This window comes from Paenibacillus lactis, assembly GCF_017873605.1.
Lineage (GTDB): Bacteria > Bacillota > Bacilli > Paenibacillales > Paenibacillaceae > Paenibacillus_AQ > Paenibacillus_AQ lactis.
Genome location: NZ_JAGGKI010000018.1, coordinates 1 through 57,671, shown reverse-complemented (window position 1 = coordinate 57,671; position 57,671 = coordinate 1). Strand labels below are relative to the sequence as shown.

The following is a 57,671-nucleotide window of genomic DNA, read 5'->3' as shown; positions in this document are numbered from 1 at the left end:
GCGATCGAGCCGTCAGAAGCGCTAATGACTTCCGTACCGAATTGGAGCGTGCCTTTGCCGGCGTCCGTATCCTTGATAACCTGTACCCGCTGACCTGCTACGACAATTTCCCAATCCTCGCTCTTGGCGTTCGGGATGAACTCCCGCAACTCCTCCATTCGTTTTTCATTGGATAGCAGCACTTGCTGGATCAGGTATTTCGTCAGCGCCATCTCTTTAACGCCGGCTGCCAGCATTGTGAGCAGATTGTTCGGTTTAACGGAACGGATCAGGTCAAGATTGGAGCCCGTCTTCAGGAACTTCGGCGAGAAGCCGGCAAAAGGTCCAAACAGCAGGGTTTTCTTATTGTCGATGTATCTTGTATCCAGATGCGGAACCGACATTGGAGGAGCGCCAACCTTGGCTTTCCCATATACCTTGGCATGATGCTGCGCGACAACCTCCGGATTGTTGCATACCATGAATAGGCCGCTTACCGGGAAACCGCCGATATGCTTGGATTCGGGAATGCCCGTCATCTGCAGTAAAGGCAGACTGCCTCCGCCTCCGCCGATGAAGACAAATTTCGCCGTATGCTCCTCTACTGAACCGGTGTCGATATTACGAACTTTAAGTTTCCAAGAACCGTCGCTGGTTCGTTTAATATCCTTCACCATATGCTTGTAGTGAACCTCAACGTTGTGACTCTTCAAATGGTCGAACAGCATGCGCGTTAAAGCGCCAAAGTTAACGTCCGTTCCGGAATCAATTTTGGTGGCCGCCATCGGTTCGCTGGAAGTCCGTCCTTCCATGATCAGCGGAATCCATTCCTTCAGTTTCTTCGGATCTTCGGAGTATTCCATTCCTTGAAACAATGGATTGTTTGACAGCGCTTCAAAACGTTTCTTTAAAAAGCTAACATTGCTCTCCCCTTGCACCAAACTCATATGAGGAATAGGCATAATAAAGTCCTGCGGATTGCGGATCAGATTGCTGCTAACCAGATAAGACCAGAACTGACGTGAAAGCTGAAACTGCTCATTAATTTTAATCGCTTTGCTGATATCTATAGATCCATCAGGTTTTTCGGATGTATAGTTAAGCTCGCACAACGCAGCATGTCCCGTGCCTGCATTATTCCATTCGTTGGAGCTCTCTTCCCCTGGACTTGCCAGTTTCTCAAATACGCTGATTTCCCACTCCGGCGCCAGCTCTTTCAGTAATGCTCCCAATGTCGCGCTCATGATTCCGGCACCAATTAAGATGACGTCTGTTTTTTTCTGAATGCTGCTCATGATATCCTTCCTTATCCACTATATTTGCAAAAAAAGAGTAGGCGCCGCCGCTTATAAAATCTAAGCAAAACGTCACCTCAACAAAGAACCAGTTCCGATGTAATGATCACCATATCATTCTAGTCTATTATAAATATTTATAGATTAAAATATCTACTACTATCTGATAATTATAAACGATTTCATGCTAGGGACAAGAACTTATCACATAAAATCACAAAAGCCGCCGATTTTTGGCGACTTTTGATCGATATATATGATCGATAGACATCTCAACCTGTGGTTGATCGACGGCATGTGATAAGGTGTAGAGCGTTTAGACCCGCAAAGCATTGCCCCCCTAATTACTTCTCAAACAAAGGAAGAACTTGGTGGAAAAGCTGCCTCTGGGCTTCTACGCTGTCTTCATTCCCAACCGTGCACTTACTCCCCAGTTCGAGAACCGATTCAACAAGCGGAGCAAGACCCGCAACGTCTTCCGCCGTTGTATTCAGCACCTCGTCCCTTTCTCTCTGCAAATCATCATCATCAAACTCGGAAAGATACGAGGCCAGCGCGTTCGCAGAAGCAGCTGCCGGGCTGTTCGCAGGCTCTAGTTCCCGGATCGCACCGATGATATAACGTGTCATCTCCTGGTCACTCGCCTTAAAGCTGCGTAAATAATCGGGGATTTGCGCATAAACCTCATATGTTCGAGCAAGGTTCGGATCCCGGTAGGATACCATATAGCTGTTACCGTCCCGCTGGAATCCGGTCATGCAGCCATAAGCTCCGCCCTTTACCCGGATCTGGTTCCATAAATAATCATAGGATAGAATCATTTTCAGTACGCGCAAAGATCCGGAATATTGATATCCCTTATCGATAAAGTTGCCTGTCTGGGCTGCATATTGGACCTCGGACGATGTCTTGAAGCCTTCATTGCGAAACTCCGGCGTGAAAATCACCGTATCCCGCTGCACCGGGTGATGAAACAGCTTCCCTTTAAACGCAGCCGCCAGGGGCTTTACCCTTGCTATGCCTTCTTGCTCTGCCGTATAGCTTACCAGCAGATTTTCAGGTCTGAAGATACAGCCGGCCAGCTCCTTCAACCGATGAATAAGCCCCTCCTTCTCCTCGTCAAAATGGCTCTCCAAATGCTCCAGCAGCCGGTAGTGCGAAATCCCGCCCACCCTATCGCGGAAACTGTACACGGCGGAATGATAGGACAACGCCCGCTCCCTTGCCGCCAAATGACCCGATGAAATCAGCTTCCGCTGTTCGCTGGATTTGAGCTGTGCGATCAACTCATACAGCCGTTTGGTATCGTCGAATTTCGAGGACAGGATCATTTCCTGGATCAATTCGAACGCGGAGCTCAGCTGACTGTACAGCACCTTCGCTTGAAATTCAAATACGGCTTTATAGCCATTAACCTGCTTTGTACTGCCGTATGCGTCGATGCTCGTGTGGATCCCGCCTGTATGAATATTAATCCGATTGGCCAGTTGATGGTAGCTGAAGCGCTCTGTGTCGACGGATCCGATTACCCCCTCCAATACGCCGGCATAGGCAAGTAATTCCTGTGGAACGTTCGACAGATCAAAGCATAACCGCAAATAACCGATTCCGTTTGTGAACAGTGGGTGATATAAGATCGTGGTATCGTCCAATCGATCAAGCTCCAGGCCGAGCTTTGGCGATTTCGGATCCAAATCCTCCCGCGAAAGCAAGGGGATCGTTGCCGACTGCTCCTTCGTCGAAGGTTCATTCTGGTATGCCTTAAGAGCCTTGGTGCGATCGACGAGCTGCTGCAGCTCATCCGGGTTCAACTGATCCCGGTAAGTTTGAAGACGAGCTCTGAGCTTCTGCTCTTTTTTGATGCTCAGCCCGCTTTCCGGAACGACAGAGACAATGGATGCATGCGTATTTCGGATCAAATACCGCTCAATCAGCCCCTCGAAATACCGTTTATCCATGTTTTCTCTGAGCCGGTTAAAGATATGATGATTTTCCAAATGTACAAATGGAGCGTTATCATCATAAAGCCAGCTCCCGAGCGCTTGCAGCGCATAACTTAAGCCCTTCGGGTAACGGCCGAAATCGGCTTCGCGGTATTGAAATTCGTATAGGCTGATGCCGGCAAGCAGTGAATCCCTGTCGATACCATTGCTTACCAGGTCATTCAATACATTCGTAATCGTATCGACGAATTGATCCCGATCCCTCTGATTGCTCCCCTTCGCAACGATGCTGAAGAACGGCTGATAGACTCGGCTCTGATAGGTTCCATACACTTCCTTCGCAATCCCTTGGTCCAGGATGGATTGTCGAAGCGGGGCGCCTTGCGATCCCAGCAGCGCATAATGCAATATTTGAAAAGCGATCGTCAGCTCAGGATCCAGGCTCGTTCCAATCACCGCATTATACGTCAAATAAGAGCGATTCTCCTCCGATTCTCCGCTTCCGATCGGGTACGTCCTCACGGCTTCTGCCCGTTGATGAAACGGAGCTTGAAGCGCGATGTCCGAAGCTGCGTCAGCACGGTCATAATGAGCAAGATACGCCTCGTCAAGCCACTTTAGCTTTCCCTCCATATCCATGTTTCCATATAAATAAATGTAGCTGTTGGAAGGATGGTAATATTTCGAGTGATACGCCAGCAGCTCCTGGTATTGCAGGTTAGGAATATCGTCCGGATGTCCGCCGGATTCATAGGAGTAGATCGTATCCGGAAACAGCGTGTTCAACACGGACCGGTATACGACCCGTTCAGGCGCGGAAAAGGCGCCCTTCATTTCGTTGTACACGACACCGTTATATTTAAGCTCCGCATCCACCGCTTCCAGATTGTAATTCCAGCCCTCCTGAAGAAATATTTCTTCTTGATGGTGAATATTGGGATGAAGAACCGCATCCATGTAAACATCCATCAGGTTCTGGAAGTCTTGATCATTTCGGCTCGCTACCGGATAAATCGTTTTATCCGCGAAGGTCATCGCATTCAGAAAGGTGTTCAAGGAGCCCTTAGCCAGTTCTACAAAAGAATCCTTGGCAGGAAACTTGCGTGACCCGCAAAGAACGGCATGCTCCAAAATATGCGTTAGCCCCGTATTGTCAACCGGCGGCGTCCGAAATCCGATCGTAAATACTTTATTCTCATCGTCATTCGAGAGCAGAATGATTCTGGCCCCGCTGCGCTTGTGCTCAAGCAAGGCTCCATCCGACTGGATATCCTTCAGTCTTCGATGCTGCAATACTTGATATGACGTTAATGAATCCAGTGTCTTCATAATCGTAACCTCCATGACCGTCTCCATGTTGAGTACGGTAATTTGTATGTTTCATTTTTTATTATTCCGTGATCGGGTGCAGCCTCCCCTTCCATATAAACATTCGACATGTCTGCCGCAGCTCCTCCGCTCATCTCTACCGATGAGGAGCGTCTTGGGCATCGTTATATACAAGAATCCCATATGTGTCATCTAAGGTTAAGTGATTCAACCCGCTCTCGATGGGTTCACTACCACAATTGATAAAAATTACAAACAGTGGAAATACTGAGTCAAAATATTCAATTGCTATGAGCACCGTTAAATCGGGAAAGGTGTGAACATCCATGTCTTTTTCCAAATGGCAGGGGTCCAACCGGTCAAGAAAGGGTAAATCCGCTGACAAACCGGTGACAAAGCAGGTAGAGGGTCGGAACATCTCCGAAAGTCTAGAGGAAACGACGTCAAGCATCAAGGATCTCCTCGGGGGCAGCGACGATTTTATCGTCCATTCCTTCCAGATATTCGGACAGCATGGTGCGGTCCTGTTTTATTTCACCGATATTACGGACCATGTCGTGATCAATAATACAATATTGAAGCCGCTCAAGTACGGTCCCCCCCATATCGATGTGGAGAGCATCCCGCTTCATGCGCTGAGGGATACATTATTAGAGGATACGCTTTATCATAGCGAAGGATTCGCCGAACGAAATATTTCAATACTAATTGACAGTCTGCTGCGCGGGCAATCCGTCGTCGTCATCGATGGGCTGAACGAGGCAATCGTCATCGAAACCCGTAAGATTTCCCAGAGATCGATCGAACAGCCAGCCACGGAACAAGTCATTCGAGGGGCCCGGGAAGGCTTCATTGAATCCTTGGGAACGAATATCTCCCTTCTTCGATACCGTCTGCAGACGCCGGATTTCCGGGTGAAATCCATGCAGATCGGAACGAAGACCAAATCCAAGGTTGCCGTCTGTTACATGGAGGGCATCACCAATCCGGGCATTGTTCAAGAAGTAAATAAACGCCTATCCACCATCGATATTGATGCCGTGCTCGATGCCGGCTACTTGGAGCAATTTATTGAAGACAACCACTGGTCGCCGTTTCCCCAGATTCAATATACGGAGCGGCCGGATAAAGTCGTAGCCAATCTGCTCGAAGGAAGAGTAGCTATTATGGTGGATGGATCACCGATGGCTCTCATCGTACCGACCGTCTTTAGCCAGTTCTACCAGACCGTCGAAGACTATACCGAACGGTATGTCTTGATGAGCGCGATCCGGATGTCCAGGCTCGTTGCCCTTATCTTCTCATTAGTCTTCCCTTCGCTATATGTAGCGATCATTTCATTCAATCCGGAATTGATCCCTACCGAATTTGCCGTTGCGGTAGCGGGCGGACGAGCAGGTGTACCTTTTCCAGCGGTCATTGAAGTGTTGGTCATCGAAATTTCCATGGAGGTTTTGCGTGAAGCGACGATTCGTCTGCCACAGCAGGTTGGCGGTGCCTTATCGATCGTTGGGGTGCTCGTCATTGGACAGGCTGCGGTTGCTGCAGGCTTCTCAAGCCCGATCACCGTCGTCATCATTGCTCTGACAACCATCGGGTCATTCGCTACACCCGCATACAATGCAGCGCTCGCACTCCGGATTCTGCGGTTCCCATTAATCATTTTGGCCGGCGTGTTCGGTCTCTATGGCGTTATGGTCGGGCTTATTCTCATTACGAATCACCTGCTGTCGCTCAAATCGTTTGGCGTTCCTTACTTGAGCCCTTTCGTTCCGGGCAACGTTCAGGGCATGCGCGATTTGCTGACGCGAGGACCACTGTGGAAAATGAAGAACAGGCCTTCCTTCCTCCACACGCAGGACATCACAAGATTGGGCGACAACATGATTGACCAAGTCGATCATGCTTCAAATAACATCATGAGTTCCACCCATCCTAACGGAGAAAAGGGGCGTTAAACGATGAATAATCAGCGCCAAGTAACCGTATTGCAGGCATCGGCAATCACGATCAGCACGATCGTGGGGGTCGGCGTCCTAGCACTCCCTCTTGGGGCGGCACGCGCAGCGGACGCCGGAGCCCCACTTGTCACATTTTTGGGGATGGCGCTCGCCTTTGTCGGTTTATTTTTCATGACCCGCCTGGGCATGCGATTCCCCAATGATTCGTACATCCAATATAGTGAAGTCATCATGGGCAGGTGGCTCGGCACGATTGGAAACCTTGTATCCATCGTCTTCTTTGGCGTATTGTGCTCGCTGGTGGCAAGAGAATTCGGTGAGGTTGTCGTCACAGCCGTGCTCAAGAATACGCCGCTGGAAGTGACCGTACTCGTGATGCTGCTTCTGGCAGCCCTCTCCTCACGCAAGAACATCATGTCTTTTGCCTACATCCACTTATTTTACAGCCCATTTATTCTCGTACCCGCATTGCTGATTGTCGCCCTTTCCTTAAAGAGCGCCAACATCATCAACGTGCTTCCGGTCTGGGGGAACGACCCGAGCGGGATCCCAATGGGGATCATTACGCTCTCCACGATGTTTCAGGGTTACTTTATTATGATGATGGTCATCCCCGCCATGTGCAGACCCGAGAAGGCGATGCGGGCAAGCTTTTGGGCAATGCTGGTGACGGGCTTGCTGTATACATTGATCGTTATCGCAACCGTCGGCGTGTTCGGTGCGGAAGAAACGAAGACACTGCTCTGGCCGACACTCGAGCTGGCCAAGGCGACCTCACTGCCCGTGTGCTGGAGCGCTTGGATGCAGTATTTCTTGCCGTATGGGTTACGGCCGTATTTACCTCCTTGTTCTCTTGTTATTACTTTACCATCTATTCGATTAGCAAGATGTTGAAGCTGGCTGATCAAGGGATGCTGTCTTTTTTCATACTACCGATCTTGTTCGTGCTGGCGATGCTTCCCCAGAGCTTGCTTCAATTAAATGAATGGAATGCCGTCATATCCAAGTTCGGACTGCTGATAACCATTGTGTACCCAGGCGTGCTGCTGACGATCTCGAAGCTGCGCAAAAAAAGAGGTGCTTCCCGATGATCGGTGAAATCTACAGCGGTTATCTGTATGTCGCCATTGCGATTTGGATCTTGACCGGGTTATTTAATCTTGTTGTCGATACCCGCAAATATGATCAATCGAAGATGGACAAGGAGAAGAAAGTATCGCGCGTCCTAGGCTGGATCAACATCGTGTCAGGCATCGTCATTTTTTTGGGGGCTATGACGTTAAAAATCATTTTATGAGCGTGACGATATGGATCAATCCCGGGGAAGGAAGATTTCTATGAGAGAACATGCATCCGTAGATTACAAGCTGAGAATCATCATGACCCTTCTCCTCCTAGCATCGCTGCTAACAGGCTGTTGGGATCGCATGGAGCTTGAGGAGCGTGCCGTCGTCCTTGGCATATCCATAGACACCGCCGGGCCGGATGCGGCGAAGAAGGAAGACGAGGTATCCCACCTCATGGGGAAATATCCCGCTCCAAAACAGAGCATGATTCAGTTGTCCGTGCAGATCGCTCTGCCGGGGCGTATCCCCCTCGGGCCTGGCGAGAGCGGCGGCAGCAGCGACGGTGGTGGAAAACAGACCGTGTGGGTGCTCAGTGTCGTCGGTCATACGATCGATGATGCCATGATGAACTTACAGCAGCAGATATCGGGAAAATTGTTTTTCGGCCACCTCCGTGTCATCGTCATCTCCGAGGAAATTGCAAGGAAAGGTATCCAAAATATAAACGATTATCTTGTACGCCGAATGGCATGGATGATGGTGTCGAAAGGAAAAGCAAAGGCGCTGATGGAAGCTGCTCCGAAATTGGAGCGCGTCCCGACGCTGTACTTGGCATCCACGTTAGACGATGCCGTTAGGCATGGGAAATTCCCGACCAATTACATTGGAACGTTCTGGAGCAATTCCTCGAAGAAGGGTCAAGAAGGATTCCTCCCTTACATTCAAATCATGGAAGGTGAGAATGTTCAAATCAGCGGGATCGCTTACTTTAAGGGGGAGAGGATGGTCGGCACGACAAAGCCGTTTGAAATTGCCGGATATTTGGTCATCAAGGGAATCAGCCCGGCGGGATACCGGGGGATCATCCATTTGGGCGATGACTCGCAAATCGTTACGATCCATGCGACAAACCGGGAAGCAACGACGACGGTTAAGATCAAGGACGGCGTCCCCCACTTTACGATCACGGCAATGACGGAGGTCAACGTCGAAGAGAAGAATGAAGAAGTGATACCGATCAATTCATCCCGGATCCTTGAGGAAATCGCCTCAGAGAATGAACGTTCCGTCAAAGAGCTGGTCCTCGGGCTTCTTCGAAAGACCCAGGAGAAGGAATCGGACATCTTCGGATTCGGCGAGCTCGTACGGGCAACAAAGCCGACGTATTGGAATCGGAACGTTCGGACGGCCGACCGGTGGCAAAAGCTCTATAAGGAATCTACATTCGAAATCCATGTGACATCAAAAGTTCGCAGAGTCGGAATGAAAGCAGAGTAAGGTTTTTCCGACCAAAGCGTATACCGGCTGAGCTCTGAATGCGGATCTGCCTGTGCTTAGTTTCGGCTCTACTCTAAGAGCTCCCTGCATGCGCGGTTACGATTCCAGGAAATAGGTAACCCTTAGTTCATACGATAACTGGTTAAGGTGGTTTTAGAGATGTTCTTTTTCAAGAAGCGCAGCCGTTCAGCCGCCCGATCCAAGACCAGAGAAGAGCCAATGCTGCAACAAGCGGTTACGGACGGTACCGCCTTGTCCGAGCAGTTGGACATGAATTTAAGCATCATCCGGGAGCGTACGGGCGACAGTCCGGATATCATCATACGGAGGCTTGACCAGGTTGTGGGGTGTGAAATTCGCGCGGCCGTGATCTTTATTGATGGTCTGGTGAAAGATCAAATCATCAACCATTCCATCATGGATTCCTTGACGCAGGTCAGTTCTATGGAAATCCCCCCTTCCCCTACCCCGACTCAGATTGTCAGCCTGATCCAGAACCGGTTTCTATCCAACGGAACAGTCAGCGAGCTAAACAGCATGGATCAGCTGCTAAATGCGGTATTAGCGGGGAATACGGCGATTCTCGTGAACGGCTCCGTAAAAGGCGTCCTGGCGAGTTCTTTCGGCGGCGAACAGCGCAGTGGAAGAACCCCAGTCCCAAACCGTTATTCGCGGACCTAAAGAAGGGTTTACGGAAAATATCCGAACGAATACCGCCTTGATCCGCCGGAAGATCAAAAGCCCTGACCTGTGGATCATCAACCGAAAGATCGGACGCCAGACACAAACCGATGTTTCGGTGATGTATCTGCATGGCATTGCCGATGAAAAGATCGTGAATGAGATCCTCCAACGGTTGGACCGAATTGATACGGACAGCATTTTGGAGAGCGGATATATCGAAGAATTTATCCAGGACCGGACATTCACGCCTTTTCCGACCATAACAAATACGGAGCGTCCCGATGCGGTGGCCGGCGCGTTATTGGAAGGAAAAGTGGCGATTCTGGTCGATGGGACCCCATTTGTGCTCATTGCCCCCATCACGATCTTCAAGCTGTTTCAATCCAGCGAGGACTACTACCAGAAGCACAACATCGCCACATTTCTGCGCTTGCTGCACATGGTTTCGTTCGTGATTTCCATGCTATTGCCTTCTCTCTATATTGCGATCACGACATTTCATCAGCAGATGCTCCCAACCTTGCTTCTGATCAGTCTGGCCGCACAACGGGAAGGCGTTCCCTTTCCGGCATTGGTCGAAGCGTTCGCGATGGAAATTACGTTTGAAGTTCTGCGGGAGGCCGGCGTTCGTATGCCGAGAGCGATCGGATCGGCGATTTCGATTGTCGGAGCGCTCGTTCTCGGTCAAGCTGCGGTTCAGGCCGGCCTGGTGTCGGCTGCGATGGTCATTATCGTTTCTTTTACGGCCATCGCCAGCTTCGTTGCCCCATCGATCAGCATTTCGAACTCGGCGCGGCTGCTGCGGTTCGGCTTTATGATCCTGGCCGCCACTCTAGGCTTGTTCGGAATCATTGCCGGCATGATCGCTGTGCTCATTCATTTGAGCGGGCTTCGCTCCTTCGGGATTCCTTATCTGGTTCCAGTCGCTCCCTTCATTCCTTCCGATCAGAAGGATACCTTGATCCGGGTTCCATGGTGGGCCATGAAGCGCAGACCGAGATTGATCAATACGCAGAATGTTACAAGACAAAGCAAAAATCTAAAACCATCGCCATCGGAAGACAATGAATAAACAAGCATCATGGCAGCTAAAGAGGTGATGATGTATGGACCGCAATCGGATAATTCCAATAGTTATGCTAATCTTCCTGCTGCTCCTGAGCGGATGCTGGGACAGCAACGAATTGAACTCCCTGAGCTTTGTTGCCGCAACGGCAATCGACCGGGACGAGGATCGAAAGCAATGGGTCATTTCCTTTCAAGTCGTCATTCCGCAGGCCATTGCCACGCAAACCGGCGGCGGAGCCGGCGGCAGTCAATCCCCGGTCACCATCTTCTCGACACGAGGCCGAACGATCCGTGAAGCGATGCAGAATGCAAGCTTGGAGACGTCACGAACCCTCTTTTTCGGTCATAACTCGGTCTTGATCATGAATGAAGGCGTAGCTCGGACCGAAGGTGTAAAACAGATGCTGGATTTCTTTCTGCGTCCGATCGAGAGCCGGGAAACGATGTCGGTCCTTCTGACCAAGGGAAAAGCCTCCGATCTGTTGGAGGTATTCATCCCGCTTGAGAAAATAAACGGCAACGCCATTCAACGGGTGATCGAACAAAGCCATGACAAATTGTCGCAGGTCCAAAATATCAAGCTCATCGACTTCGCAACGATGGTCGCCGATCCAAACTCCGATGCAAAAGTTCCCGAGGTGAGGATATCCGGTAATAAGCAATCGCAATCCTCGCTGGATGCGCTTAAATCCACTCGAAGCAAGGCCGTTATCAAGCTTGGGGATCTTGGTGTTTTTCGCCATGATAAATTAATCGGCTGGATGAATCGCCGGGAAAGCCGCGGCGTTGCCTGGTTGTCGAATGAGGTCAGTCAGATGATCATTGTGTTTCCGTGCGATGAAAGAAATCCCGACCAACTTTCGAGCTTCGCTGTGATCAAATCATCGACCGAGCTGGATCCCAAAGTTCATGCGGACGGGATCGTAATGGATGTTCGAGTTAAAGCGGAGGGGGTGCTGGATGAAATGAGCTGCCCTATGAAACTGAAGGACCCGGATGTCATCAAGGTTCTGGAGCGGGCGATCGAGGATGAAATCAAGGAAGAAATCCAAGCCGCATGGAGCAAGATGAGAGAATTGAATGCCGATGTAGCTGGTATCCGTAATGTGATTCATCGGAAACAGCCCGTGGCCTGGAGAAAGCTGAGTCAATCGAAGCAGCCGCTCGAGCAAATCGAGATTCGTATGCATGTCAAGGCGAGTATCGAGAATACCAATATGCTCTACCAGCCGTTCTCGAATATGCTGGAACCGAAACAATAATGCCGAAAGAGATGTGGGGCCAACGCCCGAAACTTCGGAGACAAAGGACAACATAAGGATGTTAAGGATATGGAGAAAATTGATAAGTACCAACTGATCGCAATGACCATATTATTCATTATCGGAAGCTCGCCTTTGTATCAGCTGGGGATCGAGGTGAACCAAGACGCCTGGCTGGTGATGCTCACGGGGATGCTGGCCGGGTTATTGCTGCTTTTCGTCTATATTTATATTCAGAAGCGGAATGCCGACAAGAGCCTCTACCAGATCCTGAAGCGTCATTTCGGCCGTTGGATCGGCACGCTCTTGGCCGTCGCCTACATCTTCTATTTCGTCTATGAATCCATGAGAAACACTCGGGAATTCGGAGACATTATCAATGTTGCCTTCCTTCCGAGTACTCCCCTGTTCCTCTTAATGCTGATCATGATCGTGCTGTCCGGGTACGCCGTATCCAAAGGAATCGAGGTGTTCTTTCGTGTGGTCGAGTTTTTACTCCCGATTACCTTGATCGGCTACCTTCTGCTCGTGATTATGTTTGTTTCGACCAATTTGATTCATCTCGAACGGCTGCTTCCGATTCTTGAAAACGGGGTAATGCCCGTCATCAAAGCGGCAATCCCCAAAGTCATCAGCTTTCCGTTTGGCCAGGTCGTCGTATTTCTCGTGTTCTGGAACCATCTGAACAACCGAAAGGTGTTGACCAAGGTTACGGTGTTGTCCTACCTGTTCGTCGGCATGTTCCTGCTAGTCTTCAGCATATTGAATCTTGCCATTCTGGACCCGACCATAACAAGCATCTCAACGCTTCCGATGCTCCGCAGTGTCCGTCTGATCCAGATTGCGAATTTCCTGGAACGACTGGACCCGATCATAATGATGCTGATCTATATCGGGATATTCGTCAAAATGACAGCTTTCTACATGGCGGCAGTGCTTGGGCTTTCGCAGCTGATCAAAATGAATCATAAGATGCTCACCTTGGCCGTCGGAGGTTTTATCTATGCGATTTCCTTTATTTCGCCCAACCTGATTCACCATCTATGGGTCGGTTTTGAGCAAAATTTGAAATATCATTTTCCGATCTTTCAAATCTATGTCCCCCTTCTGCTTGCCATGATCATTATGCTAAGAAGTTTGTTTTCTCCGAAACGCAAGAGAGGCACCAGACCATCGCCGGTTGCAAAAAAGAATGGTCAAACGTAAAAAAACCGGCCATTTCGGCCGGATATCCTAAATGTACATACAAATTGGAATATTTTATGATATGACGTTCATATACTCATCATGGTTAGGCCCGTCTATGCATATTAAAAGTTACTTCAAATTGGCCGACCATTTCTCAGCGCGCGACTGAAGATCATCCAGGAATTTCTGTATATCCGGGGCGTTGCCAGAGGCCGCTTGGCTGATAAACCCGTTGATTGCCGGAGCGATGTCGCTCATGTAGAAAGGGTTGGCTTCGTCCATCAGCTCAGAATGACCGACGGCTGCGATTTCAAGCGCCTTTTTCACGTACTTGTCCTCCGGCGTAACAAAATCGGCGTTTTTCAAGGTTGGCGTACTGGAGAAGTTTTCGTACCTATATTTCTGCGTCATATGACCGCTCAAGAATTTGAGCACTTCCCATGATGCCTCCACATCCTTGGCATTCTTCGCCATGACGAACGGATCGACCGCCACCCATCCTTCTCCGTCAGGCCCCATGTTCATTACGGGCTCGAACCGGTCCAGAAGCTCTTTGTTCTGCTTCGAACGGTATTCGCTCATGGTGGATCCCCCGGTGGAATCGAGCGCAATCGCGATGTTGTTTTTCTCCAGACCGAAATTTTCAGCTCCCTGTGCATTCACAAAGCCTTTAGGCGGCAGCTGCGCTGCTTCCTTCAGCCATTCCAGCACCTTAACCATCTCCGGTGAATTCAGATGCCACTTGATGCTCTTGACATCCTTCAGCGTTCCTTCCGCTCCCTTGGCGCCGTATGCGAGGGTCAACGCGACAAAGGTAGAGCCGTTTAAGGAGTTGCCGCTCCAGAAGAGGCCGTAATTATCTTCGCCTGTTTTCGGATTTTTCCCGGTCATTTTCTTGGCCTTCTCGAGAATTTCATCGGGACCAGGCTTAGCCGAGAGCGGTTCAACGCCCCAGTCTTCAAAGAGCTTCTTATCGTAAATCGTCATTCTGCGGCCGAGAACGGCAGGAATGCCAAATTGCTTCGTTCCGTCCGGCGACTTGGTGCTGTAAGAATTGTTCATGATCCCCTCAAGATAAATGCCCGGATCGAAGGATGAATCTTTGGCAATCAGGTCATCCAGATCGCGCAAAAGCCCGTCCTGATACCATTGGGAAGCGAAGGCGCCCCCGGTATATAAGACATCGGCGTCACCGGATAAGAGCATTGCCGACTGCTTGGCTTTGACATTTTCCCATGGGATTTGGTACACCTCGAGCTTAATGTTCGGGTACATGATCTTAAACGTCTTATCCAGGTATTCATTGAGACCAATCACTGGATTGCCGGTCAGCGCGTCAATGCCATTCTCCAGCTGCCAGCCGGCGAGGGCCACGCGCACTGTCCCTTCCATATCCGACACCTTTTCGATCTTGACGCCGCCGGTCACATCGGTGTTCGAACCGCCCGAGCAAGCGGCCAGCGTAAACGTCAGCACGAAGGATAATATAAGCAGCACAGCCTTCTTCATTATTTCATGACACCTCCGAATGAATTGCTTATCTTACGATCTACTGCTTAATGCCGGACAGCGCGATACTCTCGATAATATAGCGCTGCAGGAACAGATAAACGGCGATAACCGGGATCAGACTGGCCGTCGTGGCTGCCATGATGATGGATGGCTGTTGGTTAATGCCGTTATTATAGGTGAACATGGCCAGACCGATCTGAATGGTGTATTTGCTTGCCGATTTCAAAATGAGCAAAGGCCAGAGCATATCATTCCACACGCCGAGAAACAGCAGAATCACCATCGTGGCAATGATCGGCGTGCACAGCGGCAAATACACGCGGCTGAACACGGTAAACTCCTTGGCACCGTCCAGTACGGCAGCCTCCCTTAAGCTGCTGGGCAGCTGATCGAAGAATGCCTTCGCCAGGAATGTACCGAACGCATAGTTCATCGCCGGCAAATAAAAGGCGAGGTAATTATCAACAAGTCCAAGCTCGCTGAACAGCAGGTACTGCGGAATCATCGTCATTTCAAACGGGATCATCATGGTGCTGAGGGCGAGAAGAAGCACGATGTTCGCCCCCTTGAAACGAAGCTTAGACAACGCATAGCCGGACAATAGCGCCGATAGGGAGCTAATGAGAATAACGCCTGCACTGACCAGCGTGGAATTCCCGATATAGAGGAACATCTTGATATTCGTGAATGCAACCTCAAAGGTTCGAATGGACGGCTCCTCCGGCCAGATTTTGGGCGGAAACGTAATATTCAGCCGCGCTGCCCAGTCGAAGCTGGTAATCAGCATCCATAAGAACGGTATGATCATTATGAAGGAACCGGCGAACAGCACGATTGTCAGAATCAACTGATTGATCGACAACCGTCTGCGGGGCACAGGCTCCTTAGAGACAGCTGTACCGGACATGGTCTCCCTCCTGTCTTCATGATATCGTGTTTGCAGATCGCCATCATGCTAGGCGGCATTTAATCCAGACTGTCCTTACGCCGGTTCAGCAGCATGAGGCAGACCGTCAGAATGAGAATGATCAGGAATAACAGGTAGGATACCGCAGTGGCAAGCCCCATCTGGGAAGCCAGAAACGCATTCCGATAGATATACAGCACCACCGTCATCAGGCTTCCGCCCGGATTGCCGGCTGTCCCTCCGATTAACCACACATCGGTAAACCGCTTCATCCCGCCGATCGTTCCCATGATGAGCATGAATACAAAGATCGGACGCAAATACGGAATCGTAATGTACAGCCATTTTCGATAAGTACCCGCCCCATCCACCTCAGCCGCTTCGTACAGGTCGCGCGGAACGCTCTGCAGCCCAGCCAGAAAAATAATCGTGTTGTAGCCAAGCGCCCCCCAGAGACTCATGAGCACAATGCTGTACGGCGCCACTTGCGGATTCGTGAACCATCCGATGGGCTCGATGCCGAACAATCCGATGACAAAGTTGATCAGCCCTTCCTTGGACGGAAAGAACAGAAAAGAAAACAAGAGCGTCGTGGCCACACCGGAAACAACGTTCGGCAAGAAATAGACCGCTTTGAAAAAATTCCTTCCCAGGTTCCACTTCAGGTTGTTGATCAAGCTCGCCAAGATGAAAGAAAAAGCGATGCCGAGGACGACCGACCACAGCCCCATTAAGAACGTGTTTGAAAGCGCTTGCCAAAATATGGTATCCCCTAACGCGTACTTGTAGTTGTTCAACCCAACCCATGTACCGGTCAGATTGAGTCCTGACGTCTGATGAAAGCTCATGAACAGCGCGGCAAACATCGGGTAAATGGCGAACACCAGTACGCCAATGATCAGCGGGGCACTGAACAAATACCCCATCCAGTCATTGCGGGTGAACCGGAATTTTCGCTTGGGCAGGCCACCATGAACCGCAGACCCTTTCCCCTCCGGGGTGGATGACACAACCAATCCTCCTCCTTTCATATAATCGCCGGATCTATTGCCCGGCAGTCGGACAAGGATTCCCTGTCCATTCTGTACAAGATTATGTGTTGGATTCCGGATTGATTCCGGATAATGTATCTTTCTTTTTTCCCGGTTTATCGACGCTTACCAGAAGACGTCCTTATCGAACCATCGATAAATCTGCAGATTGCTGCAGGTCGACTGGTGGCGGGTTTTTACGTTAATCGAATCACAGCAGGCTATTCATATACAGAATATGAATTCTGGAATAGGGATTTGGAGATTTTAAAGATTAAGTATCTATACTATAAGGATCTTAATAAACAAATTTACATATAATATATTATGTAAACTCATATCCCCAAACAAATGACCTTATCGATTAACGATAAGGCCTTCTTTATATTTGAAACTATGGTTGACTATCCTTTCAATGAGAGTCATCCCTCTTTGAAACAAGGTTTGCGAGGAAATCTCCTGATCGCTCCTCCGTCTATGAACCTACGATTGCGAGGAAGCCTCCGCTCTCCGCCGGACCAGCTTGACCTGTCCAAGCACGCCGGAAGGCAGAGCTTTTTTGCCGTACACATTTTCAAGCGTATTCGCAACTTCAATGCGGAAGACATGATCCCCCTGCTTCATATAAGAGGTGATATTCCAGCTGTAGGGCGGCCACAGCCGGACGCCGGCATCGTGCTCGTTCACGTACAGCCGCGCTGTCTCCCGAATATCCTCGGCCTCCAGCCATATTTCTTCATCCGGAGCAAGGTCCTTTCCGGCAATCGACAGCTGCTGCGAGTAACACCCGATTCCTGCGTAGTATGGATAACCCGCTTTGCACCAGTCGCCTGACAGCAGCTCTGGCTGAACGGTTAACGCGTGACCATGGGCCGCAAAGGGGCCGATTAGAAATGCCGGAAACGAAACAGCTGGCATGGGCTCAAGCAATGAAACCGTCAGCACCTCGAGCACATTCTCCCCCTCCGTTAGATGCGAGGTGATGTCGACTGCCGAATAATATGGATCTTGCCACCGGGATGGCCGCAAGCCTTCCTGCCGAGCTCCGTTGACAAAAATTTCGATATTTCGGCGGCGCTGCAGGAACCCGATATGGGACGGAATGCGCTGGTCCACATCGTCAAGGATCAGCTCAATGAACGGCTGGCTCGCTGTGCGTGCAGGATCAAGTGTATGCTGGCTTTGTTGTTCATGCGAGCGCCGTGCGTCCCGCAGCCAATCGATCAGCTCTGCAGATAATGTAAAGGTCGTACGGTACGTATTCACTTGGCCCGGCATCGCTGCATTCATCCGCGACTCGCGGTCATTCAGCGTGACCATCCACCGATCAAGCAGGAGCACGTTAGGATCATGGGTCTGGAAATGCCAAGAATCTCCCAGCAACCGCTCGCCGGGTATCCTAGAATCTATAGAATGTTGGGCATCGATTCGGCCATCAATCCGAACATCAGTTCGATCTCCCCATTCTGTGCCTCGATCGGTCGGAAACGAAATCACGCGCAGCTCCCCAGGCGCCAAGTGCAGCTCGGCATGGTTCGTCAGGCAAACAACGCTCCCGCTCTCCAGATCCCACAAGCGTAGTTCATCGCTGCGGCGGTCACTGCAGCTCATCCGGACCGTTACGGCGCGATCTGACCAATTCAGCAACCATGCGAAAGGCATACCCTCTCGATATCGTTCCACCATGATGACATCCTCTCGGCTCCCTGCAGTCACATCCAAAGACAGGTTAAGCTGTCTGTACAACATCGTCCGAAGAAGAGAACAAACGTTCTCGAAACACTCTTCTTCGGCATTCCGGTCATTTCCTGAAGCAGCTGCTTCGTCATGATCCGCGCCGGCCAGGTCGAAATATACCGTGACCCCTTTTCCGACCGTGTTAACGACACCATGATGAGATGCCCCGAACAAAGCGTCCATATGACGCGTGACTTCAGGATCGTGCCGCTGGTATTCACTATGCTGCGGAATGGCGCCAATCGCTATTAAGGCTCCACCTTCCGATACGAAGGACATTAATCGTTCCGCTATATCTCTCGACATCACTTGTAGTCCCGGAAGAATCAGTATCCGATACCCGTCCTCCTGTCCCGCAAAGCAAAATCCGCTTCCTTGCACGATCTTTGCTACGCGCAATTGACACTCATCGACATAATCATAATCCAGCGAATGCCGAAGCAGACGATCCGACAGCAAGGAGAAGTATCGGTCGCAAGCCGGATGCTGGTTCGATTGTCCTGATACGAACATATGGTCGTATACCGTGTGGATCGGTGACAACATGAGAACTTCGGGCCGCCGTTTTGTATAAGCCCCGAGCAGGCTGAGGCGCCCGATGTAATCAGCGAAGCTGCGATAATGCGGCCAATGCGGCGCATGATAAAATTCCGTCGGCGGAAAATCCGTTTTTCGATAGCCGGCAAAGGAATAATAGAACGCGTGCGGAATGAATAGATTGACGCCCAGAAACGCCATAAAATTCGCATCCAGCCGCCGCTCTCGCATGGAGTAGGCATGACCGCTTGCCCCGAAGGACTCGCATACGACCCGCTCCTTGCCTTCCAGCTGTGCCACGGATGCCGCCGTCTTCACGGACACGATCCGATGCGGATGATCCTTGGTGCCGATACCCGGCGTCAAATAATCAACGCCCGTGTAATGAAACTGCTGCATGACGCGGGTCTGATTGCCTTGGGAGCGGGCTTGGCCCCACACGGGCTCCTCCAAGGTATGGCCGATGTACAGCAGGCCCTGCCGCTCGCACCAGGTGCGGATCGCTGCATGATAGCCGCCGACATACCACCTCGTAATCGTCTCATAATACTGCTGACGAAACGTCCGGCTCCCATCGGCCATGCCGTACAGCAATGCGCCCAAGTGCGGAATCGGATCATACCCGTTCTCTTCCCGGAACCGCTCGACCATGCCATGGGACCAGGCAAACACCATCCCCGGCAGCGTTGCTCTCACGTTATGGACATCCGTCCGGATTGCTTCCACGCCGAAGAAGCCGTCATGAATCATGAGTCCCGGCTCGTCGGTAAACACGCCTTGAATGGTCTTCCCGTACTGCTCCTTCAATCGCAACAGCGGCTCGTATGACATCCGGATAAATGCTTGAACCGCCTCCGGATTCAGCGTATCCAGATAATAGCCTTGCGCGAAGGTCATTCCTTCGGCAATCTCACAGGACCAGCACGCAAGGATCACGTAGGAATCGTCGGTCTTAGGAACCCATTCCTGGTTTAGCAAGCCGGTGATGTTCTCGGGATTGCTGCACAGCAGCCACTCCCCTTCCCGTTCAATCGCGCGGTAAGCCAGAATGTCGATAAGTTCTTGATGCTCGTAAGAGGTAAAGTCTAGCTTCAACGAAGCCTGCGCCCCGCCTCCTAGAAGTCTTCGCTCTTCAACGCGAAGGTACCGCATGCGATATTCCGGATACTGCCGCGTCAGCTTGCCGCCGACCGTTCCGCTCGGCCAGTTATCCTCATCGTAAAGCCATACCATCATGTTTCGTTTGCGGCACTCCTCCGTACAGAACTCCAGCGCATCCATGAACTCATCCGATAGAAAGCCCGATTGCATCCCATGCCGTGCATGCAGCACGACCCCGCCGACGCCCGCCTCATGCATGGCCTCAAGCTGCCGCTCCAGCTCCGGCTTCTCCAGCCTATGGTTGAGAAACCAAAAAGGCTGGGGACGGAATATGGCGGCGGGATCCCGGAACTGCGCTTCTAATGAATCGCCCCGTATTGGTGCTCGGCCAATATCCTGCATGGTATCGCGTGTTCTAAACTCCTGCACCTTGATCACCTGATTTCATTAATGTCCGGTTAGCTGCCGTTCGTTTTGAAAGCAGCAAAGGCAGGAAAAAGCCGCCCACGACTGACCGGTTCTGGAAATTCATCTGCTTTCCGGATTTCGTATCATACCAATCCGTGATGGGAACGCGGCTTTCCGTTTCGTTCAGAAAGTCCCAGAACGGAGCGATCAACCGTTCAAACTGCGAACGGGTTCCCATCGAAGCGCTCCAAATGAGCCAATCCGCCTTGGTATACGTCTCGCGGCTATCCAGCGGCACGCCGTATTGATTCTGCTGCTTCAGATAATGCTCAACCTCCTTGACGGCAACCTCATCCGGGAACAAGCCAAGCTCCAGGAGCCGGTCCCACACAAGGTTGTATTTCAGACTCCAAGATTCGACCGGGCTGTCGAAGGTAAGCTTGTAGTGATCCCCGGCGTCCGCCATGGACAGCCACTCGCTGGCCATTGCCTTGGCCGCTGCCAGGTATTCTTCGGCAGACTCATCCATACCTAGCAGGCTGCACATTGAGGCATAGGCGCCGATTCCGACAATCGCTTTGATCGAGAGGTTGGCATTGTGGGCGAGATGCCCGGCAAAGTCATCGGTACAGAGCTGATTGTCCGGATCAAGCCCATGCGCAAGCAAATAACGGGCCCACTTGGACAGCAGCTCCCAGTTCTCCTTGGCAAAATCCCCGCTGCCCTCGTATTTGCAGACGGCCGCTGCCATCAGCAGCATATTGCCGCACTCCTCGATCGGCATCTGGTACTCCAGCTTGTTCTCGCCGTATACCTGACCGTTGGCTTTCGGATACGTGCCCACATCGTGCGGGGCAAAATCAAATGCCCATTGGCCGCTTCCGGCATAATCGAAGATCGGACGCATCATCCCCTTGACCAGTTCCGGATTATACTTCAGGAAGAGAGGCATCGACGGGTAGCTGACATCGACGGTGGCGATGCAGCCGTTGCTGAAATTTTCTTTGGAGAAAAATAAGATCCGCCCCGATCCGTCCGTGACCAGTTTATGAGCCGCGATCGCTTGCCGGTATGCCAATGCCGCGATATCCCTGAACTGTTCGCCGCCCGCTGCGGCGCATTCTCCCAGCAACTCATCGCTAAAGGCTTGGCAGCGCTGCAGGATATCCTCATATTCGTCCGCAGCCGAGAGCAGCATCTCCTGAAAGGACGCCCCGTTTCGCTTCCAGTAAGCATCCAGCGGCTGATGAAAATATTCAATGGAATGCACATCGTCATAGGCGAGCATTAGGAACTGTGACACAGGCTCGGCGTCGATGCGCCCCATATCGACTTCGGCTGCGAGAACCGGCATATTTTCCCCGGCAGGCCTCGGTTTAGCTGCATCATCGGCAACCGGGAGCTCGCCGGTTCGAAGATACGCTTCCCTTCCAGCTGCGGAATGAATGGCGCTTCGAATGCGCTTTGATTTAGGATACGCTAGGTACATGTAACCCCAGTCGATTCGCGTATCATCCCCGGCGCGCTGCAGTACCGGCTGGGCTACAGTTCCGATCGACAAAGCGGACAAACGTTCCGATTGCTCGTGACGTTTCCAGGTGACGACCTGATCCGTGGTATGGACACACCACTCGCTGGTTACATCTAAATAAATTTTTACTTGATGGGATTGACCGTCAATGGACTTCGCCTGAAACGTGACATAGGTGACGGTACGGGACAAAACATCCAAATCATCCGGCAGCAGCGGCGATGTGAAGCTAACCTCCAGACGGATGCCTTCACCTTCGAAGGTGTAGCGGGTCGTCAGCGGCTCAACGGCAAGCCCGATTTGCTCCAGCACCTCCGGTTCCGCCGGACCCGACGGTTCATCCTGCAGTCCGACCCGTCCCATGAACTTCCTTGGTTTGCCGTCGATTAGGATCAGGCCGACCATACCGCAGCGTTTATTCGTCCAATGCCGGATATGGTCGTCATACAGATGATCGGCTGCCGACCACGCGCTAAAATACGGGTCAATCGTGACCAGCGGCACGGACGGCGGTCTTAAACTTGTCTTCATGTTCATTTCAGCTCCCTTTGTTCCGATATTTGGCGGATACAACATGAACCCATCTTGCAGGAGATGCAAATTGCAGCATAAATATTATCCTAACAGTTCTGCATGGCATCCGAATTTCCTTTGAATGAAACGGGCTTTTATGCGAAAGACTTCGCAATCCTTGATCACAAAGACAGCGAAGCCTGTTTATTCTCCCGCAAACCTTTTGTATTCGAGTCCAACCGCTAAAGATTTAGCAAATGAGTGCTTGTACCAAAACTGCGGCTAGTTCGGCATTTGAACCGTAACGATGTCTTTCCCCTTCAGATTGTCGTTCGTAAACTTCATCGCCTGGTCATACCCGGTATTACGGAGCTGTTCGCGAAGCTCGTTAATGATGCTCAGCGCCGCTTCATCGGATTTGGCAAACACGGCTTCCTTCCAAGCATCGCCCATCCGGTCCATCGACGGCTTGAGCATTTCCCACTCCGGCGCTTTCGTGATCACATCGCCCGGATTGTAGGCCGTGATCACGTGAATGCCGTTTGGCCGAAGGATTTTTCGCGCGTTTTCCATCGCGGCTACCCGCTCCTGATCGGCCCAGATGTCGCCGCCGGCGGCCGAATTGATCCGGTCCAGTCCGGTAAGCGATTCCAATCCGATGCTGATGCCCTCGTTTTTGCGGAGCTTCATATTCGTATCCGTGCTGAACTTGTCGAACCATTCCTGAATGGCAACCGGCTTGCCGTCCTTCATCTCCCAATGAACGCCCTCTACGCCGTATCTGGCAAGCATGAAGCCTTCATCCGAAGCCATGAAATCCAGGAACTTCAGGGCTGCATCCACGCATTCGCCCTTACAGTTCTTCGTAATGGCCGTCACGTTATTGCCCTGGATCGCCAGGTCCACCGGCCGGTCCGGCTCAACGTCGGCGCGCTCCAACGGACCGAGCGGGACGAACTCGCTGCCCGGATGGGCGGATGCGTACTCCTTGGAGGCGTCAAGAATGGCCGGATAATGCGCCGCCAGAATCGCGATGCGGCCTTGGTTGATTTTCTCCTTGGCGATCGGGTCCGTCTGCGTAAACGTCTCCGGATCCAGCAGCCCTTCCTCGATCAGCTTCCGGTAGAAGAGCGTGTATTCCTCATAGCCTTTCGTAAAAAAGTTATGCTCTACCGTTCCGTCGCCCTTATCGACATAGGAGGCACCCGAATAGAACATCGTGTTGCCGATGCCGACCGCCCAGCCGTTGCTGAACCCGCCGAGCGGAAAGACGGGCTGCCCGTTCTCCTGAAGATTGGCATCCTTGATCTTCTTCAGGAAATTATAGAAATCCTCCTTCGTCTTCACGGATTGAGGATCGACTCCAAGCTTCTCGGCGATGTCCTTGCGAACATAGAAGCCGTATAGCCAATCCATGCCATCCTCGTTCGTGGCCGGCTGGTTTTGCAGCAGCAGATACTTTTTGCCGTCATAGGCATCGATCGCCTTCTCATATAAAGCCGGCGGCACGTTCTCCGGCGCAATCGACTTCATCAGATTCGGATAGTTGCTTAGCTTGTCCGAGATATCCACCAGCTGGCCCTCTTTGGCCGCTTTGATAATGCCGTCAAGCTCGCCGCCCCATGCAGGCCCGGTATAAATGTCGGGCAGGTTCTGCGTCGCAAAAATCTGATTTACCTTCTCCGTCTCGCTGCCTTTCGTATATTCCCACTCCAGCGTGACGCCGGTCTTCTCTTTAATCACCTGCTCAACCGGCGTCATCCCGTTATCCGAACCGCTCGAGCCGTTCCAGTTGTGCAGTATTTTCAGCTTGTATGATGTCTCTCCTTCCTTGCCTTCACCGCCGTCGCCTGTTCCTGGTGTGTTCGTGCAGCCGATCAGTAATCCTCCAACCATGGCGGACATAAGCAAAATGGATGCGCCTTTCGACCAAATCCTTTTCAATCCAATCGCCTCCTGGAATATGGATATCAACTTCGTGAGCATTCTACGCTGCATGCTTGTAATCACGAGCAGGAAACAAATCTTAACCTTTCACCGAACCGATCATGACCCCCTTTACGAAATACCGCTGCAGGAACGGATAGATGCACAGAATCGGGAACACCGTAATGACGAGAAGCGCCATCCGCAGCGACTCGGGTGTTGCTCCCGCTCCGCTTGCCATGCCCACCGTCTGCCCGCCTTGCTGAGATGCCCGCTGCATGGAGTTTGAGAGCGCTTCGGCTTCGGTCAGCATTTCCTGGAGCAGCGTCTGTACCGGTATCAGTTCTTTATTGGAGACATAGTAGGCCCCGGAGAACCAGTCATTCCAATGAGCGACCCCGATAAAGAGCGAAATCGTAGCGAGCACAGGGCCGGACAGCGGCAGGATGATCCGCAGGAAGATCTGAAAATCCCCGTAACCGTCAATTTTCGCCGACTCCTCAAGCTCTTCCGGTATGCCTTGCAGGAACGTCCGGATAATGACGATATGCATGAAGTTATACAGCATCGGCAGGACATACACCCAGAACGTATTGATCAGCTGCAGCTTCTGCAGCGTGATGAAGAACGGAATGAATCCCGCGCTGAAGATGGTCGGCAGAAAAATGTAAAACGTAAAGAATGACCGTCCCGGCAGCGTTTTTTTCGACAGCGCATACGCCATGAGCGTGCACAATACGACATGCAAGAACGTGCCGATCAGCGTGCGCATAATGGTGATCCGGTAAGCCTGCCAGATTCGGGCGTTGTCAAACACCTGGGCGTAATTCTCGAGCGTGAATTTTCGCGGCAGGAAATAAATCGAGCCCATCATCGAATCTTTGCCGTCATTCAACGAATAAGCCAGAATGTAAATGAACGGATAGATCATGGCAAAGCCAACCAGAGCGAGCACCGCATAATTGAATATAGAAAAAAAGGACCACTTGCGTTTCATATCGTCACCTCCTTAGAACAGGGATACGTCGCTGACTTTTCGGGCAATCCGGTTGACCGTCAGAATCAGGATCAGACCGATAATGCTCTGGAACAAACCGACGGCAGCCGCATAGCTGAGCCGCCCTTCCCGGATCCCCGAGTTGATGGCATGTACATCCAGCACGCTGCCTATGCTCGCGGTTGCAGGGCCATTTAATAGAAGGAGCTGCTCGTATCCGGCGCTCATCAGGTTTCCGACCGCCAGGATAAACAGAATGATCGCAACGTTTCGGATCCCAGGCAAGGTAATATGCCACATTTGGCGAAAGCGTCCGGCACCGTCCATTTTTGCGGCTTCATACAGCTGCTGGTCGATGCCCGCAATCGCGGCCATGAATATAATGGAATTCCAGCCGATGTTCTTCCAAATATCAGAGCCGACAATCATCTGATAGAACCATGTCGGGTTGTTCAGGAATTGGATCGGATCGGCACCCAGCATCGACAGCACATCATTCACCGGTCCGCCGTATGGCGTCAAGAGACGCTGCATTAAGGTCACGACGACGATCCATGATACGAAGTAAGGCAGGTACGATAAGGTCTGGATCGTCTTCTTGAACCTGATCTTCCGCACCTCATTGAGCAGCAAGGCCAGGATGATCGGCATCGGAAATCCGATGAGCAGCTTCATCAGGCTGATGATGACCGTGTTGCGAATGATGTCCCCGGATTGATAATAGTTGAAGAATTGCTCGAAATACTTGAATCCGGCCCAGGGGCTCCCAGTGAAGCCCCCGATGAAGGTGTAATCCCGGAAGGCCACTTGGATTCCGTACAGCGGGACATAGGAAAACAGGAAAAACCAAACGATGCCCGGAAGCATGAACAAATAAAAGAGCTTGTGCTGCCATATTTTTTTCCATAATCGGCTGTTTTCCAGTCGATTTTTCATCTTGTATACACCTCCTTTCCCGTCCTTGACCCTTGAAGCCCCATTACCTATCCGAAAGGGATCGACTCCAGGGGCTTCATGGGCTTCATACGCTCATGCGCTTCATGCGCTCCATGCGCTTCATGAACTTCATGCTCTTCATGGGCAGCATACGTTCACGAGCTCATGCGTTAATGACATAATGGGCGGCTTGATGCTATTACTGCCTTCAGTCGCAGCGTGATGATTTCGAACGGCGCAAAGGTGAGGGGAATTTGTGCGCCGTCCTCTAGATCCACCCGGGTGAGCCTTCGTTCCAACAGATCGGCTGTCCAAGCCTCTTCAGCCGCAAATCCGAGCTGCAGCCTTGTCTGGATGCGGGTGCCTGACGTTTCGAAGAGCCGGACGATGATATCGTCCCCGTCCTCGGCTTTCTTGACGGACTCCACCATGACATGCGGGTGGCCCAAGCTTAGGAACGATTTGGGTTCCCGCTGCTTACGAGAAGTTGCCGCCGGATCGGCGGAAGCTTCCGCGATACGGAGCGGGATGTTCAGCTCATACCCTCTTTTGTACACCTCGGCTTGAACATGGTTGCCCAGATGCGGATATAACGAGTAGGTGAACCGATGCTCAGCCTCGTCCGCATCCGGATCGGGATAGGAGCTGCTGCGCAGCAGGTTCAGATCCAGCACATTCCCGCAAGCCCGATGGCCGTACTTGCAGTCGTTCAGCAATGCAACGCCGTAATCCGGCTCGGACATATCGATCCACTGGTGAGCGCAGATCTCGTTTTTGGCGAAGTCCCACATCGTATTGCGATGGGTGGGGCGGCTGATGCTGCCAAATTGGATTTCACACGTGACATGCTCGGATCTCACGTTCACCGGGAAGGAGGTCCGCAGCATTTTCCCCCGCTCCCTCCAATCGACGATCGTCTCAAAATCGATCCGGCGGCTGCCTTCCGAAAGCTTAACCGTCTGCGTCAGCTCGGATTCGCCGAAACGATAGCGAAAGATCAAACCGCTTATCGGCCCCCTATCATAAGGTTGCACATCCATCAGCGATAGCGGCTGTCCGGCAGTAGCGGCATAGTCATGGCGGAAATCCCACGCATCGCCTTCATCTTCATACACATGCAGCCGATTGCCAGCCTCCCCCGGCGGGATAACCTCGCGGCCCGCCTCTTTATCGATAATCGACCGGATGGTTCCGTCCGGATCAAACGTTACGGTCAGCTTGTCGTTCTCCAGCGTTCGTTCATTAACGGAAACCCGGACGGCTTCTTCATATCCGGCAGCGGATTCCATAACGGATGCGCTTGATTCCTCAGGACTCGCATCGGTACTTTCGCCAGCCTCAGGCTGAACGGCAACGGTGATATAGCCCATGGCCGGAACCTGCACCTTTTGCCAACGGCCGCGGATCTCGATCCATTGCTCCCTCTTCCACGGAAGTGAATTAAAGACGACGGCCCTGCACGCTTCGTCATTTGCGGCTATCCGACCGGCCAACCCGGTATACGCTTCCCGAATCATGGCTTCCGTTTGTTCGAGAAGCGCTTCATACCGCTGCAAGGATTCATCATACACGCGCTTGATCGAAGAGCCGGGAAGGATGTCATGGAACTGGTACAGAAGCACTTCCTTCCAAATCGCCTCCAGCGTGTCAGCAGGGTATGCTCTGCCCGTCTCGGCGAATACAAGGACCGAAGCGAATTCCAGCTCCCGCAGCGCCTTTTCCATCATCCGGTTATACCGCTTGCTGCGCGCCTGGCTCGTCAGCGTCCCTTGATGCTTCTCAAGATACAACTCCCCCCGCCAGGTCTGAAGCCTTTCCTTCTCCTCATCAAGCCGTTCGAAGAATCGCCAGGACGGCTCCTGCACGACCGGCGAAAGACCCAGCAGATTCTTCTCCCGCACCAGCCGTTCGAGATGCTCCTCACCGGGGCCTCCCCCGCCGTCGCCAATGCCGAACAGCAACAGGGCATGGCCGGATACGTTCTTATCCAGATATTCCCGTTCTATCTTGGCGATGGACCGCGGGGCAGCCGGGCTGTTGTACGTATCCTCCGGCGGCATATGCGTCAATACCTTCGATCCGTCGATGCCCTCCCATAAGAAGGAATGATGCGGATGGCGGTTATACTCGCTCCAGGACAGCTTCTGGGTCATCATGTAATCGACGCCTGCTTTGCGAAGCAGCTGCGGCAGGCTAGCCGTATAGCCGAAGACGTCCGGCATCCACAGCGACTTCATCTCCAGGCCGAATTCCTGCATAAAATATCGTTTGCCGTACAGGAGTTGACGAACGAGGGATTCACCACCCGGGACATTGGTGTCGGATTCGACCCACATGGCTCCCTGCGGCTCCCATCGGCCTTCACGAACCTTCGTCTTAATCTGTTCGTACAGCTTCGGATAATGCTGCTTCATCCATTCGTACAGCTGGGGCTGGCTGGCGCCGAACACGTAATCGGGATATCGGTCCAGCATGCGGAGCGCCGTGGAAAAGGTTCGGGCTCCCTTGCGGATCGTTTCACGGAGCGGCCACAGCCAAGCCAGGTCGATATGCGCATGCCCGACAGCGCTGATCGTCAGCACCGAATCTCCCCCGCGCAGCATCAGCTGTTCTTCGAGAAGACGCCGTGCATGTTGAATGCGTTCCGGAGACGCAGAGGCAAGCTGTAATGATGCGTCATAAAGCGCTTGGAGGATGCGCTCCCTGCGGGCGCTGCCGCTCGGTAGATGCTCCGCGGTCTCCAGCAGCACTTCGGTGTCGTAATACAAGCTCCTTACCTCTTCATGGCAGATGGCAAGGACCGCTTCTTTGACAGTCCCTCCGCGATATTTCCCGAACAGGTCGTTATTGCCGGCATCGGCCCACACCTCAATCTGATCGCCTTGAACGAACGGCTCTTCAAGCTCGACAACTCGTTTCCCCGGAAGACCGAGTGTGAAATCGAATTCCGAGTTGACGGTTGTTAATCCTTGATATGGTGAACCTTCCCGGTCTACCAGGCAAAGCTCCCCGTTTACGTCAATCAGGAGGACGAGCTTCTTCTTCGGTTCGATCGTCCGGGACGGAATACGGCCTGTGAATCGGAACCAGGCACAATCCCATAGCTCACCCCAACGTTCTCCACGTGCCAGCTTAAACGGCCTCCCCGTCATTCGCTCCTCATAACGCACAGGCTCCGTTGTCACCCAAGCCGTTACATCCAATTCCGCAACCGGCTCATAAATAGCGTCCCGGAGCTTGTTTAGCACTTGCTTTAACCGCTCCAGCCTAATCGGTTCGTATGGCATGCTCCCATTTCTCCTTTCTGCAGCGTCATTGGCTTGTGCCCAGCTCTTGCTCCTCCCAATAGACATGAATCTCGCAACGGTTCTTCGCGCCATGCTCGTAACGCAGGAGCACGGTGCGTGTGGCTGAATCCCATTCCCAGGCAATTGAAGCCGTCCTGCCTTGCGTTGCGGAGACCGGTTGTACCGGACAATATAATCGGGCGGTCGCCTTCAGATTGGCCGGGCCCCGAGCCATAAAGCGAAATCCGCCGGGCACGCCGGTCAAATCTTCTACTCGGGAGGAAGCCGAGATGACAGCGACTTCGCCTTCGGGCGGTCGTCCGGCTTCCACATCGTAAAGCAGTGCTTGTTGCCCCGGATCCAAGCGCACCTCTGTCAGCACGCCGAGCTGAGGATCGAACACATCGACCACCGGTCCCCGGATCACGAGCGGATCGGAGCTAATGGATTCCTCCAGAACGGCGGCAACCCAATATGGCCCCCGTCTAATCTTGTAGTAATTCTTCGGCTTCCAACAGGAATCATCGCCCGATAGAAGCGTGACCGTCTTCTGGACGGACTGGCGCAGCCAATCCGCGCCGGATTTGCTCCTTGCCAGGTCGGACGGGTCCGCCTGCAGCCAGCAGACCGCTCCCTTACCCAGCTGCCGGATACCATCTCCCGATTCGATATCTCCCCAATCAACCGCCCCCAGCTGTTCGAACAGATGTGCGCGAGGAGATCCGTAGGCACGCCCATGATCGCCGCCCTCATTCCACCAATGCCGAATGCCGTGATACGGATCGGAATCGTCCCCTACGTAGATGAGAGCTCCGCCTTCCCGAACCCACTGGGCGATCGCATGGTGGATGTCCGGATATTCCGGCTTCATGAACTCATAGCTCAGCACGAGCACCCGATACGGCGCTAAATACCCAGGGTACCGCCTTACGTTGTCCAGCTGCACCGGTCGAACGGGTATACCGTGCTTCAGCAGCGGGAGTGCAAGACCGTAGAACGGGGAGAAATCCAGCAGCTCGGTATCCCCTTCCTGCTGAAAGCCTTCCGGATCCGTACCGTCATACTTTCCGGCATCCGGCGCGCCTTCCTCCGGCTTCATCCGCTGGAACATGGCCGAATCCGCAATCAAAACGCCGACCTGCAAGGGCTCTCCATCGCTCTCATTTACATCATCGTGCCCCATATTGCCAAGCGTGTGCATGACATTGAGAAGCGTGGTCGCGTAAGCCGTCGGTATCGATTCTTTGCCGGACCCGTCTTCGGCAGGATAGGTCCCTTTAAAGATTCTGCGCGGCCATGGAGCAACCTCAAAATGCGAAACGCCTGGATGTAGAAGCGAAGCGGTTACAGTCTTCAAATAATTCTGTTTATAATCCGCCCAGGTATGGTTCGGATTATCTTCAATCGGATCGTGCAGGAACCACATTCTTCGGTCCGTTCCCCTCACGAGCTCCTGCATAATGCCATACTCAAGGTAAGCGGTTTCAAACGTTCGTTCCTTACGCACCCCTTCGTATACGTTCGGTGTCCGGGAAGTTCCGGTCCAGATTTGGGCGATGTAGCCGTCAACGCCCGGAAGCTCGATTAACCGCGACTGCGGACTGACGATTCGCCACTGTGTATAGTTGATCAGGCTGTGTGTCGGAACATAGAAGCGAAGGACGCGACCATAACGCTTCAATGCATAGTCCTTCATCTCCCCGCATAACCGGTCCAGCACCCGCGTATACAAATACGCTTTCAATTTGGATGCGCGGAATTGTGCGTCGGCGGATGCATGCGGCGAGATCCACGGCTCCTTGTAATACAGCTGCCACTCCCGCTTAAACGCTTCCGAGTATCCCCCGTTCACCCAAAATTCCGGCTCCTCCAAATGAATCGCCTCCACGCCGGCGTCAACGGCGATCCGAATGCGCTCCCCAAGATACCGGCCGAATGAAATGGTCGGCACCATATAAGGAATGACGGGCTTCGTCCCGTGGAGGATCAACTCTCCGCGGCGATCCGTCTGGGCTTCATCCCAATGCGGCTCCCCATCCACCTGGCCGTCCAGATAACTGTTGTATTTCCCCCAAGCCACACCTGTCATCAGGTGTACGATATACCCTTGCTCCTTCCACTGTCGGATGCGCTCCGGCATCGTATCGTCAATACCATAGACCATGACAAAATCCGTCTGCAGATCGTAATCGGGATGATACGGCGCTGATTCCTGAAATCCGGTTCGTTCTTGCGATCGGTCTCTTTGCACGAACAATTCCCTCCTCGCCCATCTTATAGTCCGCTAATACGTCTTAGCTTCAAACATCGCTTACATCATTTTCTAGAATATAATATATAATATTAATATATTCAATATGTTTTTGTTTGAATAATGATTTATGACTCCTCGATAACAGCCGCGTTCCGTCAGTTCACGATCTGTGTTCAAGAGGCATAATGTTTCATGCCTGTTTGTGCTGAACACGTCCCCGCAAGATAACGCAAAAAAACCTTCGCCCTGCCTGGGGAGAAGGTTTTTACGCATTACCAGACTTAAAATGAATCTTCTGGCTGGCCTTTTTCGTGGTCGTTCACTCTATTTCTCGCTGCATTTGGTCAAGTGTTCGGAACAGGGCCCGAGGTTTGCCGGACAACAAGCTCGGGGTCGATGATCATTTTGCTGTAATGCTTTACTTCTTCGCGGTTTCGGACCACATCGAGCAGTTTCATAGCCGCCCGGTAACCCATATCACGCTCGAATTGTTTCACATGGGTGAATATGCTGAACTCGTCCACGATGGACGTAGGGTCGTCAAAGCTTACGATCGATACATCTTCCGGCACCCGAAGGCCTGCCTGCCGGGCCATCTGATAAATTTGCACACCCAGTCTTCCGTTCAGCGAAATATAGGCGGTAACCATCCGGTTCCGGATATACCGGTAAAGCGGGTGGGCTTCGGCGTCTTTCAGCTCGTTGAGAGGCTTGAAGTCGGTGATCATATGCGCCGGATTGATCAGCGCTCCCTTGTCTTTTAACGCTTCGATATACCCTTCTATACGCTCTTGAACCGTAACCGTCTGAAGCGGAGAATCCGAGCAGATCGCAATGTTGCGGTGCCCGAGCTCCCATAAATGCTCGACAGCAAGCCGCGTCCCCTTTCGGCCATCCGCGGCAATATAGTGGGTCTCCACCCCTGGCAGGTATCGGTCGATCAGTACGAACGGGAAGCCCGCCAGCTTCATCCCGAGGATTTCCTCGTTGTAATTTTCCTCATCGATGGGAAAAATCAGCAAACCCTCGGCCCCGAGCGACTTCAGCTCTTTGATCGCTTCCTGTTCTTTTTCAAGCTTGCCGTGGGTCAATATAATCATGCTGCGGTATCCTTCATTCATCAGCGCGCGCTCGATCCCTTCAACGAGCCGAATCGCAAAATAATCATGGATGCTAGGCATAATCACGCCGATTAAGCCCACAGCCTCCGATATCTCGTTTGCTCTCGCCGCCGGTTCCCCGGAAAAAGGCGCAAGGGCCGTTTCTGCCCCCTTGGCCACAAAGCTGCCTTTGCCCGGAACCCTTGATATGATTTTTTCGTTAGCTAACCCCGTCAAAGCATTGGCTACCGTAATTTTGCTGACCCGAAACTGATCCATCAGCTCCTTCTCGGTCGGAATGCGGTCTCCGGGCTTCATATTTTCGGTTGCGATGACCTGTTTAATATAATCCTGGATTTGCTGGTATAGCGGAATACGATCATTTACACTCATTCTAATCTCATCACCAATTCATTCATGATATTTGTAATATATAATATATCCTTACACAACCCTGCGCAATAAACAAGCGTATATCGAGTGCATATCCCATAGGTTCAGCATGATACGAACCGAAAAAAGTGGCTAATCTGCAAGAATTTCAGGAAGTTTTGTCGAACCCCTTGTAAAAATATTGTTGTATATATTTAATATGTGTTGGGTGGTGATGTGTCAAATAGATGGAAAGCTAATCGCAAAGGAGGGATATGATGACGATACGACACACTCACTCCGATCCCCTTACATGAATGACAAGGAGTGTAACCTATGGCCCGTAAATTCTCGATTATTTGTTTAGCGATCATCTGCTCATTCACTTTATCTACCGGGTTCGCTTTCGCATCGGAATCCAAAGTGCCGGCAGCCAAACCGGAAATCACGAAACATCGCGAGCTTCCAAGCTTCAAGAAGCCAAAGCATCTGGACGCGGCCGATATTTACGACGCCCCCGGCGATGTGAAGCTACTGCTTGGAACTCTACAAGGGATCGTTAACCGTGAGCTTCCCCGCATTTATTTGATCGAGTCCGATGAGGAGGGGAAGACGACCTGGCTGGAGGATCTGGCAGTGCCTTATACGCTCCATGAGGATTACTGGAAAGTATTCGATCTTTATCGCAGCGAGGCAGCCGGCATGATCATTTATGATCCGGACGTCCCGGATACCATCAATGTGGCAACGACGCTGGCTGGTCTCAAGGATGCGGTCGTTGCAAGTCCGGAACTGGCCGAGAAATTGTCCGCCGCACCTTACCATTTGAATGTTCTGGAGGATCTGCGGGGGAAATTCAACAGCCGGATGGAAGCCTATAACTGGCAGTATGAGCAGCTGTGGGATCAAACGACGCATCAGATGTTAGTCGGACTCGCACCGGATACTGCGATTCGCATTCCGCCTGGCCTTCCTGAATCCTTCGTTACGATTGCGGAGGAGAAAGAGCAGATCCGTGACGCAAGCAACCGGGATGTATACAGCCTGGACCTTACGCCTTTGCTCGGTAAATCAGCGGTTTATCTTCGCTTCGACGACGCTTTTCCGCAGGACGGCTGGGGACCGGCCATTCACGAAGTAACGGTCAAGGCAGACGGACAGACGATCGCGAGCTTCATTGCAGGCAGTCCCGAAGAAGAGGCCTACCTCTATGATCGGCAAAATTCGAAGTTTTTGGAAGGTCAAGGCGGACACCGCTTTGCTGATAACGGGAACTATTTCGTGTATGAATTTACGCCGCCTGCCGGTACGAAGCAGCTAACCGCAGAGGTGGACATGTGGAACCAATATAAGGTCTCTGCGGGCAACATCAAGCCGCTGTCGGCAGAGCAGCGGGAGCCCTATGCCTACTTGAGGGACTATGCCGTCGCGAATCGAGCGATGGTGTTCTGGCTTGACTCCAATGTACCTGAACAGCTTGCCCTGTTCGAGAAGATCATGTCGGACGTTGAGCCGGGCACGCCTTACCTGGGCTGGTTCAGCAATGACGTGGAAGGTGAGTTCAGCTCCGTGGAAATCGCATCCCGCTACGGCGTCTATGTGCTTGCGGCAGATTGGTTTAGCAACCTGACCGTCTTCTCAGGCACGAAGCCAAAATACGCGCCTGCCAAGAAGTCGCCTCGTCCGGCCCTCGAGAACAAAATCTATGTGACCTATACCTTTACGGAAGGCGATAACTTCCAGTACAACCAGCATCGGATGCGGGTGATGTGGGATGATCCGGCACGGGGTAAGGTGCCGCTCAACTGGACCTCCAGTCCCCTTCTCCACGAAGGCGCGCCTGCTATTCTGAACTACTATCTGAACACCGCAACGGAGAACGACCTGTTGATTGCCGGACCTTCCGGAGCAGGATACTTCTACCCGAATGCATGGCCGGACGCCAGCTTCGGCGAGTTCCTGAAGCAGACTCAGCATTACCTTAAGAAGACCGGGATGACGATCCCTTATGTGCTGAACCGGGTGGATAGCCAAAATGTGCCGCTCACGCCGTTCAAAGCTTCTGCCTATGAGGAAGAATACGAGGTTCCGGGTCTCTTTATCAGCTATGAAGATAAGTATGGTGTTGAAATCGTGAATGATAGTCTTCCGGTTTCGACGATTCGCGGCATCAGTACGGCGCAAGACGGCCTGCAGGTCCTTCAGGAGGCTAAAGCGAATTGGGACGGAAAATCGCCGCTGTTCGTCTCCCTCGGTCTGCTCGCCTGGAGCATGACACCGTCCGATGCCGTCAAGTTAACGGAAGCTTTAGGGGAAGAATTCGAAGTCGTCCGTGCAGACCACTATTTCTCCCTGATTCGCGAAAGCTACGGCTTGAAGAAGAGTAAATAAGCCTCAAAAAATCTGCAAACCAGAAGAAGCAGCGGCCTCAAAGCAAGAAAGATAACCGCTGCTTCTTTTTTTCATATCAAGAACTTACCTCGCTCAGACAATGCGGACCTACATCTTGGATTCAAATTATTAATGCAATTAACTACAACTTCAATTCATATCATGATTTTTTTTTAATTAATCACATTAATTATCATTAGTTAATGACATTAACTAATATGAGACCATATCAATTAATAGCATTAATTAAATTAGCTCTCCAATTTAACCTCTTGCTAGTTTTAAGAGAGAAACATGGTTCTCCTTCCCATCATTCGTCCTTGCTCCATAAACCGTCTCCTTTAAGCAAGGTTGCTTCTCTCCCCTTTCCTTGAAAGGCTAGAGGACATGATTGTCCATCGTTTGGATCCGGACAAGGCCACACGGTATACGCTCGATTGTAATGCCATTATAGGGTTGCCACGATGATCAAGATTATGATTATTTCTTGGGTAATCGCAAAAACTTCATGCATTCGACACAGCCTCTCCCCTACCGCCTGTGCTCCATCTGCGGCCGAAAACCAGTGTTAGCCCAGTGCATGCCTTCGTAGCATTTCCCCAATGTGGTATCGGGGACCCCGAAAAGTATTCGGCATCCGCTTCAAAGCTTCGCTTCACTTTTTGGGGTGTTCTCTCACTTGTATGACGGTGAGTCAGGCTAATATTACATAAAATCCGGCCTGATTGGTGAATACTCACTGTAATGGATTAGCATGCATTCCTTACAGATGGAGACTTTTTGATGCCTATGAATAAAAAAATTTCCTTAATCAACGTATATTTCATCATGCTCCTCTCACTAGGGATCACCAATCATGTCATCCTGATCCCTCTGATCCTGCAACTCTCCAATCGAGATGCATGGTTTGGTACCTTGTTAACCGCGATTCTGCATGTCGGATGGGTTTATATCGTCTACTACATTATGAAACGGACCGGCCAGCAGTCGATATTCGACTGGTTTAGGGAGCGGTTCGGCAAAATCGGGGGAGGCGTGTTCGCTGCCATTACAGCGCTCTATTTCATGTGGATGTCCATGGTGATATTAAGGGAAACCACGACTTGGGTTCAGGTAACGTATTTGCCTCAAACGCCCAAAATTGTCGTATCCTTGATTATCGTCCTCCTCTGCGCTGTCGTCGCCAATAATGGCATTCGCTCCATAGCCATCATATCCGGCATTCTGCTCCCGGTGGTCTGGCTTCTTGGCCATTTCGTTGCAATCTCCAATTTACAATACAAGGACTACTCTTTGCTGACCCCCTTATTTGTCGATGGGGTTGAACCGATGCTGCGCGGCATGATCGTGGCTGCCGGCGGCTTTATGGAACTGTTCGTATTAATCTACTTAACCCATCATATGAAGCGCAGGATGAATTATCTTAGTGTCGTCATTCTGGCTTTACTGTTAGGGGGTCTGACCTTAGGCCCCTTAATGGGGGCTATTGCCGCCTTCGGCCCCATCCCGGCTATGCAATCCAGATATCCTGCATATGAGCAATGGATGCTCGTCACCATTACGAAATACATTACACATGTTGACTTCCTTGCTCTATACCAGTGGATATCCGGTACGTTAATCCGCATCTCGCTCTTCTTTTTTATCATTGCCGAGGGAATAGGCTTCAAAAAAGGAATGCACCGCCGCTGGTTCCTGTTCGCATCCGGGATTGTGCTTTCCGTTTTGACACTCCTTCCGATAATCGATAAACAAATTGAACAATTCGTGTTTGGAAGATACTCGGCAGCCTTCCTTGCCTTTCTCACGATTTTTACGTTGGCTGTTGCGCTCGCCGTGTCATTCAAGCCGAAAACGAAGGTGGAAAATTCCAATGAATCAAAAAAAGCCTCGTAACAAAATGTACCGTCGCAAACTTAAACCCTCTTCCCATACAACGGCTGTGAATCAACCAAAACAACCGCTGACTGACGATATGCCAAATGAACAGGAGCTTCGATCCATGTTTGGAAACTCGGCGGATGTCGTGATCCGCTCCTTTCCGCACAAGCGGGAAGAAATGTTTCCGGTGCTCCTATTATTCAGTGAAGGGATGATTGATGCCTCATTAATGACACAATTCGTCATTCCGGACCTGGAACGGAAATTGGTAGACGCCGAATCTTGGGAAACAATGATAGAAAAACTGGAAAATTCTATGGAGTGGACGAAAATTAAGGCGAAGGAAGAAATGGGGAAGCTGCTGTTTACCGGCCGATTGATCCTGTTTTTCACGAATCAGAGATGCATGTATTCGATTGATATTGCCCAGATTCCGAAGAGGCAGCCAGAGGAATCCAACACGGAAGTGGCTATTAAAGGCGCCAAGGACGGCTTTACGGAGGATCTCAATACCAATATCGCCTTGGTACGCAAAAGATTGCCGACCACCACCTTGCAAAATGAGAAGTTTGTGATCGGTAACCGGACGCAAACCCTTGTATCGCTGCTTTACATCGAGGACATTACCCAGCCGTCTCTTGTCCAAGAAGCCAGAAAACGACTGCAAAATCTCCATGTGGATGCCCTCGTCAGCACAGGGGAGCTGGAAGAAGCTCTTGGTGATTCCTCCTTGGCACTTTTCCCTCTTCTTGATTACATTGGCAGACCGGATTTTGTCGTTCAAAGTTTACTTCGTGGCCGTTTCGTTATTTTAGCGGACGGATCTCCGATGGCGATTATCGGGCCATGTAATCTGTTCGAGCTCCTTAAGTCGCCGGAGGACTCGTATTTCCCCTATCATTTTGTCATCTTTGAACGTCTTCTTCGCCTGGCGGGTCTTTTGATTGCGATTTTGCTTCCGGGATTTTGGGTCGCTCTGAGCAGTTACAATTTAGACCAGCTTCCCTTCCCGCTGCTGGCAACGGTTACGGTATCCCGTTTCGGGCTGCCATTATCCGGGCCAATGGAAATCTTATTGATGCTTGGCATGTTCGAGCTGTTCCGGGAGGCCGGCATCCGTCTGCCGAAGGCCGTTGGGCAGACCATCGCGGTGCTCGGCGGACTCATCATCGGGGACGCGGCGATCAGGGCAGGATTAACGTCCCCGACGATGCTGGTAGTATCCGCTACGACGGCGGTGGCCACCTTCACTTTGGTCAACCAGACTTTAAGCGGTACGGTCAGCCTCATCCGTTTATATATCTTGATATGGTCGTCCGTTCTCGGCATGCTCGGATTTTTCATCGGCCTGATGAGCGTTATCGTGTATCTATCCAAGCTGGAGTCCTTTGGGCTGCCTTACCTGGCTCCGATCTCGCCACTGAAGCTGAAGGATGTCACAAATGCGCTGATCAAATTACCATGGAGCTTTAACAAACGACGGCCGGAAATGCTGCGAACGACCGATTCGACACTGCAAGCAAAGGAACGGGAATGAAATGCATGCTTACCGCTATGTGTTCAAGCTCATCGCTGTCTGCTTTCTAATCCTCCCCTTAACAGGTTGCTGGGACATAAAAGAAGTTCAGGACATGAATTACGTGACAGCGATCGGGATCGATTATGAAGATGGTCAGTATGTCGTATATACTCAAATGCTAGACTTTACAAAAGTCGCTAAAACCGAAACCGGCAAATCAGACAAACCGGCGCAAGTCTGGGTCTCTAAAACCAAGGGCAAGACGATCAATTGGGCTGTTGATCAAGTGTATAATTCTTCGCAAAGACGAACCGTCTGGAGCCATATTTCAAGTATCGTTATCATCGATAAGGTGATGCAATCCGCCGTCCTGCCGAAACTCGATTCGATCGGGCGTTACCAGGAGGTCCGAATGACTCCTTGGGTGTTCGGCACTAGCCACTCCATTGAGGAACTCTTCAACGCCCAGGCTTTCTTCAACATGTCCCCGTTATTTACGATCCTGCATGAACCCATCGATCAGTTTAACCAAAGGTCGGTTATTGCGCCGATCCGCTATTTCGATTTTTTGGCGGACTTAACCGAGCCAGGCTACACCGGGATGCTTCCAAGCTTATCAATCGATACCGAAACATGGTCCACTGGTGACAAAAGAGATCCGAAAATGTCAATCAACGGTGGTTATTGCCTGTACGATGAGAAAATAAACGGCTTTCTTGCCGTCAAAGATCTCGACGGGCTGCGATGGATGCAGAAAGAGACCAAGCGTTCCCCGCTTCTCGTTACCGACGGTGGTATCCAATCGGTAGTCGCACTCTCTACCCCAAAAATCCGGACCAAGCTTAGCTTTGTTCAAGGTGAACCAAAATTCCATATTCACGTTAAATTACACGGGAATGTGGTTGAAGTCAGCGAAGATGTATCCAAGACCGAACTGGAAAAAAGCGCGGCAAACGTAGTAAAGGAAGAGATCCTTGCTACCTTCTACAAAGGAATGGATACGCAATCCGACGTTTACAGTCTAGAGCACCTTGTGTTCAAGCAGAACCCGGCTGCCTGGAAGAGATTGAAGCAGGCCTCCGGCATGAGCACAATCATCAATAAACAGTCCCTCGAATCCGTCATGGTCGATGTACACTTGGAGCACACCGGCATGAAACTGCTCCCCCGCAAAGACTGAGCAAATCCGGTGGATGTGTGGCGCGGAAAATTAACATGATTAACGATCTATTTCTGAGACAAAAATATCAAGATGGCCGCAAGCTTGATCTTGTTTTATCGGTTCTGTTGCCTAGACACGTTTCGCCGGAAAAGCAGACAAACAATAAGCAGAGACAGCAAGAGGCAGCTGATCGCCGGTACGACAAGCCGAAGCAAAGCGGCAACTCCTCCACTCTCCTTTATAAAAGCGATCGATGAAACGGCGAACAGAAGGATAAAGAGACCAGCCCCTACGCACCAAAAAGGCAAAATAGGCCGCAGCGGTTTTCTTTCCTTTGGACTTTTGTACAGGTTATTATGGACCCATCCCAGCGTAAGCAAAAGCCCCGCCAGGGTACTTCCATGCTGTGCCAGCTTATATGCCGGTATTTCCATTGCACCCAGACGGATCACTTTGGTGAGCAAAGAGATGCGATTCACGACCCAGGCGCCTTGATGCGTGAATTGATCCCATAATAGATGGGACCCTACGCCGGCGATTCCTAGCAGAAACACGAACTTCCATCCTCTGAAAGAATCGGGCATGCGCGACGCGTTGCTCCATCGATACGGAAACCACTTAGGTAAGTATGCATTAACAACGGGTCTGACGACCTGTTCAAAAATAATAAAGAGAATCGCGATGACCGGCAAATTAAAGAAAAGAATTCCCCAGCCGTCATGGCTCCATTCCCCTGCCGCGCGAAAGCGGACGAAGTATTCGAAATCGGGGGCCATGCAGCCGATGATCAGTGCAGATACCGGAAGATCCTTTCGTTTCCACCAAGGCAATGTAATGACGGGATGTGCAAATGTGAATGGCATAGCGGGCTCCTCTTAACATGAACTCACGAATACTAGATTTTTACTATTCTAGCACGTTTTTCGATACATTGGGGGCGTGATGTTTATCCAAGCCACATAAAAAGACAGGCAACAGCCTGTCCGAATGTAACGATATGGAGTGGATCCACATGCACCTATGCTTATTCCTGTAAAGCAGCAAGTCATGAAGTTCCACCGGCTCCAGCACGAAACAGAGCATCTGAGCTTTCTTCCGTCAACCATGCTTTCCCCTAGGACAGAAGCTCACGAGCAAGCAAGCGGTACACCTCCAGCCGTTTCTCCTGAGAATGAGGGATGCTGCAGATCATCGCTTCATGGAATCCGTAGTGTTCCTGCTCTTCCCGCAAACGCGCTGCGATATCCTTCACCGCGCCAACCAAATGAATCTTCCGACCTTCTTGAATGGCCATGCGATCAATTTCGGTCAGCGGCATCTGGTGCGCCTCCTCGGGCGTCATTAACGGGACAATCCGCCCCTTGCTCATCATCAGCCGGAAAATATCCTGCGGAAGCGCTTCGTATTCGGCCTCCTCTTTGGTCTCCGCTGTCGTGACCATATAGGACACACTGATTAATGGCTTCTCCATGAAGACAGAAGGCCGATAATGATTCCGGTACTGGTCAAGAATCTCCCGACTCATGGCTCCGTTAAAAAACTGAGCGAAGGAGTACCCGACACCCATCTCTGCAGCTTTTAGTGCGCTGTTGCCGCTGGAGCCCAGAAGCCAAACCTCGGGCAGGGCAACCTCTGTAGGCGCGGCTGCATTTTTGGCATACAGTTCATTCTCCGGCACCTCATCATTCATCAATTGCATGGTGATCTCCAGCTTGTCGTACATATTATGCAGCATCAGCTGGCGGCCTTCCGATAAAGCGTACATGGCACTGGTGTCGCCACCGGGTGCGCGCCCCACCCCGAAATCGATTCGCCCGGGGGAAAATGCGCTTAATGTCTTGAACACTTCTGCCAGCTTTAGTGGCGAATAATGCATCATCATCACGCCGCCGGTGCCGATGCGGATCCGATCCGTTTTGGCAGCCAAGCGAGCAGCCGTCACCTCTGGTGCAGAACTGGCGAAGGCGTGCCCGCCATGGTGCTCCGCCATCCACATCCGGCTATAACCGAGCTCATCCGCAAGAATAGCAAGCTCCTCGGCTTTCTTCAGCGCTCCTGCCGCTGTATTCCCGCTTGTGACAGGTGCCTGGTCCAGTACGCCTAATTTCATAGGATTCCTTCCCTTCTTCACGATCATATAACCATCTTGTCCTGAATCCATTGTTCCAAGGCGGACACTTTATCCTTAAAGCGTTCGCTGCACATCTCCTCCGCCAAAGAAGCAATCGTCTCCCGCTTCAGGACAGCCTTCCACGAGGATTCGGCTTCTTCCATCAGATCGGAAAGCAAACAACAGCTTTCTTCTTTCTCCAAGTCGAGCATATCCACCAGGATGCCATGGGAGGAATATAACGATTGCTGACCTTCCACCGCCAAGTATACATCGTACACCCGAATATCTTCGGCTTTCTTCTTTAATTTGAAGCCGCCTTTAATGCCGGGAACGGACGATACAATGTCGGCAGTCACCAGCTTTCTTAGCAGCTTCTGAAAATACGTTGCCGATACACCGAGCTGCTGGCTGATCGCTTCACCAGGGAGCACAGCCTTGTCAGGCAGCATATTAAGCAGTAGAAGCGCATACACCGATTGTTCCACGCCGGTCTTCATATGCATGAACATCACCTCGCTTGGCTGAATTCAGTATGTCTATCTTCCATTCGTAATTCACGACTAACTCGGATAATATATATCCACGTTATATATGGTATCTCATTTTCAATCATTTGTAAATGAATAAGGGATCTTATCCCCTTCCCAAGAAGGGGGTATGAGATTACTGCACATGATCGGCGATTGAAAAAGCTATAGAGGAATCGCTCGATGTTAGAATTGAGCAGGCTCATTCATGAGTACATGCAAATGGGCCAGCCGGGGATATCTCCCAACTGGCCCGTTGAACTGGTCATAATGATTTAGCTGAAGCGCTGGAAGTTCATGAGATTAAGTATCTGATGCCGTCAAGCATGCGGTTCGATTTCATCCCATAATCTTTTTAAATTTTCCAGACCTAAACGAGTTCCCTCCCTGCAGTCCTCCATCCCTTCAAATTCAAGTGTAATGAATCCGTCATATCCGGATTCCTTGATCAGCCGAAGAATGCGGCGGACATCCAGATCCCCTTGACCGAAGATCGCGCCTCGCAAATAGTTGCCGTGAGACGTCCGAAACCACCGGCCCCCTCCTGGATCCTGGTCATATGGACGGTAATAAAAATCTTTAACATGAATAAGCGAAGCGTATGGCAAATTGCGTTTCACGCCGATGAGCGGCTGTTCATCAACGCACAGAAAGTTGCCGATATCCAAGGTCGTTTTGAAGTTCGGCCGGTCCACTGCCTTGAGCACGCGCTGAACGCGGTCGCTTGCTTGGACGCTTACGCCGTGATTTTCGATCGTCGTCGTAATCCCGTATCGGGCAGCGTAATCCGCGATCTGGCGGCATCCATTCACGATTTGCTCTAAATTATCCTCGACATAATCGATCCCCGTCTTCTCCGGCGGCAGCGTGAAAGCCGTCACATCATGCCGCATGTGCTTTATGCCCAGCCGATGCACCGTATCTACATGGCGTTTGATCCGCTCCACTTCCGCATCGAACGCCTCTTTCGACTCGTGGACAAAGTTTGCCGGCATGGAATAGTTCGACAATTGGATCCCGGCCGCTTCAGCCCGCTTACGTACCGCATCCGTTAGCTCCTCATTGTCCTCCAGCGTAAAACCGTATGGAACAATCTCCATATGCTCCCCGCCGTTGTCGGTGATCCAATCGATAACATCCAGTATCGTCATCTCACCCGAACGGATGGCCGGGAGCAAACTGTACGTGCTGACTCCAACCCTCATGCTAACCCTCCTATTTGGTTCTTCCGTCAAATGCCTGTTGGTAAATCTCCAACAGCCGGGACACATTCATCTCCTCCAGCTGCTGCACGTAGACATCCCAGTCTTTATCGAGGCTTGCATCCCCGATAATGAAGCGCGCCATCATCTCGTCCACATAATCGTTAATCGTCTTGGACAGGTCCGCTGCCTCGGATGCCTGTTCATTACTCAAGAATAATGGAGGTACCGTGCTCACGTCTGTCGGTTTATGCGGCTCGTAATTATTTTTGGTTTCATTGTAAAGAATGACCTCCAGATCATCCTCGCCCTTGGCTACCGCGCTCAATCGAAACTCGTTCGTGCGGAGGCTCGGGCCGGTCTGGATCCACGCTACGTTTTGCACGGTCCCGTACGACTTCAGCTCTGACCAATCGGCGGGCTCCCCGTTGATGCCGATTTCGCCTTCCTTTGCTTCACGCCATTCCTGATCCGGCCGTCCATAGACGCTGCGCAGCGTATGCTCCCGCTCGTACAACCCGTCGGCCCAGCGTAAAGCCAACTCGGGATGCTTTGCCTTTTTTGTAATGACAAACGCTCCCGGATTCAAGCCGGTTGAATCAAAAGCAGCATAGCGAACACCCCCAGGACCTTTTAATGGAGGAACGGTCTTGTATTCCTTCCATCGTCCGCTTTCGCCAAGCAGCTGGGTGAATACGCCCTGATGACCTCCCGTCGACGCTCCAAGTATGACCGTATCGGGATTCTCGCCGATCTGAATCAACTGGTTGTCATCTTGCGTAAACGACTCCGGCGCGAGCAGCCCTTCGGCATACAGCCTGTTCATAAATCGGAGACCTTCCCTCCATTCCGGCTTGTTGTAGGCGACGTCGAGCTTGCCGTCCTTTACGAATATATGCTTATAATTGGAACTAAAAACCGGATTGTACACGAATGCGTTAAGCAGGAACGCATCGATGGAGGAGCTCCATGACTTCGGCGATATCGATAACGGAATCTCATCGGCCATGCCGTTTCCGTTCGGATCCTGTTCTTTAAACGCTTTCAACACTTCGTAGAATTCCTCCGTCGTTTCCGGCATGTCGAGATTCAACTTTTTAAGCCACGGCTCATAGATCCAGAGCTTCTGACTCATCGAGCAATGATAGCACTCATTCACTTCCGGAAGGGCATAGATATTTCCGTCCAGCGCAGTAATGATCGACTTGATGTTCGGGTTGTCCTCGAACATTTTTTTCGTCTGGGTTCCCTGCTTCTCGATGAGATCATTGAGTGGCAGGAATGCCCCTTGGGACCCGTATATCATTTGCTGCGCGGGCGAGATGTTAAGCCCCAGGATCACGTCCGGATAATCCTCGCTGGCGAGCACCAAATTCAGCTTTTCCTGCATGCTTTGCTCGGGGACGATTTCCCATTCAATATGCACATTGGTCTTCTCTTCGTACCATTTCGTAAATTCATTCGTTTCGAAATTTTCAACAAGCGGATTTCCCCGCACCATAACCTTGAGCGTTGTTTTCTCTTTGACCAATGGATAGGTGCCGGGCTCAGTCAATTCGATCTGCTCGGCTGCGCGCTCCTGATCCGGATCAGCTCCCTTGGGATTCGGTGAGCCGGCACATCCTGCAAGAAGGATGCATAATGCGGCGAAAGCGCTCATGATAACCCTTGCTCGTTTGCTCATAAATGACCTACCTCCACAATAGTTGGGATAAACTACCCTTTTAAAGAACCGATCATAACCCCTTTGACGAAAAATTTCTGAACGAACGGATACACAATTAACAATGGAACGGACGTAACCACGATCAGGGAATATTTAAGCAGCTCCCGAAGTCCTTGTCTGGCCGCAGCGGTCTTGGCGTCGCCAAGCATTTCGATGTTGATCTCGTTTTGAACGAGAATATCGCGAAGCACCAGCTGAAGCGGATATAAATCGGAGCTTTTTAAATAGATCATGGCATTGAAGTATTGATTCCAATGACCAACGGCATAGAATAATGCGATGACGGCCAAAATCGGCCCCGATAAGGGCATAACGACACTCCGCAGGAACCTTATATCCGAGCAGCCGTCCAGCTGTGACGCCTCCAGCAGCTCATTCGGGATCGTAGTCTGGAAATACGTTCGCATAATAATGACATTCCAGACGGATAGCGCCCCGGGGATCAGCATGGACCAGACGGTATCCATCATCCCTAGATCTTTGACCAGCAGATACGTTGGGATGAGCCCGCCATTAAACAGCATGGTGAATACAAAGAGGAGCATGAATACGCCCCGGCCTCGAAAATCCTTACGGGACAAGGGATATGCCGCCATAACGGATAAAACCAGATTGATGGCCGTTCCTGCCACCGTATACAGCAGGGTATTCATAAAGCCCTTTGCAACCATGGCATTTTTAAATACGGCCCGGTAGCCTTCGAGGGTTGGCTCCACCGGCCACAGCCATACCTTCCCGGAAATCACCGCGCTGCTGGAGCTGAACGAAGCGCTGACCACATAAATTAGCGGATACAGCACCATGATTAGAAATACGGATAACAGGACATAGTTAACGACCGTAAACACACGATCCGAACCGGATTCCCTCATAGCCGATTTACGCATGCCTTCGTCTCCTTTCACCATAAACTCTCCTGCTTCAGCTTCTTGGCCAATTGATTGACGAGGAGCAGCAGGACGAAACCGATCACCGCCTTGAACAAACCGATCGCGGTGGCATAGGAGAAATTCATCGCCTGAGATACCAGACCGACCTTGTACACGTACGTATCAATGACTTCAGAGGAGCGCAAATTCAGCGCGTTCTGCATCAGCAGTATTTTCTCAAAGCCGGTTTCCAGCAGCTGCCCGGTATTCAAAATAAGCAAAATGACGGCAATAGGCATGATTCCCGGTATATCGATATGCCGCATACGCTGGACCTTCGTAGCCCCATCCATGACGGCAGCTTCATGGAGTGCCGGATCGATGCTTGAAAGCGCAGCCAAAAAAATGATGCAAGAAAAGCCGACGTTCTGCCAAATATGCGACCAGACATAGATCGACTGGAACCATGAGGCTTCCGCCATGAAATGGTACGGCCCCAATCCGAACCAGCCTAATATCGAATTGATCAGCCCGGTCCTAGGATCCAAAAATTGCAGCATCAAGCCGACAAGAACGACCAGTGAGATGAAGTAAGGAGCATATGTAACCATCTGAACCGTATTCTTGAAGCGGCGGTTCTTCACATAATTCAAGCCGAGCGCAAGCAAGATCGGAAACGGAAAACTGGCGATGAGGGTATACAAGCTAATGGAGAATGTGTTCCTCAGCAGCCGCCAAAATTCATGGGAACGGAAGAAACGCTCGAATTGATCGAAACCTGCCCATGGACTTCCGCTAATCCCCTTCGTGACGCTAAACTCTTTAAAAGCAATTTGAGCCCCATACATCGGTACGTACTTAAAAATGATGATGTACAACAGCGGCGGCAAAAACAGCGCGTAGAGCTGCCAGCTTCGAAGCAGCCTTTTCCAACCAATCAGCACCAATCACTCCCATCCATATCAGATTTCGTCCCGGTCCGTGATTGGAGTATATACAGATGCGAGTGGTCGGTAAATCTTCATCTTTCAGGCGTTATGCATCCTTTTAGAATTGCCTTTTTGCACGATTCAAGGAATCTTCATTTCTTTAGATCAGCGGCTGAGCCTCCGCGGGAGATTCGCCTATACTCCGTTGCGCTGATTCCATTCGCTCGCTTGAACGCCCTGCTGAACGTATTTAAGGAGAGATATCCTACAGCAGCTGCAATATCGCTAACCGGCCGATCCGTATGAGACAATTGCTGCTTCGCTTCATTCATCCGGAGGTGTTCCACATAATCCGAGAAGTTCCAGCCCGTTTGTTCCTTGAAAAAATAAGATGCATACGCTTCCGAGGTTTGTGCTTCACGGGCCAGCACCGATAAACTCAAATCGAGTTCCCGAAAGTGCTCTTCGATATAATCAAGCAATAGTTTGGTTAATCGATCATTTCGACTTTTCTTGCTCTCCTCGTAATCCATGCATAATTGAATGATCGCACGGCATACGGCATTCATGGCCTGTGAGGGCGATGAATGAGGGTCCAGGGCTTGGTGGACTGCCCCCATCGCTTCCGATCGGCCATGATCCGGTCGCTGGTGCGGACAGCATTTCATCAGGGTTCCGCATAGCTCATGGGCCAGAAGCCGTTCCACTGCAAGCGGCAGCGGACCCTCCCTTCCGTTCTTCTCCTTGATCTGTTCCAGAAGCTGCCGGGTCTCGTTCAGATTGCCGGACTTTACTAGCTGAATCAATCGAAGCTCCTCATCGGCAGGATAGTAATAGGTGAACGTCGCGGGCTCCATATCAGCGTAAAATTGAATGGGACGATGACGGTTCCACTCAGCATGGTGGAGGACAAATTGTGCTTCTCCGAACGATCGGTAGAGCTCCGTCACTTGGGATCGACTCCCTCCCACCGCAATACATAATCCCGTGTCCGCTATTTCGATCAGTCGCTCATATACTTCCTGAATCCATGATCTTAAGGATGGCTCAAAGCCGGAACTGGCGGCATCCCCGGCCGAACCGGCAAATACCAAAGCCAAACGGTTCTCCCCAAGGTCATGCGACAAAATCGTTTCTCCGTACAACGCATGTAGGCAGTCCTGCAGCTTTATTTTTATAATGTCAAGCTCCTTAAGCATGTCTTTCACAAACGGACCTTCATAACCTCGGATTCGTATCATTGCAACCGCGTATTGAGATCCGCGAAGAGTAAGCTGGGAATGCTCCATTGCCGCATCGATTTCCCTGTGCGATGGATAGCCTCCCTTCAAAAGCCTGTCCATGAACACGCTGCGCAAAAGCGGAATCTGCTCAGCAAGCCTTTTCTTCAGAGAATCATGGTTCTCGATTAGCGCCGACACCGTGTAGCCGATAAATTCAACGGAATGTTTGGACGAAGACCTCTTGGAATCTGAGGGAGGTTTCGGTAAGAGGCGCAATATACGCAGAATCGGCCTGCTGCTCCGGTCAGCGAAATAAACGGCCAACGCGAGCCCAAGCAGCAACGCTGACAAGAATACGGCCATCGTCACCCGTTTGATTTCGTAAACCTTCTCTAACACGAGCTGCTTAGGCTGCGCCGATACAAAACTCCAGCCACTGAGTGGGGAGACGGCTCTGGTGACTAACATTTCCTGACCCGTCAGCCGAATGTGGGCATCCCCCTCATCCAAGGGAAGCGCTTTCAATATTTCCGGCCTTTGATCCAGCCCGATTGAGCTGATGATATTCCCGTTCGGGTCCGCAATATACGCGAATCCGCCTTGTCCTGGCGTGAGCTTTCGCAGCATATTTTGAATCTGCTTGTTGTCAAGCATCACGGCGATAACTCCACCACCACCCTTCAATCCAAAAGACTGCATGTAGGTGACCACGGAATACGTTTTTCGTTCATACATGATGCTCCTCTCCGGCAAGTACGTCTTATAATGGTATTCGCCGAACAATTGATGTCTCCAATCCTCATACTTCATCCCCTCATAATGCAGCTGCAGGTTGTAGTATTGCTTGTCAGCGTATACCTTTCGCGGAGAGAGGATCATGCCGCTGTTCTTGTAAGCAACGTAATAATCCACGATAAAATGGTTCACCAGCCGGTAATTGAACAAGCTTTTCTCTAAATCCCACAGCTGATATGGACGGGTTCCGCCAAACGGCTCGTTCACAAATTGAAACGACTGAATTTTTGATTCGCTTGACAACTGCCTTGCAATCGTCTCGATCTCGGCGAGACGTCCGTCAAACGCTTCCTGGATTTGGTTCAGTGCTGCCAAAGTGCTTTTGACCGATTCGTTCTCTACCACGGCCGAGGTTTTGCCATATGCGAACCACAAGGCCCATAAAGACCCTAGCAGAATCAATGCATACGGAATAAAGAAGCGAAACAGCAGCGCTGCATGATCTCCGGAAACGTTTCTCATCACGATGCTCCCCTTTCCTTTAAAGATATCATCAATATAGCAAAGGAAAAGCGCCGAGTCAGTAGACCAAAAGACCGTGACTTGACCTGCCTGGCTGATGCGCAAATGGGTTCGGTGTTGAGCAATTGGCTTCGGCAAGAATAAAAGCGAGCTTGCTCGGACTCGAAATATATTTTACATAACATACATTATGTTAACTTTATCCCTAGCCTATCTAAATTCCTAAAAAAGTAAATTCATTAACCGGCTGTTAGAACGATTCCTCTTTCGCATAATAACATGTCAATTATTGACGTGTTATTATGATAAGTTAGTTTTTGCAAGGGAGAACTCATTTATTGGAGGGGTAGTCATGAATAAACATTTGAATACAATGAGGGCTGCAGTGCTTCATCGGTTTGGCGGGCCAGATGAACTGATCCATCAGGAGGTTGATGTGCCCACGATCGGTCCTGAAGATGTATTGATTGGAGTTGCTTATGCCGGTCTTGGAGAGTGGGATGCCTTCGAACGACAAGGCGGATATGCAGAAATGCTGAACCTGGAATCAGAATTCCCTTATATTCTCGGTTCCGAAGGTTCAGGAATCGTGATTGCACGTGGGGAGAAGGTGACTAATGTTGACTTGGGAGATCAGGTATATGCACCTGCCTTTCTGAATCCTAATGGCGGCTTCTATGCGGAATATGCAACCGTCAATGCTAAGTATGTGTCCCGAATTCCGGATGAATTAACCATGAAGGAAGCGGCAGTTATTTCCGGAGTCGGAATTACCGCATTGCGCGGGCTGGAGGATGTATTGCAACTTCGAGGCGGGGAGTCTATTCTCATCTTCGGCGCCAGCGGCGGGGTTGGACATATCGCCGTGCAGTTGGCGAAGGCTATGGGAGTCCGTGTATTCGCGGTTGCTTCGGGTGAAGACGGAGTTGCCGTGCTCAAGAAACTTGGCTGCGATGCTATTGTAAACGGCAAAGATAGGGACATCTCTTCGAAGGCAAGGAAATTTGCGCCGTCTGGATTCGATGCAGCTATGTTTACCGCGGGGGGAGATGCGGCTAATGCTGCCGTCAACTGTCTCCGTAAAGGCGGACGACTCGTATACCCTCACGGGATACGCCCTGAATTACGGATACCCGCTGGAATCAGAGCTGCTGGATACAACGGGGAACCCGATCCCGAGATTATTGCCCGTCTTCATCGATATATCTCACAGTATAAGTTAACCGTTCATATCGATCATATTTTTGAACTAGAGGACGCCAATAAGGCACATGCTGCCCTACAAAAACATTATGTCGGGAAAATTTGTCTAAAAGTGAACCCCTAACGAACCAGGATTAGAAACCTTCAAGAACTCGACGGGTGATGCCTGATTCGGTTTTTCGTGGATTAACCGATTCACAATCGGGTTAAACTTGGAGTAGATGTGGTCACCTAATCTCTAAATCTACCGAGCATACCAATTGCGAATGAGGGAAAACGAGAATGAAACCAAACGAATCTGCTAGTGATCATCGGAAGGAACGCGAAAAATACGCTTCGCGCAATTTGTGGACAGGAATCCTGTTTGGACTGGGGCTGGTCGCTTTTATCGACGAGGTTGTATTTCACCAGCTGCTGCACTGGCATCATTTTTATGACAAATCGACCAAGGATATCGGTCTCGTATCGGACGGTTTATTCCATGCGTTCAGCTGGTTTGCGACCATTGCCTCTTCCTTTATGCTGGCCGATCTTCATCGGCGGCACGCCTTTTGGCTAATAAAATGGCTGGGAGGTATTCTGCTTGGCGGCGGCGTATTCCAGCTCTACGACGGCATCATCCAGCATAAGCTGATGCGTCTGCATCAGATTCGCTATAACGTCGATATCCGCCCTTATGACTGGGTGTGGAATGTGATTGCTGCGTTGATGATCGTGGCCGGTCTAGTTCTAATTTTCCGCACGCGTCATGCCCGCACGTATACGGAAGGAGCTGAATCATGATGGTCCATTATCTTTACAGCGATACGGGAGCATTTAGCGATCATCATGAACATGGAGCACATTCAGATGCGTATAGTTTCAGCTTTGAAGGAGATTGGGCGGGGCTTCTCCTTCTCTTGTTATGTATCGGTGTATATGTTGCTGCCGCTCTCACTACCCATCGCCATCACCGTTCATGGCCGCTGCATCGGTATTTAAGCTGGACCGCCGGCATTTTATGTGTCATGCTCTCGGTCGCGGGTCCACTCGCCCGGAGCTCTCATCAATCTTTCCAAAACCATATGCTGGTCCATCTGTTGCTCGGCATGCTGGCCCCCATATTGATTGCGTATGCAAAACCTGTAACGCTGCTGCTTCGCGCAATGCCGGTGCCGTCTGCACGAAAGTTATCACGCGTGCTCAAAAGCAAAGCGGTGCATATGATCGTCCACCCTTGGGTTGCAGCAATATGGAATATCGGCGGTATGTGGCTTCTTTATATGACAGATCTTTTTCATCTGATGCATCAATACCGGCTGTTGTACGCGGTCATCCATTTCCATTTGTTCGCAGCGGGGTATCTGTTCACGATTTCCATCCTCTATATCGATCTAACTTCACGGCGCCATAGCTTCCGGAACAGGGCGATTACTTTAATACTTGCAGCTGCCGGCCACTCAATCCTGTCGAAAGCCATCTATGCCTATCCCCCGGTCGGGGTGCCCCGTGAAGCGGCGGAGCAGGGTGGCATGCTTATGTATTATGGGGGCGGAGCCGTCGAGCTTGTCCTGATGTTCGCATTATGCGCCCACTGGTTCAAGTCCGTTTCTCCATCCCCACGTTCCAAGAAGGTCCTCCATCGTTCCGGCATCTCTTAATCCCGGCTTACCGGATCGTGATCATGGGGTTCATCCTTCGTTTCTTCCGGTAAACGCCTCGACATGCTCGGAACCTCCCTTGGCTTATATTCAATGAACTCGGAAGAATAAACCGACACGGTCATCTTTCCTCCGCCGGAAAAGGCGCGGATCAGGATGGGCTCGTTGTACGCGTTCTCGAACACAAAATCCGGGCCTCCCCAGCTGACCGTTGCATCCCGTCCGGGAGGCACATAAGGCACGTTGCGGCTGTGGGAATAACGCTGTACGATTTTTAGACCGGCCCGATCGATCGCATTAAACAAGGTAGAGGACACCTGGCATATTCCTCCGCCCACCCCTTCCGATAATTCTCCCCGAACGATAACCGGTGCAGGCAAATAGCCCCGGCTCGGCGTCCTGATCCCGACAACCTTGTTGAACGAGAAGACTTCGCCTGGAAAGACGACGAAGCTGTCAATCGCTTTGGACGCGAGATTGATATTATGGGTACGGTTCCTATTGCGGGAATTATAATAAGTCACATAATACCCGATCGGCTTGACGCGGATGGAGGCCAGAACTTCGCTGTCCACCTTGGGGTAAATCGGAAGTCTGGGCGCTTCGATTGTCGCAGGCCCAGTGCCATAACGATATGCCTGATACTGCTCCAGCAATTTTCCACGGTGAAGCCTGTAGCCGTTCTGTCCCGGGATAATTTGTCCGTTGCTGCCGATCCTCGCGTTCTGTGCCTCATGATAGATTTTCTGGTCTACTTGTTCGACCCACGCCTCGTACTTCTCCATGTCCATCAGCGGAAACACGTCTAGAGCGTGCTCTTCCCGATTGACAGTCGATATCACATTCCCGTCATTCGTAATCGTCAATTGACCTGTATCCTGGCCGCTCTGCAGCAGCAGCAAAATCGCAGCAATCGATATCCATTTCAAGATTCATCCCACGCGCTTCTTATCAAGTTCCTCATCCTTCCTGCATCTCCTTGGCATGCATCCGTTAATCTTTCTTCACCTATGTATTATGAATGCAATGCTGCCAATTCATTCAGATACCGGAAGTTCCAAAGATCTCCTTTAAGATATTGGGAATGTGAGGGTGAACACCGTTCCGACATTCAGCTGACTATGCACCATGATCTTTCCCCCATGATCCTCCACGATTTTTTGACAGAGCGACAACCCCAAACCCGTACCCTCCTCCTTGGTCGTATAGAATGGATCGAAGATTTTGGGGAGGTCTTCCTCTGCGATGCCCTTCCCCGTGTCCTCCACCTCGATGATCGCCTTACCGCCTGCTGTGAGCATCGAGAGCTTCACCACGCCTGCCTGATCCATGGCTTGAAAGGAATTTCGGATCAGATTGATCAGAACTTGAATGATTTTGTCGCGGTCCATCCGAATTAGGATGGCTTGATCCGGCAGATCCATCGTCAACACATGGCCGTGTGAAACCGCCTCCGATTCACATAAGGAGAATACGCGTGTCAGGCAATCGGTCATCGATTCAACCTTGATATTACTTGCATGGGGCTTGGAAAAATGCAGGAACTCCGCCGTCAATTCCCCCACTCTTGTAATCTCGCCCATAATCACTTCATACCAAGGCTGTATATTATAATTCTTCGTTTTGGACAGCTGAATGAATCCCTTAATGGAGGTTAGCGGATTCCGAATTTCGTGAGCCATGCCGGCAGCAAGTTCCCCGACCGTCTTCATCTTCTCGGTTCGAAGCAGCTCCTCTTGGCTTCTTAACCAGGAGTTTCGCCGCATTTGAAAAACGCGTTCCTCCGCCTTGCTCACCAATTCTTGAAATGTCTTCGCTTCGTGAGGGTAGCATGTGATGCTATAGGTTACCTTGATTCCGATGTGATCAAATTTAAACAGACTTCTGTCAATTTGGACATGTTCTGGCAGCAGAATCGCGAAGCGGTCACCCGCGTAACGAGAAGCTGCGAGCATGTTCCCGGCAAACAGGGTGCGAATCGCTCGGGAGAGGCTAATTAGAATTTCATTCGCGGTTGCGATATCCTGGGCATTCAACGATTGGAAATTGTTGATGTCAAGAAGGACGAGCTGGAAGGGCTTCTTCGCCTCAATGGTATGCTGAACCTTGTGCAAATAGCCGTCATAATTCAAGAGGCCGGTAAGGGGGTCATGGAAGATCAGATAATCGTTATGCATATGCAGCTGTTTCTTCTCGGACTCCAGTGAGTTAACCAAATGGAAGGATATGACGATCACAAACAAAGCAAGCCCGTCAAAGATGGAGACGAGCAGGTTATATTGGGTAAAAGGCATATAGGACAAGCGAATCGCGGAATATTGAATAAGCATCAAAAGGCAAATCGGGATCATTTCCTTGAAATGCTTCTTCTTATGGATCAAATTAATCATCAGGATGTAATACAGCAGAATACACCAGTTCAATTGGGTTGCTAGGTGAAAGGCGCCAAGAAACAAGGGCTGCATGAATCGGAGCCATTTCAATTTTCGATCGAATATAACCGAGCCGTATAGAAGAACCGCCATCGTGACCATCCATCCAATCCGATCCGAGAGGTCCATCAGAACGGAAGACAGGATAATCAATAGAGTGATGATAGGAATAAATAGGAGCTTAAGAACAACAATAAGCGGCACGACGATCACTCCTAAAACACGATGTACTTGACAAATAAATGTGGATAAAGAAGCACGACGATCCGAAGGAAACTATCACCAAATATGGTACAACAATAAATCACATCTGAACAGCAAAAAAAAGGGCCTTATTTCCCCTTGCACGAAAAAACGCAGCCGAATGACTGCGTTGATTCAAGACTTCAAGCCTCTTCATAAACTATAGAAACCAGCTGCCTTGTTGCAGGATGATACCGAACGGTTACATACACCCCGAATTCCCGATTCCCTTTTCGAAGCCACAGCTTGAATTTCTCTTCAGCCAAGTCACGGGATAAGGTTTTACGCCCCATATAAAGATAATCCACCACATCCATTCCGTATTTCTTGCCGGTTTCCTTGATGGCAACGGCTCCCCACTGGGCATATGCGGGATCCGTTCGCTTTACGTAACGAATATGCGATTTCGCTATCGAGGTTAAATGCTTTTCTTCAATCTTCGACTCAGGCCGATATGAGCTGCTCAAAAGATACTGCCATTTCCCTTTTGTGTATGTCAGTAGTTGAAGGGAACGATCAGGGCCTTGATAGTAACGCCCCAGCGTATCTTCATCAATTGGAACCTCAGTGAAAGGCAAATACGCAAGCTTCGGACCGTGACCTGCAGGATAAACCTCCAAATGGTACTCGTTCTCCGGCTTCGACGAATGAATGTATTGGATATCAAGATGCGGTTCCACGCTGCCGGTATCCATACATTGGCCAAACAAGTGCGTGAATTCAACCGGAGGCAGCTCGATCGGCAGCGGGATTCGGCCTGCTCCAAAATGCTCCTGGCAAGAATTCACCGCATCCACGATACTATGTGCTCCCGATTCCAGCATCTGGTACTGAAATTGCTGCAGGTCTTCTGAGTCCGTCCCGCCACCCGGCTCTAAACTGAGCAGCAGCATTCCGGCCAATATCACTCGATCTAGCATTTCTGCTCTCCCCTCCATGACAAATAGGATCCCTAAAGCATCCGCATGTGCCTAACATTCCCGTCAAACAGCATCTTATACAAGATCATGGTCTCTCTTGGATAAAAAACGGTCCGGGTACGCAAACTGTGAACAGAATGTGTATAAAAGATGCGGAGGCGAAAGATCCAATGGGGAAATGGAAGGGAATGCTGAATTCGATATTCATTGAGGATCCTCTGACATCGGACATTGATTCGGAGAAAGATTTAGATTCGCCAAGTAAGCTTCAAGCTGAAGAGGAGCAGCCGCCTGTTACCCTTAGTCATATCCTTGATCAGTTCGACGAATCGGCGGATTTCGTCCATAACGTTTACCATGAGGAACGGATGCATGTATTGTACTTCAGCCACATGGTGAATGAAGACCGCTTGGAGCGAGATTTCTTGCCGCTGCTGGTTCAATCGGAGAATCCGCTGCAGCTCCTTGAGACGCAGTCGATATACAAGCTTGTGACTGTATCGAAGCAGTGCGTGGAAGGAATCTTATCCGGCATGGCTGCCATTATCTATGATCAAAAAGCCTTCTTGCTCGATGTTATCTTCCCAGCCTCCCGAACCGTTGCGGAATCGGAGACGGAAACGGTAATCATCGGCCCTCACGAAGCATTTACCGAGCAGGCTTACACCAACTTGTCTTTGATTCGCAAGAGAGTCCAGAGCTCCCATTTAAAGGTGATCCAGCTGGCCGTCGGCGAAGTCACCAAATCCGATGTCTATGTTCTCTATATTAAAGACATCGCTAATCCCAAATATGTCAAGGATGTGATCGAGCGCATCCAGGATGTCGAAATTGACGCGATTCATGATACCAACATGCTGATCCAGTGCATCGACGACCACCCCCGTTCGGTGTTCTCGCAGTTCCTTACCACGGAGTGAACTTAACCCTGTCAAGTAGACAGCCTAAAAAAGCAGCCTTAAGCAACCCTAGTTCGGTACTCAACCGGACTAAGGTTGTTTAGTTTTTGTTG

At 50.9% G+C, this 57,671-nt stretch carries 37 protein-coding genes and 2 pseudogenes (1 of these 39 running past the window's edge); 15 read left to right on the top strand and 24 right to left on the bottom strand.

Going from position 1 to position 57,671, the window contains the following annotated elements; genetic code table 11:
- Positions 1-1,274: the 5' portion of a malate:quinone oxidoreductase gene (locus J2Z18_RS24520; protein ID WP_210095499.1), read on the bottom strand. The gene continues 226 nt to the left of window position 1, outside the view; the window shows 1,274 of its 1,500 coding nt (coding positions 1-1,274); it begins with the start codon at positions 1,272-1,274; its stop codon lies beyond the left edge, outside the window.
- Between the two features lie 344 nt (positions 1,275-1,618).
- Positions 1,619-4,546 carry an insulinase family protein gene (locus J2Z18_RS24515; protein WP_210095498.1) on the bottom strand — a complete coding sequence of 976 codons (2,928 nt, stop codon included), beginning with the start codon at positions 4,544-4,546 and terminating at the stop codon, positions 1,619-1,621.
- Between the two features lie 326 nt (positions 4,547-4,872).
- Here J2Z18_RS24515 and J2Z18_RS24510 point away from each other — a divergent pair, with 326 nt between their 5' ends.
- From J2Z18_RS24510 to J2Z18_RS24480, 7 genes and pseudogenes are all read left to right on the top strand, one after another.
- Positions 4,873-6,504, top strand: coding sequence for a spore germination protein (locus J2Z18_RS24510; RefSeq protein WP_210095497.1), 1,632 nt, complete (start codon positions 4,873-4,875; stop codon positions 6,502-6,504).
- A 3-nt stretch (positions 6,505-6,507) separates the two neighbouring features.
- Positions 6,508-7,598: pseudogene (locus tag J2Z18_RS24505) on the top strand (GerAB/ArcD/ProY family transporter).
- Positions 7,595-7,804 carry a CLC_0170 family protein gene (locus J2Z18_RS24500; RefSeq protein WP_007131406.1) on the top strand — a complete coding sequence of 70 codons (210 nt, stop codon included), beginning with the start codon at positions 7,595-7,597 and terminating at the stop codon, positions 7,802-7,804. Before J2Z18_RS24505 ends, J2Z18_RS24500 begins: the two are co-directional and overlap by 4 nt.
- 40 nt (positions 7,805-7,844) lie before the next feature.
- Entirely contained in the window at positions 7,845-9,071 is a 1,227-nt protein-coding gene (locus tag J2Z18_RS24495; protein WP_210095496.1) for a Ger(x)C family spore germination protein, read from the top strand.
- A 159-nt stretch (positions 9,072-9,230) separates the two neighbouring features.
- Positions 9,231-10,827 (top strand): annotated as a pseudogene (locus tag J2Z18_RS24490) (spore germination protein).
- A 34-nt stretch (positions 10,828-10,861) separates the two neighbouring features.
- Positions 10,862-12,085, top strand: a complete 1,224-nt coding sequence (locus J2Z18_RS24485) for a Ger(x)C family spore germination protein (RefSeq protein WP_028404296.1) — start codon at positions 10,862-10,864, stop codon at positions 12,083-12,085.
- A gap of 69 nt (positions 12,086-12,154) precedes the next feature.
- Positions 12,155-13,291, top strand: coding sequence for a GerAB/ArcD/ProY family transporter (locus tag J2Z18_RS24480; RefSeq protein WP_028404295.1), 1,137 nt, complete (start codon positions 12,155-12,157; stop codon positions 13,289-13,291).
- Between the two features lie 111 nt (positions 13,292-13,402).
- On the opposite strand, the gene J2Z18_RS24475 is transcribed toward J2Z18_RS24480, so the two are convergent.
- From J2Z18_RS24475 to J2Z18_RS24425, 11 genes are all read right to left on the bottom strand, one after another.
- On the bottom strand, positions 13,403-14,782 hold the full coding sequence (locus tag J2Z18_RS24475) for an extracellular solute-binding protein (protein WP_210095495.1): 1,380 nt from the start codon (positions 14,780-14,782) through the stop codon (positions 13,403-13,405).
- A gap of 40 nt (positions 14,783-14,822) precedes the next feature.
- Positions 14,823-15,692 carry a carbohydrate ABC transporter permease gene (locus J2Z18_RS24470; RefSeq protein WP_210095494.1) on the bottom strand — a complete coding sequence of 290 codons (870 nt, stop codon included), beginning with the start codon at positions 15,690-15,692 and terminating at the stop codon, positions 14,823-14,825.
- A gap of 59 nt (positions 15,693-15,751) precedes the next feature.
- Positions 15,752-16,702 (bottom strand): carbohydrate ABC transporter permease, encoded by a 951-nt coding sequence (locus J2Z18_RS24465; protein ID WP_007131401.1) that lies wholly within the window; start codon positions 16,700-16,702, stop codon positions 15,752-15,754.
- Between the two features lie 504 nt (positions 16,703-17,206).
- Complete coding sequence (locus tag J2Z18_RS24460; RefSeq protein ID WP_312889673.1) at positions 17,207-20,527, bottom strand: glycosyl hydrolase; 3,321 nt, start codon at positions 20,525-20,527, stop codon at positions 17,207-17,209.
- Positions 20,514-22,574, bottom strand: coding sequence for a glutaminase family protein (locus J2Z18_RS24455; protein ID WP_376773074.1), 2,061 nt, complete (start codon positions 22,572-22,574; stop codon positions 20,514-20,516). Before J2Z18_RS24455 ends, J2Z18_RS24460 begins: the two co-directional genes overlap by 14 nt.
- 258 nt (positions 22,575-22,832) lie before the next feature.
- Complete coding sequence (locus J2Z18_RS24450; RefSeq protein ID WP_210095492.1) at positions 22,833-24,494, bottom strand: extracellular solute-binding protein; 1,662 nt, start codon at positions 24,492-24,494, stop codon at positions 22,833-22,835.
- An 82-nt stretch (positions 24,495-24,576) separates the two neighbouring features.
- The gene (locus J2Z18_RS24445) at positions 24,577-25,473 is read right to left on the bottom strand and encodes a carbohydrate ABC transporter permease (protein WP_028404292.1); all 897 of its coding nucleotides are present in this window, start codon (positions 25,471-25,473) and stop codon (positions 24,577-24,579) included.
- A 12-nt stretch (positions 25,474-25,485) separates the two neighbouring features.
- Entirely contained in the window at positions 25,486-26,409 is a 924-nt protein-coding gene (locus tag J2Z18_RS24440) for an ABC transporter permease (protein WP_007131396.1), read from the bottom strand.
- 170 nt (positions 26,410-26,579) lie between these two features.
- Entirely contained in the window at positions 26,580-29,696 is a 3,117-nt protein-coding gene (locus tag J2Z18_RS24435) for an alpha-mannosidase (protein ID WP_034272513.1), read from the bottom strand.
- A gap of 25 nt (positions 29,697-29,721) precedes the next feature.
- Complete coding sequence (locus J2Z18_RS24430) at positions 29,722-31,947, bottom strand: hypothetical protein (RefSeq protein WP_028404291.1); 2,226 nt, start codon at positions 31,945-31,947, stop codon at positions 29,722-29,724.
- A 347-nt stretch (positions 31,948-32,294) separates the two neighbouring features.
- Positions 32,295-33,443 (bottom strand): GntR family transcriptional regulator, encoded by a 1,149-nt coding sequence (locus tag J2Z18_RS24425; RefSeq protein ID WP_007131393.1) that lies wholly within the window; start codon positions 33,441-33,443, stop codon positions 32,295-32,297.
- A 315-nt stretch (positions 33,444-33,758) separates the two neighbouring features.
- On the opposite strand from J2Z18_RS24425, the gene J2Z18_RS24420 reads away from it, so the two are divergent.
- From J2Z18_RS24420 to J2Z18_RS24405, 4 genes are all read left to right on the top strand, one after another.
- Positions 33,759-35,813 (top strand): GxGYxYP domain-containing protein, encoded by a 2,055-nt coding sequence (locus tag J2Z18_RS24420; protein WP_007131392.1) that lies wholly within the window; start codon positions 33,759-33,761, stop codon positions 35,811-35,813.
- Positions 35,814-36,596: 783 nt separating this feature from the next.
- On the top strand, positions 36,597-37,709 hold the full coding sequence (locus J2Z18_RS24415; protein WP_007131391.1) for a GerAB/ArcD/ProY family transporter: 1,113 nt from the start codon (positions 36,597-36,599) through the stop codon (positions 37,707-37,709).
- A gap of 106 nt (positions 37,710-37,815) precedes the next feature.
- Positions 37,816-39,231: a spore germination protein gene (locus tag J2Z18_RS24410; protein ID WP_007131390.1), complete on the top strand. Its 1,416-nt coding sequence runs from the start codon at positions 37,816-37,818 to the stop codon at positions 39,229-39,231.
- 1 nt (position 39,232) lies between these two features.
- Positions 39,233-40,393: a Ger(x)C family spore germination protein gene (locus J2Z18_RS24405; RefSeq protein ID WP_007131389.1), complete on the top strand. Its 1,161-nt coding sequence runs from the start codon at positions 39,233-39,235 to the stop codon at positions 40,391-40,393.
- A gap of 95 nt (positions 40,394-40,488) precedes the next feature.
- On the opposite strand, the gene J2Z18_RS24400 is transcribed toward J2Z18_RS24405, so the two are convergent.
- From J2Z18_RS24400 to J2Z18_RS24365, 8 genes are all read right to left on the bottom strand, one after another.
- A complete protein-coding gene (locus J2Z18_RS24400) occupies positions 40,489-41,238 on the bottom strand; it encodes a DUF4184 family protein (RefSeq protein WP_007131388.1) in 750 nt (249 codons plus the stop codon).
- 251 nt (positions 41,239-41,489) lie between these two features.
- The gene (locus J2Z18_RS24395; RefSeq protein ID WP_007131387.1) at positions 41,490-42,485 is read right to left on the bottom strand and encodes an MsnO8 family LLM class oxidoreductase; all 996 of its coding nucleotides are present in this window, start codon (positions 42,483-42,485) and stop codon (positions 41,490-41,492) included.
- A 23-nt stretch (positions 42,486-42,508) separates the two neighbouring features.
- Complete coding sequence (locus tag J2Z18_RS24390; RefSeq protein WP_007131386.1) at positions 42,509-42,991, bottom strand: RrF2 family transcriptional regulator; 483 nt, start codon at positions 42,989-42,991, stop codon at positions 42,509-42,511.
- 344 nt (positions 42,992-43,335) lie between these two features.
- On the bottom strand, positions 43,336-44,220 hold the full coding sequence (locus J2Z18_RS24385) for a sugar phosphate isomerase/epimerase family protein (RefSeq protein WP_007131385.1): 885 nt from the start codon (positions 44,218-44,220) through the stop codon (positions 43,336-43,338).
- A 10-nt stretch (positions 44,221-44,230) separates the two neighbouring features.
- Positions 44,231-45,901 (bottom strand): ABC transporter substrate-binding protein, encoded by a 1,671-nt coding sequence (locus tag J2Z18_RS24380; RefSeq protein ID WP_007131384.1) that lies wholly within the window; start codon positions 45,899-45,901, stop codon positions 44,231-44,233.
- Between the two features lie 32 nt (positions 45,902-45,933).
- Complete coding sequence (locus tag J2Z18_RS24375) at positions 45,934-46,830, bottom strand: carbohydrate ABC transporter permease (RefSeq protein WP_040739661.1); 897 nt, start codon at positions 46,828-46,830, stop codon at positions 45,934-45,936.
- A 14-nt stretch (positions 46,831-46,844) separates the two neighbouring features.
- On the bottom strand, positions 46,845-47,756 hold the full coding sequence (locus J2Z18_RS24370) for an ABC transporter permease (protein WP_007131382.1): 912 nt from the start codon (positions 47,754-47,756) through the stop codon (positions 46,845-46,847).
- Positions 47,757-47,893: 137 nt separating this feature from the next.
- Positions 47,894-50,221, bottom strand: coding sequence for a helix-turn-helix domain-containing protein (locus tag J2Z18_RS24365; RefSeq protein ID WP_007131381.1), 2,328 nt, complete (start codon positions 50,219-50,221; stop codon positions 47,894-47,896).
- 352 nt (positions 50,222-50,573) lie between these two features.
- Between J2Z18_RS24365 and J2Z18_RS24360 the strand changes: the two genes are divergently transcribed.
- The 3 genes from J2Z18_RS24360 to J2Z18_RS24350 all read left to right on the top strand — a co-directional run bounded on the left by J2Z18_RS24360 (position 50,574) and on the right by J2Z18_RS24350 (position 53,064).
- Entirely contained in the window at positions 50,574-51,548 is a 975-nt protein-coding gene (locus J2Z18_RS24360) for a quinone oxidoreductase family protein (protein WP_007131380.1), read from the top strand.
- A gap of 158 nt (positions 51,549-51,706) precedes the next feature.
- Entirely contained in the window at positions 51,707-52,207 is a 501-nt protein-coding gene (locus tag J2Z18_RS24355; RefSeq protein WP_007131379.1) for a DUF2243 domain-containing protein, read from the top strand.
- On the top strand, positions 52,204-53,064 hold the full coding sequence (locus J2Z18_RS24350; RefSeq protein WP_007131378.1) for a cytochrome c oxidase assembly protein: 861 nt from the start codon (positions 52,204-52,206) through the stop codon (positions 53,062-53,064). The genes J2Z18_RS24355 and J2Z18_RS24350 overlap by 4 nt, the downstream gene beginning before the upstream one ends.
- On the opposite strand, the gene J2Z18_RS24345 is transcribed toward J2Z18_RS24350, so the two are convergent.
- From J2Z18_RS24345 to J2Z18_RS24335, 3 genes are all read right to left on the bottom strand, one after another.
- Positions 53,061-53,993 (bottom strand): VanW family protein, encoded by a 933-nt coding sequence (locus J2Z18_RS24345; RefSeq protein WP_007131377.1) that lies wholly within the window; start codon positions 53,991-53,993, stop codon positions 53,061-53,063. The two genes, J2Z18_RS24350 and J2Z18_RS24345, sit on opposite strands and share 4 nt — an antisense overlap.
- A 141-nt stretch (positions 53,994-54,134) precedes the next feature.
- Positions 54,135-55,700 (bottom strand): ATP-binding protein, encoded by a 1,566-nt coding sequence (locus tag J2Z18_RS24340; RefSeq protein WP_007131376.1) that lies wholly within the window; start codon positions 55,698-55,700, stop codon positions 54,135-54,137.
- A 182-nt stretch (positions 55,701-55,882) separates the two neighbouring features.
- A complete protein-coding gene (locus J2Z18_RS24335) occupies positions 55,883-56,659 on the bottom strand; it encodes a DUF3889 domain-containing protein (RefSeq protein WP_007131375.1) in 777 nt (258 codons plus the stop codon).
- A gap of 170 nt (positions 56,660-56,829) precedes the next feature.
- Between J2Z18_RS24335 and J2Z18_RS24330 the strand changes: the two genes are divergently transcribed.
- Positions 56,830-57,579, top strand: coding sequence for a spore germination protein (locus tag J2Z18_RS24330; protein WP_210095491.1), 750 nt, complete (start codon positions 56,830-56,832; stop codon positions 57,577-57,579).
- Positions 57,580-57,671 lie beyond the last annotated feature (92 nt).

What these genes read in the sequence shown, in the direction of transcription:
- J2Z18_RS24515 (WP_210095498.1), bottom strand. Translation starts at nt 4,546, where the DNA reads ATGAAGACACTGGATTCATTAACGTCATATCAAGTATTGCAGCATCGA.
- J2Z18_RS24510 (WP_210095497.1), top strand. Translation starts at nt 4,873, where the DNA reads ATGTCTTTTTCCAAATGGCAGGGGTCCAACCGGTCAAGAAAGGGTAAA.
- J2Z18_RS24500 (WP_007131406.1), top strand. Translation starts at nt 7,595, where the DNA reads ATGATCGGTGAAATCTACAGCGGTTATCTGTATGTCGCCATTGCGATT.
- J2Z18_RS24495 (WP_210095496.1), top strand. Translation starts at nt 7,845, where the DNA reads ATGAGAGAACATGCATCCGTAGATTACAAGCTGAGAATCATCATGACC.
- J2Z18_RS24485 (WP_028404296.1), top strand. Translation starts at nt 10,862, where the DNA reads ATGGACCGCAATCGGATAATTCCAATAGTTATGCTAATCTTCCTGCTG.
- J2Z18_RS24480 (WP_028404295.1), top strand. Translation starts at nt 12,155, where the DNA reads ATGGAGAAAATTGATAAGTACCAACTGATCGCAATGACCATATTATTC.
- J2Z18_RS24475 (WP_210095495.1), bottom strand. Translation starts at nt 14,782, where the DNA reads ATGAAGAAGGCTGTGCTGCTTATATTATCCTTCGTGCTGACGTTTACG.
- J2Z18_RS24470 (WP_210095494.1), bottom strand. Translation starts at nt 15,692, where the DNA reads ATGTCCGGTACAGCTGTCTCTAAGGAGCCTGTGCCCCGCAGACGGTTG.
- J2Z18_RS24455 (WP_376773074.1), bottom strand. Translation starts at nt 22,574, where the DNA reads ATGAACATGAAGACAAGTTTAAGACCGCCGTCCGTGCCGCTGGTCACG.
- J2Z18_RS24445 (WP_028404292.1), bottom strand. Translation starts at nt 25,473, where the DNA reads ATGAAACGCAAGTGGTCCTTTTTTTCTATATTCAATTATGCGGTGCTC.
- J2Z18_RS24440 (WP_007131396.1), bottom strand. Translation starts at nt 26,409, where the DNA reads ATGAAAAATCGACTGGAAAACAGCCGATTATGGAAAAAAATATGGCAG.
- J2Z18_RS24435 (WP_034272513.1), bottom strand. Translation starts at nt 29,696, where the DNA reads ATGCCATACGAACCGATTAGGCTGGAGCGGTTAAAGCAAGTGCTAAAC.
- J2Z18_RS24425 (WP_007131393.1), bottom strand. Translation starts at nt 33,443, where the DNA reads ATGAGTGTAAATGATCGTATTCCGCTATACCAGCAAATCCAGGATTAT.
- J2Z18_RS24420 (WP_007131392.1), top strand. Translation starts at nt 33,759, where the DNA reads ATGGCCCGTAAATTCTCGATTATTTGTTTAGCGATCATCTGCTCATTC.
- J2Z18_RS24415 (WP_007131391.1), top strand. Translation starts at nt 36,597, where the DNA reads ATGCCTATGAATAAAAAAATTTCCTTAATCAACGTATATTTCATCATG.
- J2Z18_RS24410 (WP_007131390.1), top strand. Translation starts at nt 37,816, where the DNA reads ATGTTTGGAAACTCGGCGGATGTCGTGATCCGCTCCTTTCCGCACAAG.
- J2Z18_RS24405 (WP_007131389.1), top strand. Translation starts at nt 39,233, where the DNA reads ATGCATGCTTACCGCTATGTGTTCAAGCTCATCGCTGTCTGCTTTCTA.
- J2Z18_RS24400 (WP_007131388.1), bottom strand. Translation starts at nt 41,238, where the DNA reads ATGCCATTCACATTTGCACATCCCGTCATTACATTGCCTTGGTGGAAA.
- J2Z18_RS24395 (WP_007131387.1), bottom strand. Translation starts at nt 42,485, where the DNA reads ATGAAATTAGGCGTACTGGACCAGGCACCTGTCACAAGCGGGAATACA.
- J2Z18_RS24390 (WP_007131386.1), bottom strand. Translation starts at nt 42,991, where the DNA reads ATGCATATGAAGACCGGCGTGGAACAATCGGTGTATGCGCTTCTACTG.
- J2Z18_RS24385 (WP_007131385.1), bottom strand. Translation starts at nt 44,220, where the DNA reads ATGAGGGTTGGAGTCAGCACGTACAGTTTGCTCCCGGCCATCCGTTCG.
- J2Z18_RS24380 (WP_007131384.1), bottom strand. Translation starts at nt 45,901, where the DNA reads ATGAGCAAACGAGCAAGGGTTATCATGAGCGCTTTCGCCGCATTATGC.
- J2Z18_RS24375 (WP_040739661.1), bottom strand. Translation starts at nt 46,830, where the DNA reads ATGCGTAAATCGGCTATGAGGGAATCCGGTTCGGATCGTGTGTTTACG.
- J2Z18_RS24365 (WP_007131381.1), bottom strand. Translation starts at nt 50,221, where the DNA reads ATGAGAAACGTTTCCGGAGATCATGCAGCGCTGCTGTTTCGCTTCTTT.
- J2Z18_RS24360 (WP_007131380.1), top strand. Translation starts at nt 50,574, where the DNA reads ATGAATAAACATTTGAATACAATGAGGGCTGCAGTGCTTCATCGGTTT.
- J2Z18_RS24355 (WP_007131379.1), top strand. Translation starts at nt 51,707, where the DNA reads ATGAAACCAAACGAATCTGCTAGTGATCATCGGAAGGAACGCGAAAAA.
- J2Z18_RS24350 (WP_007131378.1), top strand. Translation starts at nt 52,204, where the DNA reads ATGATGGTCCATTATCTTTACAGCGATACGGGAGCATTTAGCGATCAT.
- J2Z18_RS24335 (WP_007131375.1), bottom strand. Translation starts at nt 56,659, where the DNA reads ATGCTAGATCGAGTGATATTGGCCGGAATGCTGCTGCTCAGTTTAGAG.
- J2Z18_RS24330 (WP_210095491.1), top strand. Translation starts at nt 56,830, where the DNA reads ATGGGGAAATGGAAGGGAATGCTGAATTCGATATTCATTGAGGATCCT.